General features: G+C 61.8%; 47 protein-coding genes, 2 tRNA genes and 2 pseudogenes (1 of these 51 running past the window's edge). 25 read left to right on the top strand and 26 right to left on the bottom strand.

Features of this window, described 5'->3' with window-relative positions; genetic code table 11:
* The 6 genes and pseudogenes from MPC4_RS05315 to MPC4_RS05290 all read left to right on the top strand — a co-directional run.
* Window positions 1-222: pseudogene (locus MPC4_RS05315) on the top strand (DNA polymerase III subunit delta); the annotation flags it as partial.
* Window positions 223-495: 273 nt separating this feature from the next.
* Window positions 496-1,059, top strand: a complete 564-nt coding sequence (locus MPC4_RS05310) for a F0F1 ATP synthase subunit delta (RefSeq protein ID WP_174511599.1) — start codon at window positions 496-498, stop codon at window positions 1,057-1,059.
* Complete coding sequence (atpA, locus tag MPC4_RS05305) at window positions 1,059-2,588, top strand: F0F1 ATP synthase subunit alpha (protein WP_174511598.1); 1,530 nt, start codon at window positions 1,059-1,061, stop codon at window positions 2,586-2,588. The genes MPC4_RS05310 and atpA overlap by 1 nt, the downstream gene beginning before the upstream one ends.
* A 54-nt stretch (window positions 2,589-2,642) precedes the next feature.
* Window positions 2,643-3,521, top strand: coding sequence for a F0F1 ATP synthase subunit gamma (locus tag MPC4_RS05300; protein WP_134486464.1), 879 nt, complete (start codon window positions 2,643-2,645; stop codon window positions 3,519-3,521).
* Between the two features lie 27 nt (window positions 3,522-3,548).
* Complete coding sequence (atpD, locus tag MPC4_RS05295; protein WP_174511597.1) at window positions 3,549-5,000, top strand: F0F1 ATP synthase subunit beta; 1,452 nt, start codon at window positions 3,549-3,551, stop codon at window positions 4,998-5,000.
* Between the two features lie 101 nt (window positions 5,001-5,101).
* On the top strand, window positions 5,102-5,503 hold the full coding sequence (locus MPC4_RS05290; protein WP_174511596.1) for a F0F1 ATP synthase subunit epsilon: 402 nt from the start codon (window positions 5,102-5,104) through the stop codon (window positions 5,501-5,503).
* 131 nt (window positions 5,504-5,634) lie between these two features.
* On the opposite strand, the gene MPC4_RS05285 is transcribed toward MPC4_RS05290, so the two are convergent.
* Together MPC4_RS05285 and MPC4_RS05280 are read right to left on the bottom strand one after the other, a co-directional pair.
* Entirely contained in the window at window positions 5,635-6,351 is a 717-nt protein-coding gene (locus tag MPC4_RS05285; protein WP_174511595.1) for a Crp/Fnr family transcriptional regulator, read from the bottom strand.
* Between the two features lies 1 nt (window position 6,352).
* Window positions 6,353-8,074, bottom strand: a complete 1,722-nt coding sequence (locus tag MPC4_RS05280; protein ID WP_174511594.1) for an adenylate/guanylate cyclase domain-containing protein — start codon at window positions 8,072-8,074, stop codon at window positions 6,353-6,355.
* A gap of 424 nt (window positions 8,075-8,498) precedes the next feature.
* Between MPC4_RS05280 and MPC4_RS05275 the strand changes: the two genes are divergently transcribed.
* On the top strand, window positions 8,499-10,313 hold the full coding sequence (locus MPC4_RS05275; protein WP_174511593.1) for an ABC-F family ATP-binding cassette domain-containing protein: 1,815 nt from the start codon (window positions 8,499-8,501) through the stop codon (window positions 10,311-10,313).
* A 52-nt stretch (window positions 10,314-10,365) separates the two neighbouring features.
* On the opposite strand, the gene MPC4_RS05270 is transcribed toward MPC4_RS05275, so the two are convergent.
* The gene (locus MPC4_RS05270) at window positions 10,366-11,289 is read right to left on the bottom strand and encodes a cation diffusion facilitator family transporter (RefSeq protein WP_174511592.1); all 924 of its coding nucleotides are present in this window, start codon (window positions 11,287-11,289) and stop codon (window positions 10,366-10,368) included.
* A gap of 170 nt (window positions 11,290-11,459) precedes the next feature.
* On the opposite strand from MPC4_RS05270, the gene MPC4_RS05265 reads away from it, so the two are divergent.
* The 4 genes from MPC4_RS05265 (at window position 11,460) to MPC4_RS05250 (ending at window position 14,081) form a co-directional block, all read left to right on the top strand.
* Window positions 11,460-11,681 carry a hypothetical protein gene (locus tag MPC4_RS05265; protein ID WP_174511591.1) on the top strand — a complete coding sequence of 74 codons (222 nt, stop codon included), beginning with the start codon at window positions 11,460-11,462 and terminating at the stop codon, window positions 11,679-11,681.
* Window positions 11,682-11,989: 308 nt separating this feature from the next.
* Window positions 11,990-12,718: a carbonic anhydrase gene (locus MPC4_RS05260; RefSeq protein WP_174511590.1), complete on the top strand. Its 729-nt coding sequence runs from the start codon at window positions 11,990-11,992 to the stop codon at window positions 12,716-12,718.
* A 348-nt stretch (window positions 12,719-13,066) separates the two neighbouring features.
* On the top strand, window positions 13,067-13,498 hold the full coding sequence (locus MPC4_RS05255; RefSeq protein WP_174511589.1) for a CBS domain-containing protein: 432 nt from the start codon (window positions 13,067-13,069) through the stop codon (window positions 13,496-13,498).
* A 109-nt stretch (window positions 13,499-13,607) separates the two neighbouring features.
* The gene (locus tag MPC4_RS05250) at window positions 13,608-14,081 is read left to right on the top strand and encodes an HXXEE domain-containing protein (protein WP_134486485.1); all 474 of its coding nucleotides are present in this window, start codon (window positions 13,608-13,610) and stop codon (window positions 14,079-14,081) included.
* A gap of 12 nt (window positions 14,082-14,093) precedes the next feature.
* On the opposite strand, the gene MPC4_RS05245 is transcribed toward MPC4_RS05250, so the two are convergent.
* From MPC4_RS05245 to folE, 4 genes are all read right to left on the bottom strand, one after another.
* Window positions 14,094-15,113, bottom strand: coding sequence for a patatin-like phospholipase family protein (locus tag MPC4_RS05245; RefSeq protein ID WP_174511611.1), 1,020 nt, complete (start codon window positions 15,111-15,113; stop codon window positions 14,094-14,096).
* Between the two features lie 330 nt (window positions 15,114-15,443).
* Window positions 15,444-15,647, bottom strand: coding sequence for a hypothetical protein (locus MPC4_RS05240; protein ID WP_174511588.1), 204 nt, complete (start codon window positions 15,645-15,647; stop codon window positions 15,444-15,446).
* Between the two features lie 22 nt (window positions 15,648-15,669).
* Window positions 15,670-16,119, bottom strand: a complete 450-nt coding sequence (hisI, locus tag MPC4_RS05235; RefSeq protein WP_174511587.1) for a phosphoribosyl-AMP cyclohydrolase — start codon at window positions 16,117-16,119, stop codon at window positions 15,670-15,672.
* Between the two features lie 135 nt (window positions 16,120-16,254).
* Window positions 16,255-16,896 (bottom strand): GTP cyclohydrolase I FolE, encoded by a 642-nt coding sequence (gene folE / locus MPC4_RS05230; RefSeq protein ID WP_174511586.1) that lies wholly within the window; start codon window positions 16,894-16,896, stop codon window positions 16,255-16,257.
* A gap of 224 nt (window positions 16,897-17,120) precedes the next feature.
* On the opposite strand from folE, the gene MPC4_RS05225 reads away from it, so the two are divergent.
* Window positions 17,121-17,564: an iron-sulfur cluster assembly scaffold protein gene (locus tag MPC4_RS05225; protein ID WP_174511585.1), complete on the top strand. Its 444-nt coding sequence runs from the start codon at window positions 17,121-17,123 to the stop codon at window positions 17,562-17,564.
* A 65-nt stretch (window positions 17,565-17,629) separates the two neighbouring features.
* Here MPC4_RS05225 and MPC4_RS05220 read toward each other — a convergent pair whose 3' ends face one another.
* A complete protein-coding gene (locus MPC4_RS05220) occupies window positions 17,630-18,469 on the bottom strand; it encodes a MipA/OmpV family protein (RefSeq protein ID WP_174511584.1) in 840 nt (279 codons plus the stop codon).
* A 119-nt stretch (window positions 18,470-18,588) separates the two neighbouring features.
* On the opposite strand from MPC4_RS05220, the pseudogene yidD reads away from it, so the two are divergent.
* Window positions 18,589-18,891 (top strand): annotated as a pseudogene (yidD, locus tag MPC4_RS05215) (membrane protein insertion efficiency factor YidD); the annotation flags it as partial.
* A gap of 42 nt (window positions 18,892-18,933) precedes the next feature.
* On the opposite strand, the gene rlmB reads toward yidD, so the two are convergent.
* Entirely contained in the window at window positions 18,934-19,746 is an 813-nt protein-coding gene (gene rlmB / locus MPC4_RS05210; protein ID WP_174511583.1) for a 23S rRNA (guanosine(2251)-2'-O)-methyltransferase RlmB, read from the bottom strand.
* A gap of 267 nt (window positions 19,747-20,013) precedes the next feature.
* On the opposite strand from rlmB, the gene MPC4_RS05205 reads away from it, so the two are divergent.
* A tRNA-Tyr gene (locus MPC4_RS05205) sits at window positions 20,014-20,098 on the top strand.
* A 256-nt stretch (window positions 20,099-20,354) separates the two neighbouring features.
* On the opposite strand, the gene MPC4_RS05200 is transcribed toward MPC4_RS05205, so the two are convergent.
* The 5 genes from MPC4_RS05200 to MPC4_RS05180 all read right to left on the bottom strand — a co-directional run bounded on the left by MPC4_RS05200 (window position 20,355) and on the right by MPC4_RS05180 (window position 25,407).
* Complete coding sequence (locus MPC4_RS05200; protein WP_174511582.1) at window positions 20,355-22,631, bottom strand: polysaccharide biosynthesis tyrosine autokinase; 2,277 nt, start codon at window positions 22,629-22,631, stop codon at window positions 20,355-20,357.
* 735 nt (window positions 22,632-23,366) lie between these two features.
* Complete coding sequence (locus tag MPC4_RS05195; RefSeq protein WP_174511581.1) at window positions 23,367-23,765, bottom strand: hypothetical protein; 399 nt, start codon at window positions 23,763-23,765, stop codon at window positions 23,367-23,369.
* 108 nt (window positions 23,766-23,873) lie between these two features.
* A complete protein-coding gene (locus MPC4_RS05190) occupies window positions 23,874-24,230 on the bottom strand; it encodes an acyl-CoA thioesterase (RefSeq protein WP_244605930.1) in 357 nt (118 codons plus the stop codon).
* A gap of 171 nt (window positions 24,231-24,401) precedes the next feature.
* The gene (locus MPC4_RS05185) at window positions 24,402-24,806 is read right to left on the bottom strand and encodes a lysozyme inhibitor LprI family protein (protein WP_174511580.1); all 405 of its coding nucleotides are present in this window, start codon (window positions 24,804-24,806) and stop codon (window positions 24,402-24,404) included.
* 262 nt (window positions 24,807-25,068) lie between these two features.
* Entirely contained in the window at window positions 25,069-25,407 is a 339-nt protein-coding gene (locus MPC4_RS05180; RefSeq protein WP_174511579.1) for a DUF1491 family protein, read from the bottom strand.
* Between the two features lie 132 nt (window positions 25,408-25,539).
* On the opposite strand from MPC4_RS05180, the gene MPC4_RS05175 reads away from it, so the two are divergent.
* Window positions 25,540-26,922 (top strand): M20/M25/M40 family metallo-hydrolase, encoded by a 1,383-nt coding sequence (locus MPC4_RS05175; protein WP_174511578.1) that lies wholly within the window; start codon window positions 25,540-25,542, stop codon window positions 26,920-26,922.
* Between the two features lie 48 nt (window positions 26,923-26,970).
* On the opposite strand, the gene murJ is transcribed toward MPC4_RS05175, so the two are convergent.
* Together murJ and MPC4_RS05165 are read right to left on the bottom strand one after the other, a co-directional pair.
* The gene (gene murJ, locus MPC4_RS05170) at window positions 26,971-28,539 is read right to left on the bottom strand and encodes a murein biosynthesis integral membrane protein MurJ (RefSeq protein ID WP_174511577.1); all 1,569 of its coding nucleotides are present in this window, start codon (window positions 28,537-28,539) and stop codon (window positions 26,971-26,973) included.
* Window positions 28,540-28,546: 7 nt separating this feature from the next.
* Window positions 28,547-29,551, bottom strand: coding sequence for a glycosyltransferase family 2 protein (locus MPC4_RS05165; RefSeq protein ID WP_174511576.1), 1,005 nt, complete (start codon window positions 29,549-29,551; stop codon window positions 28,547-28,549).
* A 256-nt stretch (window positions 29,552-29,807) separates the two neighbouring features.
* Here MPC4_RS05165 and MPC4_RS05160 point away from each other — a divergent pair, with 256 nt between their 5' ends.
* The 3 genes from MPC4_RS05160 (at window position 29,808) to ampH (ending at window position 32,705) form a co-directional block, all read left to right on the top strand.
* Complete coding sequence (locus MPC4_RS05160; protein ID WP_174511575.1) at window positions 29,808-30,698, top strand: ChbG/HpnK family deacetylase; 891 nt, start codon at window positions 29,808-29,810, stop codon at window positions 30,696-30,698.
* Window positions 30,695-31,477, top strand: coding sequence for an SDR family NAD(P)-dependent oxidoreductase (locus MPC4_RS05155; protein ID WP_174511574.1), 783 nt, complete (start codon window positions 30,695-30,697; stop codon window positions 31,475-31,477). The genes MPC4_RS05160 and MPC4_RS05155 overlap by 4 nt, the downstream gene beginning before the upstream one ends.
* Window positions 31,478-31,598: 121 nt before the next feature.
* Entirely contained in the window at window positions 31,599-32,705 is a 1,107-nt protein-coding gene (gene ampH, locus MPC4_RS05150) for a D-alanyl-D-alanine-carboxypeptidase/endopeptidase AmpH (protein WP_174511573.1), read from the top strand.
* Window positions 32,706-34,227: 1,522 nt separating this feature from the next.
* On the opposite strand, the gene MPC4_RS05145 is transcribed toward ampH, so the two are convergent.
* The 3 genes from MPC4_RS05145 to MPC4_RS05135 all read right to left on the bottom strand — a co-directional run bounded on the left by MPC4_RS05145 (window position 34,228) and on the right by MPC4_RS05135 (window position 36,128).
* Window positions 34,228-34,647 carry a CBS domain-containing protein gene (locus MPC4_RS05145; protein WP_174511572.1) on the bottom strand — a complete coding sequence of 140 codons (420 nt, stop codon included), beginning with the start codon at window positions 34,645-34,647 and terminating at the stop codon, window positions 34,228-34,230.
* A 354-nt stretch (window positions 34,648-35,001) separates the two neighbouring features.
* Window positions 35,002-35,211, bottom strand: a complete 210-nt coding sequence (locus MPC4_RS05140; RefSeq protein WP_174511571.1) for a hypothetical protein — start codon at window positions 35,209-35,211, stop codon at window positions 35,002-35,004.
* 662 nt (window positions 35,212-35,873) lie between these two features.
* Complete coding sequence (locus tag MPC4_RS05135; protein WP_244628856.1) at window positions 35,874-36,128, bottom strand: hypothetical protein; 255 nt, start codon at window positions 36,126-36,128, stop codon at window positions 35,874-35,876.
* Between the two features lie 290 nt (window positions 36,129-36,418).
* Here MPC4_RS05135 and MPC4_RS05130 point away from each other — a divergent pair, with 290 nt between their 5' ends.
* Window positions 36,419-36,706, top strand: a complete 288-nt coding sequence (locus tag MPC4_RS05130; protein ID WP_174511570.1) for a hypothetical protein — start codon at window positions 36,419-36,421, stop codon at window positions 36,704-36,706.
* Window positions 36,707-37,323: 617 nt separating this feature from the next.
* On the opposite strand, the gene MPC4_RS05125 is transcribed toward MPC4_RS05130, so the two are convergent.
* Window positions 37,324-37,399: transfer RNA gene (locus MPC4_RS05125), tRNA-Thr, on the bottom strand.
* A 366-nt stretch (window positions 37,400-37,765) separates the two neighbouring features.
* Here MPC4_RS05125 and MPC4_RS05120 point away from each other — a divergent pair.
* Window positions 37,766-38,074, top strand: a complete 309-nt coding sequence (locus tag MPC4_RS05120) for a hypothetical protein (protein ID WP_244628855.1) — start codon at window positions 37,766-37,768, stop codon at window positions 38,072-38,074.
* 102 nt (window positions 38,075-38,176) lie between these two features.
* Here the strand turns inward: MPC4_RS05120 and MPC4_RS05115 are convergent, their stop codons facing one another.
* Window positions 38,177-39,886, bottom strand: a complete 1,710-nt coding sequence (locus MPC4_RS05115) for an MFS transporter (RefSeq protein ID WP_244628854.1) — start codon at window positions 39,884-39,886, stop codon at window positions 38,177-38,179.
* Window positions 39,887-40,325: 439 nt separating this feature from the next.
* On the opposite strand from MPC4_RS05115, the gene MPC4_RS05110 reads away from it, so the two are divergent.
* The 4 genes from MPC4_RS05110 to rnhA all read left to right on the top strand — a co-directional run bounded on the left by MPC4_RS05110 (window position 40,326) and on the right by rnhA (window position 43,562).
* Complete coding sequence (locus MPC4_RS05110) at window positions 40,326-40,754, top strand: hypothetical protein (protein ID WP_134486543.1); 429 nt, start codon at window positions 40,326-40,328, stop codon at window positions 40,752-40,754.
* A 515-nt stretch (window positions 40,755-41,269) separates the two neighbouring features.
* On the top strand, window positions 41,270-42,004 hold the full coding sequence (locus MPC4_RS05105) for a DUF502 domain-containing protein (protein ID WP_174511568.1): 735 nt from the start codon (window positions 41,270-41,272) through the stop codon (window positions 42,002-42,004).
* 131 nt (window positions 42,005-42,135) lie between these two features.
* Entirely contained in the window at window positions 42,136-43,101 is a 966-nt protein-coding gene (thrB, locus tag MPC4_RS05100; RefSeq protein WP_174511567.1) for a homoserine kinase, read from the top strand.
* On the top strand, window positions 43,098-43,562 hold the full coding sequence (gene rnhA / locus MPC4_RS05095) for a ribonuclease HI (RefSeq protein WP_134486552.1): 465 nt from the start codon (window positions 43,098-43,100) through the stop codon (window positions 43,560-43,562). Before thrB ends, rnhA begins: the two co-directional genes overlap by 4 nt.
* A gap of 30 nt (window positions 43,563-43,592) precedes the next feature.
* Here the strand turns inward: rnhA and MPC4_RS05090 are convergent, their stop codons facing one another.
* Window positions 43,593-44,078, bottom strand: a complete 486-nt coding sequence (locus tag MPC4_RS05090) for a peroxiredoxin (RefSeq protein ID WP_174511566.1) — start codon at window positions 44,076-44,078, stop codon at window positions 43,593-43,595.
* A 72-nt stretch (window positions 44,079-44,150) separates the two neighbouring features.
* Entirely contained in the window at window positions 44,151-45,086 is a 936-nt protein-coding gene (locus MPC4_RS05085; protein WP_174511565.1) for a protein-disulfide reductase DsbD domain-containing protein, read from the bottom strand.
* 194 nt (window positions 45,087-45,280) lie between these two features.
* On the opposite strand from MPC4_RS05085, the gene MPC4_RS05080 reads away from it, so the two are divergent.
* A complete protein-coding gene (locus MPC4_RS05080) occupies window positions 45,281-45,889 on the top strand; it encodes a YqgE/AlgH family protein (protein WP_423135992.1) in 609 nt (202 codons plus the stop codon).
* A gap of 453 nt (window positions 45,890-46,342) precedes the next feature.
* Here MPC4_RS05080 and MPC4_RS05075 read toward each other — a convergent pair whose 3' ends face one another.
* The 3 genes from MPC4_RS05075 to MPC4_RS05065 all read right to left on the bottom strand — a co-directional run.
* Complete coding sequence (locus MPC4_RS05075) at window positions 46,343-49,216, bottom strand: EAL domain-containing protein (protein WP_423136012.1); 2,874 nt, start codon at window positions 49,214-49,216, stop codon at window positions 46,343-46,345.
* A 209-nt stretch (window positions 49,217-49,425) separates the two neighbouring features.
* The gene (locus MPC4_RS05070; RefSeq protein WP_134486566.1) at window positions 49,426-50,037 is read right to left on the bottom strand and encodes a GNAT family N-acetyltransferase; all 612 of its coding nucleotides are present in this window, start codon (window positions 50,035-50,037) and stop codon (window positions 49,426-49,428) included.
* A 13-nt stretch (window positions 50,038-50,050) separates the two neighbouring features.
* Window positions 50,051-50,284 carry the final stretch of a M16 family metallopeptidase gene (locus tag MPC4_RS05065; protein WP_174511564.1) on the bottom strand. It continues 1,035 nt past the right edge of the window, so 234 of the gene's 1,269 nt are visible here — the last part of the coding sequence; the start codon falls outside the window, past its right edge; its stop codon occupies window positions 50,051-50,053.

The following is a 50,284-nucleotide window of genomic DNA, read 5'->3' as shown; positions in this document are numbered from 1 at the left end:
TATAAGAGACAGGGGGAGGGGCATGGCGGCGGCTTCGGCCGCGCCCGCGCGATCGAGGCGCATCTTCGCATCTGGACCTCGGCAAAGCTTTTGCGCGCCATCGAGATTTTGGCGGAAGCGATCGGCAAGGCGCGGCTCGAGCCGAAGCTGGCCGAAGCGATCGCCCTGCGCGCGCTTTGGAGCGTCGCTCTCGCCGCCCGGCCGAGGCCCGCCCCCCGCTAAACTCTCCGCGCCCCGAACCAGCGAAGGCGCCGAAGCTAAAGTCGAGCTTGCGTTGTTTTGCCGCTGCTGCTCCCCATTCCGTGATGCCAGGGTTGCGCCCCAAAATATCCTATGTTAGCAACCCTTCGCTGTATGGGTGTGGCCGCGTTCCTTCGCCGCGCCCGGACTTCTTCATCTCAGTCTCCGGTTTAAGCCTTTTCGCGGATTGCCGCGAAAGGCCAGCGCCTCTAGAAGCGCGCGGACACGGGACATTTTGAACATTTGGGGCATCGGTTGGCGAAGCAAGAAACCCTCGTTTCCGGAATGGCGGGCCGATACGCTCAGGCGCTGTTCGACCTCGCCCACGAAACCTCCACGACCGACGAGGTCGCGGCCGATCTCGCGACATTCGCAGGCCTCCTGGCCGAAAGCGAAGACCTGCGAGACTTCGTGCGCAGCCCGGTCTTTTCCGCCGAAGAGCAGGTCAAGGTGCTGACCGCTCTGCTCGACCGGGCCTCGATTGGCGGAACGACGGCGAAGTTCCTGAAGCTCGTCGCCGCCAAGCGCCGTCTGTTTGCGATCAACGATATGATCCGCGACTTCAACGTTCTTTATGACCATGCGAGAGGGCTCAGCCGCGCTTCGGTCACCGTCGCCGAACCGCTTAAGGATGAGCATGTCGAGGCGCTGAAAAGCGCTCTCGCCGCCATCGCCGGCAGCGATCGCGTCGAGGTCTCCGTCAAGGTGGATCCGACTATCATCGGCGGCCTCATCGTCCAACTGGGCTCTCGCATGGTCGACGGCTCTCTCAAGACAAAACTCAATTCGATCCGCGCACGTATGAAAGAGGTCGGCTGATGGATATCCGCGCCGCAGAAATTTCTGCAATTCTCAAGCACGAGATTGCTGGCTTCGGCAATGAGGCCTCGGTCACCGAAGTCGGCCAGGTGCTCTCGGTCGGCGACGGCATCGCCCGCGTTTATGGCCTCGACAATGTCGAGGCGGGCGAGATGGTCGAATTCGAGAACGGCGTCCGCGGCATGGCGTTGAACCTTGAAGTCGATAATGTCGGCGTCGTCATTTTCGGCTCCGACCGCGACATCAAGGAAAGCCAGACGGTGAAGCGCACCGGCGCCATCGTCGACGTGCCGGTCGGCAAGGAGCTGCTCGGCCGCGTCGTCGACGCGCTCGGCAATCCGATCGACGGCAAGGGCCCGATCAACGCGACGCGTCGCTCACGCGTCGACGTCAAGGCCCCCGGCATCATTCCACGCAAATCAGTGCATGAGCCGATGGCGACGGGCCTCAAGGCCATCGACGCCCTGATCCCGATCGGGCGCGGTCAGCGCGAGCTGATCATCGGCGATCGTCAGACCGGCAAGACCGCCGTTGCGCTCGACGCTATCCTCAACCAGAAAGCCGCGAACCAGGGCACGGACGAAAGCGCAAAACTCTATTGCGTCTATGTCGCGGTCGGGCAGAAGCGCTCGACCGTCGCCCAATTCGTGAAAGTGCTGGAAGAAAGCGGCGCGCTGGAATATTCGATCATCGTCGCGGCGACCGCCTCCGATCCGGCCCCGATGCAGTTCCTGGCGCCATTCTCAGGTTGCGCCATGGGTGAATATTTCCGTGATAATGGCATGCACGCTCTGATCGTCTATGACGATCTCTCGAAGCAGGCCGTCGCCTACCGGCAAATGTCGCTTCTTCTGCGTCGCCCGCCGGGCCGCGAAGCCTATCCCGGCGATGTTTTCTATCTGCATTCGCGCCTTCTCGAGCGCGCCGCCAAGCTGCGCGACGCCAACGGCGCCGGTTCGCTGACGGCGCTTCCGGTCATCGAGACGCAGGCGAACGACGTGTCCGCCTATATTCCGACGAACGTGATTTCGATCACCGACGGCCAGATCTTCCTTGAGACCGATCTTTTCTACCAGGGCATCCGCCCGGCGGTGAACGTCGGCCTTTCGGTGTCGCGCGTCGGTTCCGCCGCGCAGACGAAAGCGATGAAGAAGGTCGCCGGCAAGATTAAGGGCGAACTGGCGCAATATCGCGAAATGGCCGCGTTCGCGCAGTTCGGCTCCGATCTCGACGCGACGACGCAGCGCCTTCTGGCGCGTGGATCACGCCTCACAGAGCTTTTGAAGCAGCCGCAATTCTCGCCGCTCAAAATGGAAGAGCAGGTGATCGTGATCTACGCCGGAGTCAACGGCTATCTCGACGCCCTGCCGGTCAACCGCGTGCGCGCCTTTGAAGACGGGCTTCTCGCTCTGGTGCGCACGAGCCACGCCGACCTGCTCGATACGATCCGCACATCGAAGGATCTTTCCGACGCTTTAGCCGCGCAGCTGAAGTCGATCGTCGAGACCTACGCCAAGAACTTTGCTTGAAGACCTTCGCGTGAAGCATCAAGCGACCTTTGGACATAGTCAGGCGGATATGCCATGCCCTCGTTGAAGGATCTGCGAAACCGGATCGCCTCGGTCAAGGCGACGCAGAAGATCACCAAAGCCATGCAGATGGTGGCGGCGGCGAAACTGCGACGCGCTGAAAATGCGGCGGCGGCGGCGCGGCCCTACGCCGAGCGGATGGAGCAGGTGCTGGGCTCGCTCGCCGCCTCGATAAGCCCCGGATCGCCGGCGCCGCAGCTTCTTGCCGGCAGCGGCCGCGACGGCGTTCATCTGCTTGTCGTCTGCACGGCCGAGCGCGGCCTGTGCGGCGGCTTCAACGCGTCGATCGCCCGGCTGGCCCGCGACGCCGCCGTCTCGCTGATCGGTCAGGGCAAGACGGTGAAGATCATCTGCGTCGGCAAGAAGGGTCATGATATCCTGCGCCGGCAATTCGAGCGCGAGATCATCGAACTCGTCGATCTGCGCGGCGTCAAGACGCTGGGGTTCGATAACGCCGACGCGATCGGCCGCAAGATCGTCTCGCTTTTCGAAGCCGGCGAATTTGACGTCTGCACGCTTTTCTTCGCTCGTTTCAAGAGCGTGATTTCGCAACTTCCGACGGCGCTGCAACTGATCCCGCTGAACGTCAGCGGGGAAGGGCGGGCGGCCGAGCCGCAGGCGGTCTACGATTATGAGCCTGGCGAAGAGGAAATTCTGACGACGCTTCTGCCGCGCAATGTGTCGATCCAGGTTCTGCGCGCCCTCCTCGAGAACGCGGCTTCCGAACAAGGCGCGCGCATGAGCGCGATGGACAACGCCTCGCGCAACGCGGGCGAAATGATCAAGAAACAAACGATGCAGTATAACCGCTCCCGTCAGGCGATGATCACGAAAGAACTGATCGAGATTATTTCTGGCGCCGAAGCGCTTTGAGCATCCAGGACAGCAAGAGGACGAACCATGGCTGACGCCGCAACCAACACGCCCACAGGCCACGTCACGCAGGTCATCGGCGCCGTCGTCGACGTTAAATTCGACGGTCATCTGCCGGAAATCCTCAACGCGCTGGAGACCGACAACGGCGGCAACCGCCTTGTCCTCGAAGTCGCCCAGCATCTCGGCGAAAACTCGGTGCGCTGCCTCGCCATGGACGTCTCGGAAGGCCTGACGCGCGGCCAGCCCGTGCGTGACACCGGCGCACCAATTATGGTGCCGGTTGGAGCAGGCACCCTTGGCCGCATCATGAACGTGATCGGCGAGGCGGTCGACGAGGCCGGGCCGATCCAGGCAAGCGATCATCGCGCGATTCACCAAGAGGCGCCAACCTATGCCGAGCAGGCGACGGAAGCGCAGATTCTCGTGACCGGCATCAAGGTTGTCGATCTTCTGGCGCCCTACGCCAAGGGCGGTAAGATCGGCCTCTTCGGCGGCGCGGGCGTCGGCAAGACCGTGCTGATCATGGAGCTCATCAACAATGTCGCCAAGGCGCATGGCGGTTATTCCGTCTTCGCGGGCGTCGGCGAGCGTACGCGCGAAGGCAATGACCTTTATTACGAAATGATCGAATCCAAGGTGAATCTCGATCCGCGCGAGCATGGCGGTTCGGCCGAGGGATCGAAATGCGCCCTTGTCTATGGCCAGATGAGCGAACCACCGGGCGCCCGCGCGCGCGTCGCGCTTACCGGACTGACGGTCGCCGAGGATTTCCGCGATCAAGGCCAGGACGTGCTGTTCTTCGTCGATAATATCTTCCGCTTCACCCAGGCCGGTTCGGAAATGTCGGCTCTGCTTGGCCGCATTCCTTCGGCGGTCGGTTATCAGCCGACGCTCGGCACCGACATGGGCGCGCTTCAGGAGCGCATCACCACAACGACCAAAGGTTCGATCACCTCGGTGCAGGCGATTTACGTCCCCGCCGACGATTTGACCGATCCGGCGCCGGCGGCCACCTTCGCCCATCTTGACGCGACGACCGTGCTGTCGCGCTCGATCGCTGAAAAGGGCATCTATCCCGCCGTTGATCCGCTGGATTCGACCTCGCGCATGCTGTCGCCCCTCGTCGTCGGCGAAGAACACTATGGCGTCGCGCGTCAGGTGCAGCAGATCTTGCAGCGCTATAAGGGCTTGCAGGACATCATCGCCATTCTCGGCATGGATGAATTGTCGGAAGAAGACAAGCTGACCGTCGCCCGCGCGCGCAAGATCGAACGCTTCCTGTCTCAGCCGTTCCATGTCGCGGAAGTTTTCACCGGCTCCCCCGGCAAGCTGGTGTCGCTGGCCGACACGATCAAGGGCTTCAAGGGGCTCGTCGAGGGCAAATACGATCATTTGCCGGAAGCGGCGTTCTATATGGTCGGCTCAATCGACGAGGCGATCGAGAAGTCGCAGCGCCTCGCGGCGGAAGCCGCCTGACGGTCACCATCGCAATCGGCCGCGCGGCGGATCATTCCGCGCGGCGCTTTTTGAGCCGCGGGTCGCATTAGATCGGCGGAAATCAATGTCAGGGACGCGCAATGGCGGACTTTCATTTCGAACTCGTGTCGCCTGAAAAGCTGATGTTTTCGGGCGAGGTGCAGGCTGTCGTCGTGCCCGGAACCGAGGGTCAGTTTACAGTCCTCAAGGATCACGCGCCGCTCATGTCGACGCTGAAGCCCGGCGTGATCGACATCGAGGAATCCCGGACGAACAAGCTGCGGTTTTTCGTTCGCGGCGGCTTCGCCGACGTGTCGCCCGCGGGCCTCACGATTTTGGCGGAACAGGCCATCCCGCTCGACGAAGTCGACGCGGCCAAGATCGCGTCTGATATCAAAGACGCGGAAGAAGACGTCGCCGACGCGAAGAATGACGAGAGTCGCCGCCTTGCGGCCGAAAAGCGTGATCAACTCCTCGAGCTCAGAGACGCTCTCAAGATCTGATTGGCTGCGCGGACAAGCCGCCTGGCCTCGGATCTGCCAGGGCGGCGCCGTCATCGAGCGCGCGCGCTGGCGGCGACGGTAAAGGGACGCCCGTCCTCACTGCGGCGAACATGATCCGCGCTGCGGTGGGCCTATGTCTTGAAATCCAGCGCATCCTCCTTATCGCCGATCATCGCCACCAGGCGGGGCACGTCGACGAGGGTCAGCGCGCCGCGCCCGCGCCGCACGAGCCCCTCGCGCTCCATTGCGCTCAATTCCTTGGTGACGGTTTCGCGGCGGGTGCTGATGCGCCCGGCAAGATCCGCGTGGATGGGAGGAGGCGAGACGATCGCTTCTCGAGGATCTGCGCGATTTGCCCGCGAGAGCCGCAGCAGCTCTGTGATCAGCCGTTCTCGAATAGCGAGAGTCGTGAATTCATTCACTCGGTTGGCCAGCATGCGAACCTGCCCGGTGATGAAGCGGAGCAGGCGAAGGCTGACATCGGGGTGGCTCGTGACCGTTTCGATGAATGTCGTGGCCGTCATTTTTGCGATCGTCGCATCGGTGATGGCAAGAATACTGGCGGACCGCGTCTGGCCATCGATCGCGGCGAGTTCGCCGAAAAATGCGCCGGCCTCGATATCGCGCAGGATCGTCTCACGGCCGGAAATCGACCGGATCATCACGCGAGCGACGCCGGTGATGAGAAAAAAGACGTCCGTGCTCTCGTCCTGATAGTCGATGATCCATTCCTTGGCCCGCGCGCGCCGCCAGATACAGCGTGTGTCGAGCCGGGCGATGATGTCTGGCGGCAGGGAGTGGAAAAGTTCGACGCGCGCGAGCGTTTCAGATGGCCTGATGGTGGTCATGTCAATTGGCCTCCTGCGCGATCAGATGATCGAGATCGTCTTTCGTGCGAAACACGATCAATTCGATTTGCCTGGAGACGCTACGGATCTGCACGCGGCGGGTCTCGACCGGCGGCATCGCAAAGCCTGCGCGCTCGACCATCTCGCGCGAGAGAATCATTGTGCATTTCAGCTCCTTGGTGAGGCTCTCGAGCCGTGACGCGATATTGCCGACCTCACCAAGAAACTGCGCCGTCTGCCGGCTCTCCAGGGCGCCGACGACGGCAAGACCGAGATGGCAGCCGGCGCCGAAACGCAGCGGGAAATCGAAGGCGGACTCGAATTCGGTGCTGAGCGCGTCCAGCGTTCTCCACAGCTCCTGGAGCGCGAAAATCGCTGCGCGGGATGCAGATCGCGCGTCACGGTCGCCACCGAAAAAACTCATGACGCCATCGCCGGCGATGCTGGTGACATGGCCGCCGCTCGCTTCGACCGCATGGCAAACCGCGCCTACATAACGATCAATGACATAGAATGCGTCATAGGGGAGGCGTCCGTCGGCGAGTTTGGTCGAATCGCGCAGATCGATGAAAAGAGCCGCGATCTCATGTTCCGTTGATGCGCTGAGGTTGGCGGCGAGCGCTTTTGTCCCCCATCGCCCGAGAGTAAGAAGCGGCGTGACGTCGACGTCTTCATGCGGCCTTACCTGACACGCCAGTCGAATATTGGTCTCGGCCTGGATCGCGGCGAGGGTGTTGGCTTCCGCCACATTGGGCGAAGGCAGCGTTTCGAGGCCAGCCCGGACGCGCACGCGGCAGGTCGAGCAGCGTCCACGGCCGCCGCACATCGACATATGCGAGACGCCGGCCCAGCGGCTCGCTTCGAGAATCGAGAAGCCGCGCGGCACCACGGCCTGCTTGCCGTCAGGGTAGGTCACCGTCACGGCGCGATAGCGCCGCTGCAGCCATTCCCGCAAACCATGACCCGCGAAGACCGCGCCGACGAGGCCGATGTAGACAAGAATCGACAACTCGCCAATCTTGGCGAGCATCGCTGCTTGAGCCGGGCTCTGAAGGTTGAACGAGGCGAGAAAATTCCGATCCTGCGCGGCGGTCGCATCGAAATCATGACCCGCGTCGATGATGCCGCTGATGGCGAGAAGCGGAATCACGGTCGCGAGGGCAGCGAGAACCGGCATCCATTTCGGATACCAGGGCTTGAAGCGCATCGCGCTGCGCAGCCCGATACAGCCGTGGATCCAGAGCACGAGCAGCAAAAGGAATTGCCGCGGCACGCCGACAAAGGGCGACAGATGCCAATAGCGATAGATCAGCCATGGGTAGCTTTCGGGTAGGCCGAATAGAAAATGACCGACGCGGACATTCACCGCGTGAAGGATGATGAGCGGTGGAATCGACAGGCCGAGGAGGATTTGCGCGAGTTCGGCTGGTGGAATCCGCAGATGACGGCGGCGATAGATCGCGAAGAGGCCGAGGCTGCCATGCGTCAGCAGCGACCCGTAGAGCAGTGTCTGGCCGACATAGGTTCGCCACGGCCATAAGAGCACGAGCCTGATCGCCTCCATCGTTGGGAGGCGCAGCACGCCGCAGGCGTGGTTCAGAAAATGAGTCGTCGCGAAACTGAACAGGATAAGGCCGGTCGTCATACGGAGCGTTCGCTCCACCGGCGGAAAGCGGGACGCCTTGACGGGGGCGCCCTCTATTGCTTCTGGGGCCTGCGTCACGCGCATCATCCTCCATCATACTCGGGGCGGTTTCCGCATTCGCCGGCAATGGCCGCGCATGCGCGGCCAAGTTGGATTGCAAGCGCCGGTTCCTGCCCTCGAGAAAGTGTAGGAGAAGCGATCGCCGGTATCCAGCGGGGAAAGTGGAAATCCGCCGCCGCGACGGCGTGCGGACTTCCGCATGATCGTGGAGGGGCGCCACGGCCCGGGGCTTGCCCGCGATCTTCGCCGGGCGGAAAGCAAAATCGCTGATCTTGACCTTTGCGCCTTTGACGCCGCCGTTCGCGCGAAGCTGCTCAGCTTCCGGGGTTTTGGTCAAAAGGACGCGGCCGTCGCGTTCAAGATGATTTTACCGGCTCCAACTTCTTGCAAAATGCTGTAGATCGTCGGTTCGTTTTCGTAAACCGCAAGGATTTTCGCCCGGATGGCGCCTCCTCTTCTGCTGCTGCAGGACATTTCACTGACCCTTGGCGGGCGGCCCCTCCTTGAAAGCGCGGAGCTGTCCGTTTCGGCGGGCGAGCGTCTTTGTCTTGTTGGCCGTAATGGCTCCGGGAAATCGACTCTTTTAAAAATCGCAGCGGGGCTTCTCGAAGCCGACGGCGGGACGCGCTTCATGCAGCCGGACGCGAGCGTGCGCTATCTGCCGCAGGAGCCGGATCTTTCCGCCTTCCCCACCGCCTTCGCTTATGTCGAGGCGGGACTCGGTCCGCTCGATGATCCCTATCGGGCAAGACAGCTCCTGAACGAGCTCGGCCTCAGCGGCGACGAGGAGCCGGCGCGACTTTCCGGCGGCGAGGCGCGTCGCGCGGCGCTGGCGCGGGTGATGGCGCCGGAGCCCGACATTTTGCTGCTCGACGAGCCGACGAACCATCTCGATCTGCCCGCCATCGAATGGCTCGAGGCCGAACTCAAGGGGCTGCGTTCGGCGCTCGTCATCATCAGTCACGACCGGCGTTTTCTGCAAAATCTGTCGCGCAGCACGGTCTGGCTCGATCGCGGCCGCACGCGAACGCTGGCGCGCGGCTTTTCCGAATTCGAGGCCTGGCGCGATCAGGAACTCGAAGAAGAAGAGCGCCAGCAGCACAAGATCGACCGCAAGATCGTCGCCGAGGAGCATTGGCTGCGCTATGGCGTGACAGCGCGCAGAAAACGCAACCAGAAGCGACTCGCCGGACTGAACACGATGCGCAGCGAGAGGCGCCAGCGCCAGGCCGCGACAGGCGACGTCAAGCTCGTCGCCACGGAAGGCAAGGTTTCCGGCAAGCTCGTCATCGAAGCCGAGGCGATCTCGAAATCTTTCGGCGAACGTCCCATCGTTCAGAATTTCTCGATGCGTCTTTTGCGTGCAGACCGGCTCGGCGTTATCGGCGCCAATGGGGCAGGGAAGACGACGCTCATCAATTTGCTGACCGGCGCGCTTTCGCCGGATTCGGGCCATGTCCGCCTCGGCGCAAATGTCGAACTGGCGACGCTTGATCAGGGCCGCGCGAGCCTTGATCCCGACACCATATTGAAGGACGCGCTGACCGGCGGGGGCAGCGACTTCGTCGAGATCAACGGCGAACGCAAACATGTCATCGGCTATATGAAGGATTTTCTTTTCGGGCCGGAGCAGGCGCGAACGCCGATCGGGCGGCTGTCCGGCGGCGAGCGCGGGCGGCTGATGCTCGCCCGTGCGCTGGCGCGGCCCTCGAACCTTCTCGTTCTCGACGAGCCGACGAACGACCTTGATCTTGAGACGCTCGATCTTCTGCAGGAAATGCTCGGCGACTATAAGGGCACGTTGCTGATCGTCAGCCATGACCGCGATTTTTTGGATCGCGTCGCGACCTCGGTCCTGCTCGCGGAGGGCGGCGGCCATTGGATCGAATATGCGGGCGGCTATTCCGATATGGTGGCGCAGCGGGGCTCCGGCGTCGGAACGGCGCCGATCACCGCCGCCAGCTCCGGAGCAAAGCCCAAAGCCGCGCCGCAGCCTCGCGCGGAAAAACCGGCCGGAAAACCGCGCTTGAGCTTTAAGGAAAGGCACGCGCTTGAAACCTTGCCGGCGCGCATGGAGGGGCTTCGCGAACAGATGGCGAAGTTGAAAGCCCTGCTCGACGATCCGGAGTTTTACGCGCGCGACCCGTCGAGGTTCGCGCAGGTCTCAGCCGCTTTCGCCAAGGCCGAAGCTGAGCTGCTGACCGCGGAGGAGGATTGGCTCGCGCTGGAAATCCGTCGCGAGGAGATCGAAGGGTAGAGTTAGCCGCCCTCGGCGTTGCGCCAGCCGCGGCTTGGCGCGCAATGCTCCGTCAGGTCCATTTGCGGTCAGCGGTAAAGCACACATTCAGCCAAAGCGGCGCGCCTCCTTCCCCGATCTCGGAGGCGATTTCTTCGCGGATCTTGTCCAGCGCCTCGACCCCGCCGATCGGAAAGCTCGCGGGGGCGATGATATGCGCGTCGATGAAGCGGGCGCGGCCGGTCTTGGCGACATAGCTGGTATAGCCTTGAAATCCGTGGCGGTTTGTCACCGCGTCGAGAATTCTGCGTACGTCCGCGTCAAGATCGGGCGGCGCGACCAGAAAAATCTCACGCAGCGCCCGCCAGACGGAAAACATGGGGATCGGCGCAAGGCTCAGCGTGACCGCGATCAGAATGGCCGGATCGGCGAAGGGAGCGAGGTGGCGATAGCCAGCGCGTTCGAGAGCCATCGCGCCAAGGAAGCTCGCGAGCAAAGCGAGGCTCAGCGCGCCTCCCATCAAGAATCCGCGCGCGTCAACGCGCAGGAGGTCGGAATCGAGCGTCTCGCTCGCCCGGCGCATCCGGCGCGCCATGACGAGGCAGGCGGCGCTGACAAGGATCGCATAGATGGACGCAGGGCCGAAATCGAGCCTATGGCCCCCCTGAATCAAAAGGCCGACCGCGTCCAGGAACGCATAGATGCAGGAGAGTGACAGGATGGTTCCGTTGAAGGCCGCAACCATAGGCTCGAAATGCCAGTAGCCGAACTGAAAGCGACGGCTGCCTTCGCGCGTCAGCAGTTTGGAGACGATGAGGGCGAGGCCCGTCATGGCGACGTCGACAATCGAATAAACGCCATCGAACAGAATCGACCGCGAGCCGATGGCGAGGCCGGCGCTGACGCCGATGAGGCCAAGGACAAATGTCACGGCGATCGAAAGCCGCAAAAGATTCTGTTCGGCGCTCGTGTTGATAGGCTCTGGGCTCTCGCTCATGCGTCCTCGTTCGGGGATTGCCGCCTTGCGCTGCCGACGCACTCTACTCAGGTGACCGGCGGCCGCATTGCGCATGTGAACATGCGGCGGATTTGAATGAATCTTCGCAGCTTCGCGCAAGCTTTGCCCCGTAATGTTGAGATCTCGCTAGGCTGTTAAGAGAGAATCACATGTCGATTTCCGCACTCAACGCGACGTCAAACACAATTTATACGCCGCCGACGCAGACTGTTTCCGCCAATGCGCAAGCGGCGGACGGAGATTATAAAGCGCCGGCCGCCGGGCGGGTCAAAGATAGCGACGGGGATTACAAAACCATCACTCATGCCTCGACGCCGCCGATATCAAGCGCCGCGTCGCAGGCGCTGAGCGCGCTCAAGAACGGCGGCTGAAGCGCGAGTCTGATCGCCGTAATCTTTTACAAGCAAACCATTCGATAAACTCATGCGGTGGACACCGCACGGTCCATCGCGTGAGCATGCGCCGCCGGCCGCCGCATGTTCCAAAACGCCGGCGCGCCGCCGAGGCGATCGCGGCCTTCGCGGCGCCGCTTGCTGGAGCCACGCCATGCCGCGGCCGCCGCATTTTGCGCTTTCGCTCCTTCTTGCTTGGCTCGTGGCATCTCTATAAGCTTGGATCAGACCATCCTGCCGATGATCGCGCGGATGGGTCACCGACCAAGCACATAAGAGTGGCTCGCATGTCTGATTCGATTATCCAAAAAATCGATGCTGCGCCGGCGCGTCCGCTGCTGCCGGACCGGCTTGTGTCCGGATATGAGGCGTTCCTCGGCGGCCGGTTCGCGCGCGAACAGGATCGCTTCCATCATCTCGCCGAGAAAGGGCAGAACCCTCGCATTCTCCTGATTGGATGTTGCGATTCACGGGTCTCTCCGGAGGTGATTTTCGACGCCGGCCCGGGCGAGATTTTCGTTGCTCGCAACGTCGCCAATCTGGTGCCCCCCTATTCGCCCAACGATGATCTGCACGGCACGTCGGCGGCGCTCGAATACGCGGTGCTCGGACTGCGCGTCGAGCACATCGTAATCCTCGGCCACGCGCGTTGCGGCGGCGTCCGTGCGTATGCGGAAGCCGATTTCGATCCCTACCAGAAGCCCCTATCGGCAGGTGATTTCATCGGAAAATGGATTAGCCTGATCGCGCCGGCGGCCGCAAAAATCGGTCCGGCCGCGGAGCCTCTCGACGAATATTCCGAACGTCTGGCTCTCGCTTCAATCATCCAGGGCCTCGCCAATCTTCGCACCTTTCCGGCGATTGCAACGCTCGAAAAGCGCGGCCTCCTCACGCTTCACGGCGCCTATTTCGGCATCCTTGAAGGCAAGTTGCTGGCGCTCGATGAAGCAGCCGGAAAATTCTTGCCGGTCTCGCAGGACGCCCACGCCGCCGCGCTTTCCGAACCACGATTCTAGAGCATGATGCCGGAAAGTTGCAGACTTTTCGGATCCACATCATCCATTGAAACAAAAGGCTGAGAGAGCCCAATGCCCGCTGCTTGAATGCATTTCTGTTCTCAGGCCGGATGACTTTGGACGCAATCGCGCCGCGACTCCGTCCAAAGGCTCAATCCATCTCTTATCAATAAGTTAGCATGACGCCGAAAAAAGGCTTTCCACGTTTTGGCCTCGCGCTCCGCCGCGCCGCCAAGGCGCAGGCCGAAAACTTCTGTTGCGCGCTCACGCGAAGGAGTTCATTTTATCGTGACGATTTGACGCCCCGGAGAGGACGCAAAGCCAAAAACGTTCGGAAGGAGACCCAAAATGACAATCGCTCGCATTCTTGCAGAGAAGGGCCGGAACGTGAGCACCACCCAGCCCCATCGGACGCTCTCCGAGGCGCTGGAGGTTCTGACAGCCAAAAATATCGGCGCCCTCGTGGTATCCGACGCGGAAGGCAGGGTTCTCGGTATCTTGTCCGAGCGCGATATCGTCCGGGCGATTGGCAGGGCCGGCGCGAGCGCGCTCAATGACGTCGTTTCGAAACATATGACCGCGCGGGTCACGACCACCACCGACAGCGAGTGCGTTGTCGCGGCGCTGGAAAAGATGACCAAGCAGCGTTTCCGTCACCTTCCTGTCGTCATGGACGGCACGCTGGCAGGCCTCGTCTCCATCGGCGATCTGGTCAAGTATCGCCTCGAGGAAATGGAGCGCCAGACCCAGGCGATGAAGGAATATATCGCCACGGCTTGACGGCGCGCTATCGCGGCCAAGCCCATGGAGGCCACGCTGCGCCTTAGCGTGGCTGACAGGCGCTTTGTCCGCGCGCAGTAAATCACCCATTGGGCGGCGACAGAACCAGATGTCCTACTATGAATGGTCCTGGCTCGCAGTCGGCGCCTATGCGGTGCATATCCTGGAGGAATTTGCGCTCGACTGGCGAAACTGGGCGCGGGCCGTCATCAAGCTGCCGGTGGAATGGAGCGATTTTTACGTCACCAACGCCGTCGTCATCGTTCTTGGCGTCGTTCAGGCGCAACTTTCCACATCGCTTCCGGTCCTTTTTCTCGCCTACGCCGCGCTGATGCTGATCAACGCCACATTTTTTCATGTGCTGCCGATGATCGTGACCGGCGGGCGGTTCTCTCCGGGAGTCGTGACGGCTGTGTGCCTTTTCTGTCCGATCGGCCTCGGCTCCTTCCGCCAAGCCGGGACCGATGGCGATTTGAGCGCCGGCGTCGCCTTCGCGGCGGTCACGATGGGAGCCGCTTTGATGGCTTTTCCGATCATCCTGCTGCGAGCGAAGTCGCGGCCTTATTTCAGGCAGACAGTCTGAATGCTCGCCAGACTATGGCGCGGACTCCTCGCCGCGTGGCGTCAGAGCGATAAATTCAGAGATCTCGGGGATGGCGCGTCGCGCCGCCTCGCGACCCATCTCGATCAATTCGTCAGCGCGGTGAAAGTCAAACAGACCAACCCTGCTGACCCGCGCGTTGATGATGACGTCCGGCGGATCGCCTGCGAGACGAGAGCGGGAAATACGCCCTTGCGCTATATTGAACGCGTCCATCATGGCGCTGCCGATCCCCGGCGCGCCATCCTCCCGTTTGCCGAAATGACGGCGGTGACTGCCGCGGAAAGCGCCAAAAAACCCGCCTCTCCTGGGCAGCTCTTCGACGGCGACGGTAAATTCCTCGAGCGTCGGCTCAAGCGAGAGCCGGTCATCAATCACCGTCGCGCGAAATCCATTATCGCCGATCAAATTGACGGCGATGACGATTTCGGCGCCGAGCGCGCGACAGACCGTGACCGGCACAGGATTGACGAGGGCGCCGTCGAAAAGCCAGCGTCCATTGATGCGGACCGGCTCAAAAATGCCGGGCAGCGCATAGGAGGCGCAGATCGCCTCGACCGCGTCGCCCTTGGTCAGCCAGATTTCGTGGCCGGTGCCGACTTCGGTCGCGACGGCGGCGAACCCCTTGCCGAGATCTTCGAGCCGGCGCCCGCCAAGCGCCTGGTGGAGCCGGCGCTTCAGATGCCCGCCGGCGAGCAGGCCAACGCCGGAAAATGACACGTCCATCATGCCGAATACGGTCTTTTTTGTCAGGCCCCGCGCGAATGTCTCGACATGTTCCAGCTTGCCTGCCGCGTAGCAGCCCCCGACCACAGCTCCGATCGAGGTCCCTGCGACGACGTCCGGGTGAATTCCATGTTCGCGAAGCTCCAGCATGACGCCAATATGGGACCAGCCGCGCGCCGCGCCCGCGCCGAGCGCCACGCCGACCGAAGGCCGCGTCTGTAGCTTGACCGATAACGGCGCATCGACACCGCCCGGATGGTTAGGCCGCCTGCGCGGATCGGGAAGCATTTTGTTCAATCTCTCGCTCCTCGTGAAGTAGAACGCGGCATTAACGAACGCGCGGCCACACAGACAAAATGCGGCGCTGGAGCAGAACGGTTTAGGACACTTGAGTGTTTCGCTCCGGAAGTTGACAATTGTTGAACAAAAGCGCGCTTGGGCGCTTCTTCAGAGCTGACGCCGCCTTGCCGACGAAGAGAAGACCCATTTGGCGGGATTGCCCCGAGCAGCCGCGCGGCGGCGGCTCGTCATGCGCGCGGCTCAAGCATGAACCGGTTCGATGGCCGCCCGACCTGCGAACCCTCGGGCAAGGAGGAGAACGACGGCCACGGCCCAGCGTTAGACCGGCGCGCCCGTCCGCGCCAGTTGCGCGAACAGAAGAAGGATCACGATCAGGCCGAGAAGCGCATAAGCGAGATAAACCTTTTTCAATGGCCCCTCCCTTAACAGGCGGCGCTTTCGGCCGGCAAAATTGATTATATCCTGGATCGATGCGATCTGGCGCAATGCTTTTGGCGCGTCGAGCGGATCGACGACCGCCATTCCACGCGCCCGACCAGTCACGCTAATCGAAGACGAGAACCGCGCCGCCATCGCGGCTTACGACCTTGCGGTAGAAGCACGAGCGCCGGCCCGTATGGCAGGCGCCGCCGTCGCCGCCGGCCTCAACGCTCAGCAATAAGGCGTCCTGATCGCAGTCCGTCCTGATTTCCGTTATTTTCTGCGTTTGCCCGGATGTCGCGCCTTTGCGCCAGATTTCCTGCCGCGAACGCGACCAATAATGCGCTTCGCCCGTTACAAGCGTCAGGCGCAAGGCCTCGGCATTCATATGGGCGATCATCAGAATTTCGCCGTCGGCGGCCGCGCGCGTCACACAGACGATCAGCCCGTCGGAGCCAAAACGCGGCGTGAACGCGGTCCCTTCCTCAAGATCGAATTTCGCGCCCTGTCCTTTGGCGCCGATCGGAGTTGGCGATGGAGCGGGAGGGGTCGCCGTTGAACGCTCGCCGGTCATGTCGCCGCCCTTTCAGTCTTGCCTGCATCGCCAAAAAATGCGCGGCAGGGAAAAGCATCTTCCGCGCAACAGGACTATAGGCCGGGCGGCGCCAGCCGAACACGGCCCACAAAAAAAAGCCTTGAGATTTTGAGCTTATTTGCCGTGCCGCAGCATGGTGAGGAAGCGTGCCTGCTCGGCCGGATCGTCGCGGAAGACGCCGGTAAACTGGGTGGTGATGGTCTGAGCGCCCTGTTTGCGGACGCCGCGCATCGACATGCACATATGCTCGGCCTCGATCATGATCGCGCAGCCTCGCGGACGCAGATGAAGGTCGATCGCGCCGATGATCTGGGCCGTCAGCGCCTCCTGCGTCTGCAGGCGCCTGGCGAACACATCGACGAGGCGCGCAAGCTTGGAAAGCCCGACGACGCCCTCTTCGGAAGGGTAATAAGCGATATGGGCCACGCCGACGAAAGGCACCACATGGTGCTCGCAATGCGACGAGAATGGGATGTCGCGCACGAGGATAATGTCGTCATAGCCGTGCACTTCCTCGAAGACGCGCGCAAGCACCGAGGTGGGATCCTCGCGGTAACCGGAGAATAATTCTTCGTAGGCTTTGACGACCCGAGCCGGCGTATCGACCAATCCCTCGCGCGTCGGGTCGTCGCCCGCCCAGCGCAACAGCACGCGGACGGCGGCTTCGGCCTCCTCCCGCGTCGGGAGGAGCTCCCGCGCTGAATTGTCGCGCTGGGGCTGAGAACGTTCGACCAAGGACTTAACCACGGCATCCATGTGGCGCCTCCAAAAGCATCAATAATTGTCCCTTGCATCCCATCTGACATAGAGGGAGCGTCGCATCCGACTAAAGAGGGACGGCCTCTGCAGCCGGATGCGCCGAGCGGACGTTAGCCCGGGAGGATCGCTTGGAAATGCGCCAAATCTCGTCGCATAACCCTGACACACCTATATAGTATGCGTTGCCCGCCGTCACCCGCACCTTTATTCCGCGTAGGACCATGCTGACAGAAATATACAACAGTCGAATCCTGGAGCTTGCGGGAAACATTCCGCGGCAAGGCCGGCTCGCGGCGCCGAGCGCCTCGGCGAAAGCGCATTCGAAACTGTGCGGCTCAACCATTATTGTCGATGTCGTCATGGATGGCGGCAAGATCGTGGATTTCGCGCATGACGTGAAGGCGTGCGCGCTGGGGCAGGCGGCGGCCTCGATCATGGCGCGCCATGTGATCGGCTCGACCGCCGCCGAGATCCGCGCCCTGCGCGACCAGGTTCGCGCCATGCTCAAGGAAAATGGCGCGCCGCCAAACGGTAAGTGGTCGGAAATTGCTGCGCTCGAGCCGGTGCGGGACTATAAGGCGCGGCATGCATCGACTCTTCTGACCTTCGAGGCGACGCTCGATTGCGTCAATCAGGTCGAGGCGGCGCAAGCTGAAAATCGTTAAATGACCCGCCCGAGATCCTGTCTAGATTCATTTGAGGAGCTGCGCGGAAGGGGCGGCGCTTTAGCTCAATTACCGACTGGTAAGAACGGCAGATCGAGATTGAAAGAGTGGGCCACGATCAGGCCGCCGGTATACTGGTTCAGCGAGCCGAGATTGTTCGGCACCGGGCTTGCCGCCGCGCTGCTCACGAGACGATTATAGCCGCCGAATACGGTCGCGCTCCAGGTTGGCGTGAAGTCGTATTTGATCGAGCCGAGCACCCCGACCGACGTCAAGCCGCCATAGGCCTGATAAGGCGTCACTTTCCCATTGAGGAGAGCCTGATAGGGCGTGACCGAGAAATAAGCGTTCATGAATTGCGTGTCGCCCAGCTGCAGGCGCGGGCCGAGCGCCAGCGTGAAGCCGTTCCACTTCTGGATCGCGTCGAAGGCGATATTCGCGTCTATGCCATCATGGCCATTGACGCCCTGGCGTATTTCACCGCGGGCGCGGAAATGCTCCGTGTACCAGAGTTCGCCGAAAATGCCGAGCTCCAGAGTCCAGTCGACATTCGGCAGTCCGTAGAAGGCGCCATTGCCGTTGCTCAACCCTCTGTTCGGCATGACGCGACCGACGGGTCCGGCTTTGATCCAGCCATAGTCGAGCAGCGAAATGCCAAAGCCGTCGTCGGGGGAACTGAAGGGCTCGGGCTCACCGGGCCGGCGGAGAGCCAGCGTTCCAGTCGGCCATACGGTGACGGCCCGCGCGCCCGGAAAAGCGCTCTGAACCTGGGGCCCAAGCCCGACGGTGACGGTCCAGCCCGATGCCGGGGCCGGCTGCGCAAGGGTCGGCAGGTCCGCCGCGAAGACGGCCGACGTCGTTACGGACAGAAGGCTGGAGAGAGCCAGGCATTTTGAAAAAGACACGGGCGCACCGGAGGCTTTGAGTCGCAGGATCGAAGCGATACTATGAGACCAGCTCTCCGCGCCTGCCAGTGCATATCTGCCACAGTGGCGCCACGATCGTACCAAGCGAGGCGGGATTGATGCCCGAAACCCTTTTGAGACACGCTTCCACAATTGGCCGTTCAGCGGCGCGCTTCTCCATTCGCGCATACCAGCTGACGTTTTCTTCGCTGGTTGGGTCTCAATGTCGTCATTTGCCGAGCTGCTCCGCCTATGTGGACGAGGCGATCGCACGGCACGGGCTCTGGGCCGGCGGTTTCATGGGCTTCGCGCGCCTTTGCCGGTGCCAGCCGTTTGGCACGGCGGGGTTTGATCCTGTGCCGCAAGCGTTGCCGACGAACGCGCACTGGTTGCGCCCGTGGTCCTATGGGCGGTGGCGGGGACCGCTGCCGGACGCGCAAGAGCCCGACGCCAACGCCGTGAAATTATCCGGCAAGGCGCAGCTCAGCGACGGTAAGGGCGACGGCGCAGGCGTTGGAGACGTTGAGGCTCTTGATGGGGCCGCTCATATCGAGGCGCGCGACGAGGTCGCAGTTCTCGCGGGTGAGGCGGCGCAGCCCCTTGCCTTCGCCGCCAAGGACGAGCGCCAACGGACGCGTTAGCTGCGCCTCGGTGAGCGTCGTCTCGCCTTCAGAGTCGAGGCCGACGCGCAAATAGCCGATGTCGCTCAAGCTCTCCAGCGCGCGGGCGAGATTGACGACATGGACAATCGGCACATGTTCGAGGCCGCCCGACGCCGCTTTCGCCAAAACGCCGGTCATCTCTGGCGCATGGCGTTCGGTCATTACCAGCGCGTCGACCCGAAAAGCTGCGGCGGTGCGCAAGATCGCGCCGACATTATGCGGGTCCGTAATCTGATCTAGCACGAGGACGACGCCGCTTTTGGACTCTATGTCGGAGATGTCGAGCGGCTCGAACGGCCGCGCTTCGAGCATGACCCCCTGGTGGACGGCGTTGGCGCCGAGACGCCGGGAGAGGTCCTCCGCCTCGACGATGTGCACGGAAAGCCCCGCGGCCTCGATGTCAGCCGAAAGCTTTTGCGCGGCGGCCTTCGTCGCATAAATGTCGAGCAGCCGCCGTTTTCTCACGCGGAGAGCCTCGCGGACGGCATGAAAGCCATAAAGCGCCATGAGGTCCGGGGCGGGACGGCGGAAAGCGCGGGGATTTGTGGAGGCGACGTCCGGGCCGGCTGGGACGCGCGGCGCCGACGTCCGTGGCGCGTCAGGGCGTCGGGCCATTTCCGTCTCTGGCGCGGGCGGCCGCGGCGGCTTCGGGCGCGTGCGGGCCGGGCCCTTCTCGCCAAACCGTTTTATCCTGTCGCGCGTCACGTCGATGTCCGTTTGAAAAGAATGCCTCGATACGCCACTTTCCTGTCACGCTCGCTCGCCTTGCGCAATGCGCGCGCCGCGGATCAATGCGCGTGGCTTCAGATTTTAGGTTGACAGCGGCGGGCTCGGTTCGCATAAGCGCGTTCACGAAAGCTCCTGCGTGGCGGGACCTTTCTTGGGGGAGTGTCCCGAGCGGCAAAGGGGGCGGACTGTAAATCCGCTGGCTACGCCTTCGTAGGTTCGAGTCCTACCTCCCCCACCATCTGTTCGCCGCGCACGGTTTTTCCAGCGCGCTCCGGCGAGACGCCGGCGAGCCCTGAGAGGGCGACCGCACACTTCCCAAAAGCTATTTTTGACCGAATTGCCGAGTGATATTCACGCGGCGCCTCTTCAAACGAATCAGCGCTGCATGAGCCGTGTCCGCACGGCATTTACAGCGCCTTCATCGATCGGCCGGTCCGTCCGGCGAGCGCCGCGCCTGTTCCTGAGCGCGGGACCGCCTATGGATTCTCGGCGTCCTATTCAAGATAGCCGTATTTCGAATAATATTTCCGGTAATAATGATTGCCGTGATAGCGCTCGTAGCGGCTTTGGGCGCCCATATCGACCTTGTTCAGGACGACGCCGAGCAGGCGGTCATAAACGCCCTGCGCCTCCGAAAGGCCGCGCTCGACCACGTCGACCTTCGTCTTGCCCCACTCAATGACATAGACGTAGGTGTCGATGATATGGCCGGTCGTCCGGACGTCCACGATCGGAGCGACCGGCGAAAGATCGACGATGATGTAGTCATATTTCGCGCGCAGGCCGTCTATGAGGCTCTTCATCGCCGCCGAGGCGAGAATTTCATTGGTGTGGGGCAGTTTGGCCGTCGCGCCAGCGGCCAGGAAATGCAGCCGGGTCGAGGGCAATGTGGCGACAGCGGCGTCGATTGAAATATTGCCGATGACGACGTCGATCAAGCCGGGAGCGTCGGGAGTGAGCCAGCGCGAAAGGGAAGGGCTGCGCAGATCGGCGTCGACCAGGATGACGTTGCCGCCCGCGTCGGCGATGAGATGCGCCAGATTGGCGGCCAGCGTGGACTTGCCTTCATTCGGCAGAGTGGAGGTAAGGCCGATGACCTTGTGCGATTTCAAGGCCCCATTGAGGTCGGCGGCGATTTTTACCGATCGCACCGCCTCGGCGTAGCGGCCAAAGGGCGCATCGACGACATTGCGTAGAAACTCAAGGCCAGCCAGCGTTTTGTCATCGCCACCGGCCGAATCGCCGCGGGGCGAGGAGAATTTGAGCGCCGGCGCCATCGCGAGGCAATTGACGCGCAGAACATCCTCGATCTGATCGCTGGTGCGGAACACGCCGTCGGAGGCTTCCCGCAAATAAGCGAAACCGAAGCTCAGGACGCCGCCGCCGGCCAGCGCGAGCAGCAGGGTTATGAGCGTTTTCGGCGAACTCTTTTTCATCGGCGGGTACGCCGGGCTGATGAGGCGCGTTTCGCTAATCGGAACGGCGTCCTTCTGCTGCACCGCCTCCATGTAGCGCTGCAGGAAGCTGTCATAGAGGGTCCGGGCGGCGTCGGCGCTGCTGGTCAATTCGCGGAGCTGAACCTGCGCCTGACCGGAGGTCTGCGATTGCGTAACCGCGCTCGCCATGCTGTCCCTGAGACTTTGCTCGCGCGTTTTTGCGATCTCGTAATCGCTCTTGTAGCCTTCGGCGATCTTGCGCATTTCATCCGCGATGCTGTGGCGGATCTCCTGCATTTGCGTGCGCAGATTGACCGTCGCCAGATGATTGGCGCCATAACGCTGGGAGAAAATAGCTTCCTTTTGCGCGAGCTCGAGATATTGCTGACGCAGTTTGATGATCACTTCGCTCTTCAGGGCGTCCGTTATCGACGCGTCGGGGATGTCCTGCGACATCACGGCCGTAATGCGTTCGAGGCGGGCCTTAGCCTCGGCGGTCGCAGCGGCTGATAGAATGAGCTGGGAATTCAGTTCGGAAAGCTGTTGATCGTTGATCAGCATGCGGGAGGCGCTGGCGCCGCCTCCGACGGCCGCGCCAGTGTCGACGATATTGTTCTTCTTCTTGAAATCCACCACCGCGTGTTCGGCCGCGGCGGCCTGCGAGCGCAGCTCCTTGATGCGGTCCGCGAGCCACACCCCGGCGCGGCGGGCGGCCTGATATTTGGCTTCCATCTGATCATCGACGAAGGCCTCGACGAGCGTGTTGACGATCAGCGCTGATTTTTCGGGATTGAGCGAGGTGAAGCCGACGTCGATGACATAGGTGAGGCCCTCGCGCGTCACGGTCAGGCGATCGCCAAAGGCGCCCAGAGCGATCTGTTCGCGCTCGGCCTCCGACAGCGGTTTGGCCGGCGCGGCCGGAAACAGAAAGCTGAACAAGCCTTTCGACTTTTCATCGGCTGGCGGCACAAACTCCGGATCGTCGATGAGACGGAGCTTTTTGATCACCGCCAGCGCGACATTATCGGACTTCAGCATTTCGACCTGGGTCTGCACGGTCGAAGCGTCGATCTGCGCATCGCCCAATACGGATTCCTTTTCGAGCAGCTGAACCTTGTGCGTGTCTATGACCATTGAGCCCGTGGCGGTAAATTTCGGCGGCGTGTTGACCAGATACAGCACGGCGAGCGCCACGCAGCAGGTCATGATCACGACGACAATCGGGAGCTGACGCCGGACGATGCGTGTCGCGCTCTGAACCGCATCGAGGAGCGGCTCAATGACTTTTGGCGAGTCTTGGCCGGCAAGGGGGGCTCGTTTGTTGATTTGCAGCATCGGGATCAGCTCGCTATCGGCCTGGTCGGGTAACGAATTTTGATTATCATATACGAACGTTTAGCATCAAGCTGAGGCTAGTCTTGATTGAGCTAAATCGAGAACAACTGGAATAGACAAGTAACACGCTTGTCACCTTTCCAAAAACCCATGTAATCTCTCGATCAACGGATAGCCCGACCAGAACCTCAACATTCATACCGCATGGTCTGCGCGCCGTGTCATTTCACACAGCCGCGCCATGAGAGCCTTCGGCGCCACAAGCCGGAGCACTCTGTTCATAGCGTCTCATAGCGTCGTTTTGCACATGCTAACAGATCGATCCGGAATTGCAATCAAAAGAGAAATGCTAAATCTTCCGCTATAAATGATTGAGGTAATGATATGGCAATTAATTCTCCGCACATACGAAATGTAGAAATGTATCTGATCTAACAACGAAATAAGAATTTTCCAAAAAATAAAAGAAACTTCTGTCTATCGATCGCGAATTTATTGGTTGCAAACGTAAGCTTCCGCGCCAGGGAGTCCGCTATACCTGCCTCAAAGGGCTTCCCGTCGCGCACGCTGCTGTCCCGCCGCGCCATACAGAAAGAACCGCAAGATCGGCGCCATGCCTGACCCCGGCGGGCGCAGTTTCCCACTTAAAAAAGCATACGAACGCCGCCAAAGCAATCGGCTTCTTGCCTAAAGAAACGCCGCAGTATTGGCGTCGGCGCGCTCACCCACCGCCGCCTATCCTTGCCGCACCGCGCGCCAGGATCCGGCGCATTGCAGCGTCGGCGACGACCATATGCCCGTTGCGACCTTGCCTTTAACTTTGCCGGCGACAGTAGCGACTTGATTATCGCGCCGGAACGCCAGGGAGACGACGCCGCGGGGCGTAATCTCTCCCGATGCTTGCATGAAGCCGTCGGCGGGCGAGCTGACGCGTCCGCGCAAGACGGTGATCGTCCAGTGGTAGACGCTGTCGCAAGCGCCCTGATGCGTGAAAACGTCGACGGCGTAAACGCCGTCATGGCGTGCTCGCGCCGCCGACTGAACCTTTTGCGAGGCGCTGGAGATTGTGGCCTCACAACACGCGCCGGCGGTCAAAACGGCCGCAAAGAGACTGACGCCGCGGATATAGCCCACCTCAACCTCCCGTTGCACTTTCTCCAAAATCGCAGAGTTTTCGACAAAGACCAAGCGGGGCTTGGGAAAATCAAAAGCGGCGGCTGCGATCTCGGGCGCCGTCAGCTTTTATTTGATGCGGTTGCTGTCATCGGCGGGGGGCAGGGGAGTCGGGCGACGATCCTTGCCAATGGCGACGAAGACAAAAACGGCTTCGGTGACTTTGTTGACCGCCTCTTCCTCACGGTAGCGCCGCCATGCTTCGATCTTGATGCGCATGGACGTGCGGCCTTCGCTCATCAGCCGGGCATAGAGGCTGACTTCGTCGCCGACAAAGACCGGGCTGTGAAAGGTCATTCCTTCGACAGTCACGGTCGCGCAGCGGCCGCGCGCCCGTCGCGCTGCGACGCTGCCCGCCGCCAGATCCATCTGGGCCATCAGCCATCCGCCGAAGATGTCGCCGGCCGGATTGGTGTCGGCGGGCATTGCGATCGCGCGGATGACCGGAGCGTCCGCCGGCGGCTTTTCGGTCGGATCAGGCTGTCCGCCGGAGCGCGGTTTTGCATCGTCGGCTATGGTCATGATTGATCGCCTCGGTCGGATTCAAGAGTGCGAAACCGGGTTGGATAATGTCATCCGCAAGCGCGCAGCCAAAGCTCATTGAGACGGCACGGGGCAGCCCGTATCGCCTTCCTGGCATGTAAGATAGGCTTTGAGCGCCTTGACGCGGCCGGCGGTCAAAGCCGTGCGGCAGTTTTGCAGGACGGCCGGATAGATGCTCCCATCCTTCACGGCGTTGGCCGAGAAAGCGCATTCCGCGTCGCGGAATTGCAGCCATGTTCTTTGGGCCGTAATCAGAAGCTGCCTGGTCTCTTCGCTTCCTTTGAGGCGGGCTATGACGTCTCGATAGATCGCATTCAGCTCCGCGTCGGTGTTTTTGAGCGTGGCGCTGGCGCAGGCGTTCATGTCGGCCTGCGTCACGGCGCCGGCGCAGTCCTCGGCGCGGGCTGGAAAAGCCGAAAGCAAGGCTGCCGAACAGAGTAAAATCGTAACGCTGCGCATTTCCTCTCCTTGCTGGCGCGCCGTCAAACCCGGTGTGGCGCAGCCGCGGATAGTGTCGCAGCCGACGTCCCAATTCTTGGGCGCGGACTGCGCGGCGGCCGCTCCTCCCCAAATGATCAAAAGGATTGCCGCGCCGCGGCGCTTGCGATTTTCGCCATCCCGGACGCCTTTCGCACGCCGTCAATCGCCGCAAGCATAAACGCAGCCGTCCAGTGCGCAAGCGCCAACACACGTCGACGGGCGGCGCCCGCGGCGCGCGATCTCAATCGACGAGATCGAGAAAACTCCGCCCCGCGCGATCCTCCGTCTCGAGAATCCAGAGATCGGGATCGAATTTGATTTGCCGCGTAAGCTTTGCTTCGGCCTCAGCCGGATCGATCCACGGCTCGGCATGCAGTCTGGCGAACAGGCGGTCCCCGCCCTCATCCAATTCGCTTTGCGGCGCCGGCCCGAACAGCGCGGCGGCTCCGTCGAGGCGATCGACCTTGACGAAGATCGCCCCCGCCTCGGCCGCGCCACGCCGGCGCAGCACCGCGACGGCCCCCTCATGCGCGCAACGCCGCAGATAGGCGGAAACCCAGAAATCGGCGCGCAGCCTCATGTGACGTCTTGCCTGTTCTATCGGTTAGGGAAGGGAATCGAAAATTCACCTTTGCCGGATATCGAAGCGACATGTATTTGATCGGTCGCCAATTTGCCAACCAGCCCGGCTCGCCGAAGCGAAGGAGATCTCATGGCAGCGCTCGAAACCGTGCTTGACAAAATCGACGCCAATCTCGATTCCGCGCTGGAGCGGCTGTTTCAACTCATCGCCATCGAATCGGTATCGACGGACCCGGCCTTCGCGGGCGAGTGCAAGGCCGCCGCCGAGTGGCTGGCGAACGAACTGACGGGGCTGGGGTTTGAAGCCTCGGTGCGGCCGACGGCGGGACATCCGATGGTCGTCGCCCACGCCAAGGCGGCGCGGCCCGACGTGCCGCATCTTCTGTTTTATGGCCATTATGACGTGCAGCCGGCGGACCCGCTGGAGCTTTGGCAAACGCCGCCCTTCGAGGCGCGCATCGTTGAAGCGGAGACCGGCAGGCAGATCGTCGGACGCGGCGTCGCCGACGACAAGGGTCAATTGATGACCTTCATCGAGGCGGTTCGCGCCTTCAGGGAAACCGGCGATCTGCCTTGCATGATCACCATCCTGCTCGAAGGCGAGGAAGAGACGGGCTCGCCGTCGCTGCCCGCATTTCTCGCCGCCAACAAGAAGGAGCTCGAAGCCGATCTCGCGCTCGTCTGCGACACCGGCATGTGGGACCGCGCGACGCCGGCGATCACCACCATGCTGCGCGGCCTCGTTCTGGAAGAGGCGATCATTCGCGGCGCGGACCGCGATCTGCATTCGGGCATTTTTGGCTCCGCGGCGATCAACCCGATCCATGTGCTCGCGCGCATCATTGCCGGACTTCACGACCAGGACGGACGCGTCACTTTGCCGGGCTTTTACGACGGCGTCACTGAGCTGCCGGAGGAGGTCGCCGAGCAATGGCGCGCGCTGAAGTTCAATGAGGCGGAATTTCTTGGCGCCGTCGGCCTTTCCATTCCCGCTGGCGAACAGGGCCGCAGCGTGCTCGAGATGGTCTGGTCGCGCCCAACCTGCGACGTCAACGGCGTCCTCGGCGGCTACACCGGAAAAGGATCGAAGACGGTGCTGCCGGCGGAGGCTAGCGCCAAATTCTCTTTCCGGCTCGTCGGCGCGCAGGATCCGGCCAAGATCGCGGAGAGCTTTCGCGCCTATGTGCGGAAAAGCCTCCCGGAGGATTGCAAGGTCGAATTCATCTCGCACGGCGGCTCAAAGGCGCTGCAATTGCCCTTCAGTTCCGAGGCGCTATCGCGTGCGAGCCGGGCGCTCCAGGCCGAATGGGGAGCCGATCCCGTGCTCGCCGGCTGCGGCGGCTCGATCCCGATCGTCGGCAACTTCAAGAGCGATCTCAACATGGATACGCTGATGATCGGCTTCGGCCTCGAGGACGATCGCATGCATTCGCCAAACGAGAAATATGAGCTGACGTCTTTCCATAAAGGCGCGCGCAGCTGGGCGCGGGTGTTGAGCGCGATCGCACAGTGAGGCGAAGACTCCAGGGATGCCTGGGTCCCACCGGCGGCAAGCCGGAGTTCAGGCGCCCTCGACCGGCTCGAAGATTTTGTCGCTCGCCGGAATGGAGCGCCGCAGCTTGACGCCGGAAACATGCAGGCCGGCGATCAGAATGATCCCATAGACGAGCGCTCCGCCGCAGCCGAGGAGGAGAAGCTCGACCACGTAGGGAATGCGGCCGATCGTTTCCGCGATGCGTTGCGCGGGATGCACGGCGAGCAGCGCGAAAAAGGAAAGCGCGCAGGACGCCACCGAAACGCATGTGGCGGTCTTCCACAAAACGAGATCAAATTTCATCGAGCCGCGCCGGAGCGCGAAAAAAGCCAGCAACAAGAGGTTGACCCAGGCGCCGGCGGCGGTCGCGCTCGCAAGACCAACGGCGCCCCATGGCTTGAACAGGACAAGCTTCAGCGCGATGTTGATTCCAACGGCGGTCAGGGAAATCATCATTGGCGTGCGCGTGTCGCCCTCGGCCTGAAAACTCGCGATGGCGGAGCGCACCAGCACGATGGCGACAAGGCCGAAGCCATAGGCCGAGAGCACGGCGGCGGAGCCCTCGGCCGCGTCGAGCGTAAAGGCGCCGCGCAGAAAAATCCCGCGCATGATGAAGTCGGGAATCATGATGAAGGCGACGAAGAAAGGCGCCGTCAGCGCCAGCGACAGGGCCATGGTGCGGTTTTGCGCGTGCAGGGCGGCGTCCGGCTTTCCGGCGGCGAGCAGGCGGCTCATCTGCGGCAGAAGCACGGTGCCCGCCGCGATGCCGATGACGCCGAGCGGCAGCTGATAAATGCGCTCGGCGTAATAGATCGAGGACGGTCCGCCGGTCGGCAGCATGGAGCCGAAGATCGTGTCGGCGAACAGCGCGATCTGGATGCCGGCCGAGCCAATCACGGCGGGTCCGAGCATCGTCAAGAATCGCTTTACGTCCGCTGTCATGCTCGGCCAGGCGAAACGCTCCAATATGCCGGCGCGCCAGGCGGCGAAGGAGGTGAGGGCGAGCTGCAGCACGCCTGAGACGGTGAGGCCCCAGGCCGCCGCGGCGCCCGCGTTCGGAAACAGGAAGGCGATGGCGAGAAAAGCCATCACCGAAAGGTTCATCAGCACGGAGGTGAAGGCGGCGGCGGTAAACCGCCCATGCGCGTTGAGAGCGCCCGATTGCAGCGTCACAAGCGTGATGAACATGAGATAGGGAAAGGTGATCCGCGTCAGCGTGACGGTCAGCTTGAATTTTTCGGGGTCGTCGCGAAAGCCGGGCGCGAGAAGATCGATCAAGGTCGGCGTAAATGCTAAGGCGAGGGCGAGCAGCGCGATCTGCGAGAGCAGGAGGCCGACGAAAATCTGGCCGGAAAACAGCCTTGCTCCGCCAATGCCTTCGCCTTGCAGGACGCGCGAATAGGTCGGCACGAAGGCCGCATTCCAGGCGCCCTCGCCGAAAATGGCGCGAAAGTGGTTGGGCAGGCGCTGCGCCACGACAAACGCGTCGGCGAGAAGGCCTGCGCCGAGAATGGCGCCGAGCATGATGTCGCGCAGGAAGCCGGCGGCGCGCGAAAGAAGCGTGAGACCGCCGACCGATAAGAGGCTTTTATACATAGATGGCTCAGACCCAATCGCGCCGGCGCCGGAGCGATAGCTCGTCCGGCGCGAGCGGCGTCAGGCCGAGGCGCTCCTCGACGACATAGAGGGGGCGACGCTTCACCTCTGCGAAGATGCGGCCGATATATTCGCCAAGAATGCCGAGCGAGAGCAGTTGAATGCCGGCGAAGAAGGTGATCGACACGATCAAGGACGCATAGCCCGGAACATCGACGCCCCAAATCATTGTCCGGATTACATAAAAGCTCGCAAGGCCCAGAGCGAATACCGATATGGCGAGGCCAATATAGGTCCAGATCTTCAACGGCATGGTCGTAAACGACATCAGGCCGTCGAGCGCGAAATGGGTCAATTTGCGGTAGCTGAATTTGCTGTGCCCGGCCTGACGCGGCGCGACGTCGAAAGGAACGCCGATCGACTTGAAGCCGATCCAGGCGTAGAGCCCTTTCGAGAAGCGCGCGTGCTCGCGCATCATCCGCAGCGCCGCGACGGCTTTGGCGTCGAGCAGCCGGAAGTCGCCGGCGCCTTCCGGCAGACGCGTCTCCCCGACAGAGCCGAAGAGCTGATAGAAGCGCTGCGTCAGGATGCGCCGCAGGGCCGAGTCGGCGCCGCGGTCGACGCGCTGGCCGTAGACGTTCTTGTAGCCCTCCCGCCATTTCTCGACGAAGCTCGTAATCATCTCCGGCGGATGTTGCAGGTCGGCGTCCATGATGATGGTTGCGGCGCCGCTCGCATGGTCAAGCCCCGCCGCGATCGCGATTTCCTTGCCGAAATTGCGGCTGAGAGCGATCACGCGGATGCGCGGGTCCCCATCATGCGCCTTGCGCAGAAACTCCAGCGTATCGTCCGTCGATCCGTCATCGACGACGATGATTTCGAACGAACGCGCGCAGGATTCGAGCACCGCAGTCAGGCGTTCGATCAGGGGCCGTAAATTGGCCGATTCGTTGAAGCTCGGCACGACCACGGAAAGCTCCGCTTCCGCCATGACGGCATCGGATCTCATCATTGATTTGGCTTTCTCATCGCAAGCTCAGGCAAAGACGCGAAGGCGCCGTTCACAATCGCGTATCGAAGCGAATAGATTAAGGCGGAACAGCGAATCCGCGGAAACGATGCGCCTCGAAAGTTGTTGTTACGAGATAAAGATGCAGTTTCGAATCCGATGCTCTAGGCTTTGGCATTGAATTGCGCAAGACAGGGTCTAAAATCGGGTTCGACATGCCGGGGCCGGCCTCGAAAGGTCCCGCCAAGGAGTGAAGGCCATGGGGGTACAGAGCGTGGGCGGCGGCCAAGCTTGCTCTTCGATCAGCCTTTGCGCCGATGATTTCGCTTTGTCTCCCGGCGTCAACCGGGGCGTCATCGAGGCGCTCGGCGCGGGGCGCCTCAGCGCCACGAGCGTGATGGCGAACCGCCGTTCCTGGGCGAAAGGCGCGCGCGCGCTGCGCAGATATGCGGCCAACGCCGATATCGGCCTCCATCTCAATTTGACGCTCGGCGCGCCGCTGAGTTTTATGCCGCGCTTCGCCCCGACCGGCCATCTGCCTGAAATTACACGGGTTTTAAAGGCTGCGCGCAAAGGCGATCTGCCGGAAATGGAAATTCGTCATGAGATCGCCCGCCAGCTCGACGAATTTTTCGAGCATTTCGGCGCTCCTCCCGATTTCGTCGACGGTCATCAGCATGTGCAGATCCTGCCGCAGATCCGCCATTGGCTGCTCGACGAACTGGAGGCGCGCAATCTCAAGGGAAAGATCTGGCTCCGCAACAGCGCCGATCGTCCGACCCGCATCCTGCGCCGCGGCGTCGAGCTCAAAAAGGCCCTGGGGATCGCCTGGCTCGCCAAAGGATTCTCGCGCGCCGCGGCGGCGCGGGGTTTTGCCACCAATGAGGGCTTTTCGGGCTTCTCGCAATTTGATCCCTGTAGCGATTACGCTCGCGACTTCGAAACCTATCTTCGCGCCCCAGGGCGGCGTCATCTCATCATGTGTCATCCGGGCTATTGCGACGAAGAGCTGATTCTGGCGGATCCGGTGACGCTGACGCGCGAAAGAGAGCTGAATTTCCTGTTGTCTCCGGCCTTCGCCGACTTGCTGCGGCGCGCCAGCGTCAAGCTCGCGCGCATGTCGCCGCCAAGACTCGAGATCGCGGCTTGAGTTTTCGCGCGCGTCCCGAAGATGGGGTCGCCTTTGTCACTGGCGCGAGTTCCGGCATTGGCCGCGCCGTGGCGCTTTTGCTCGCCGAGCGCGGATTTACCGTCGCCGTCAACGCGCGGCGCGCCGCCGAACTCGATGCGCTGGCGGCGCAATCTCCCAGCATTTTAAGCTTTCCCGGCGATGTCACGGACCGCCAGAAGATGGCGGCGATCATCGCCGGCATTGAAGCCGCTCATGGGCCGGTCGCGCTCGCGTTCCTGAACGCCGGCGTCTATTTTCCGTCCGAGCGTGAAAAATTCGATGTGGACGTCGCCTGGCGCAGTTTCGAGGTCAATGTCGGCGGCGCGCTGAATTGCCTTGGCCCACTGCTCGAAGCGATGGTTTTGCGGGGACGGGGACAAATCGCCATCACGTCCTCGCTCGCGGGCTACGGCGGCATACCGGGCTCGATGGCTTATGGCGCGAGCAAAGCGGCGCTGATCTACATCGCCGAAGTTTTGAGGATGACCCATGAGCCGGCGGGGCTGACGGTCCAGGTCGTCAATCCGGGCTTCGTCGAAACGGCCATGACGGCGCCGAACGCGGATTTCGACATGCCCTTCATCATGAGCGCGGAGCGGGCCGCGCGGATCATCTGTGATGGATTTGCAAAGGGCGGCTTCGAGATCACCTTTCCGCGCAGGCTGGCCTATGCGTTCAAGGCGGCAAGGCTGCTGCCTCATCCGCTGCTGTTTCCCCTGATGCGGCTGGCGACACGGCGGGCGCGCCGCGATATTTGACGGCGGCTGACCTTGCGCCAATCATTCCATGCATAGTTTTCGCCGCATCTTTGTGCAATCTTTCGCTCGACGCGACTCATGGCGTTTTGTTGCGCCGCGTCGGCCACAGGGGGATTTGCATATGCGATCGATTTTCCTCGCGCTCGCCCTGATGGCGGCCGCGGCTGGCCCGTCCCGCGCCGAAGACGCCGTGCTCGCGGAAGCAACCGACCTTGCCGGGTTCGTTATGTTCGGCGAGTCCGGCGCGCCCGGCATGGTCCTCGTTGTGGTGCGCGGCGACAGCAGCATCGTCCTTGGATATGGCGAGACGGAAAAGGGAAACAACCAAAAACCGGACGGAAACAGTCTCGTCCGGCTGAATTCCATCACCAAGGTCTTTACAACCGAAGTGCTCGCGTCCCTTGTGGCGGAGGGGAAACTGCGCCTGACCGATACGCTGGAACACGACGCCGGCGGCGCCAGGACGCCGGCATTCGAGGGCAGGCCGATCACTCTGCTCGATCTCGCCACCCATTCGGCGGCTCTGCCGCGCGAGATGGGGGAGGCGCCGGAGGATTCCGCGCTCCGCGCATGGCCGACGCGGGCCGACCGCTGGAAATGGCTCAGCCATTTCGAGCTGCCCTGGGCGCCTGGCACGATCGCCGCCTATTCAAATGTCGGCTTCGATCTTTTGGCCGACGCCATCGAGACCTCAGGCGGCAAACCCTATCCCGATCTGTTGCGCGAGCGCGTCACCGGCCCGCTAGGCATGGCGGACACAGGCTTTGCGCCGACGCCCGAGCAATGCAAGCGGCTGATGATCGGCAGCGGCCTCGGCGGCGCGGGACCCTGCGTCGATACGCATGCGACGGACGGCAGCGGCGGCCTCTACAGCACGGCCAATGATATGGCGCGCTGGCTGCGCCACAATATGGACGAGTCCAATGAGACATTGGCGCTGAGCCACGCCGTCTATCGCCAGCGCCAGGCGCTGCCCGCCGCCATAGGGTTCGATGAAGCCGGGCCGATGGCGGGTCTTGGGCTCGGCTGGGTGATCACGGCCGCCGACGGCATTCATCCGGCGACCATCGCAAAGAGCGGCGGCGGCGTCGGCTTCATGAGCTATATCGCCTTTGCGCCGGGCCGCCACGTCGGCGTCTTCGTCGCTGTGAACAGGGCCGATTTCGGCATGTTCGGCAAGCTCACGGAAGCAGCCAGGGGGATGATCGCAGACCTTGCGACGCGGTAGGATGCGAAGAATTCAGCGTCCGGTTCACGTGCTGGAGTTGCTGGAATTCCCCTAAGTAGCTTTGGCTCGCCGCCGCGCCGAAGGCTGACGGCATGCGGGTCATGAGCTCTCTGTTCAGCGGGCCGTGGCCCTCCAAGGCTCATCAAAACGCTTCATGCATGCGCTTATGATGAAGCTGCCGGTATTTTCCCGTGGGATCGCAGAAAAATCCGCCCATCGGCGTCGTTTGGTGGCGTCCGCCGTGGGCTGAGCTGCGCCCACGTCCTGCTCCATCCGCAACCGGGCAACTTCAGAGATCATCGCGACCGGAAAGAAAAATGACGCGGCGCTAGCCACGTCATGAGGTAGACTACCCGATCAAGCACCATAGGCGCTTCGAATGCGTAAACGGAGGCTCGAGTGTTGAAACGTTCTGCGATCAATGCGCCCGCGGCGGCTATAGTCGTCTTGACAATGACGTCAGCGGGGGCGCAAGCGGCCGGCGCCAGTCCGGGAAACACAAGCTCCGGAAACACGGGCTCACGAACTTCAAGCAACACGTCGAGCAACACATCGACCCAAACGAGCACATACAGTGGGGAAAGCCGATGGGCCGAGGAAGTGTATGCAGGGCGAGCGCAAGGACCGGCGGCGAGAGCGTGGCTGTTTGTTCATCCCCGGCGGCAGGATCAATGAGCCTCGCAGCCGACGCATGGCGAACAACTCGCTTTGTGTTCTGATACGCGGCGCATGTTTGTCGCACATGCGGACCGGCGATCGACGCGCCGTGGATTTTATAGGCGATACAGGCCAAAGGCTACGCTTATGACGCGCGCGGAAAAGCCGTCAACAGGTTCGAACGGCTCTGGACCCACGCGCGCCTACAGGCCAAAAGAGCAGCTTTCAGCGGCTAAAGGCGCTTTCCCGGTTGAGATGCAGCCTGCATGTTGATGACGTCGGCTGCATCGAGCCAGCCGCGGCTCGCCTAGTCATCTCCGCCTCGGCATGGACATCGCAGAGACCCAATCCGTCCGGATCAGCATTGCGCGAGTCCTGGTTCACATCGCTCTCAAAAACTCCGCCAGAAAGGTATAGTGTCGGCTTCATGGAAGCTAAACTAAAAGACTGAATTAAGGAGACGGCCCAATGCAATTTACCGTGGGACTAAAACTTGACGGAAAGAGAGATCACATCGCGGTGGACGCTGAAGACGCGCTTATCGCTGCGCTTAAGGTCAAGACTGAACATCCGGAGGCGGTAATTACATATGTCCGCCAACAAAATCGCCGCGGCGACGCGCGCCATCCGTCCCATCGGCTCGCCGACCACGCTCACTGATGTGCAAAGCCGGGCCGATTCAAAATCGATCCGTGCTGCCGCCGCAGGCGACTAACGAGAGCGGCCTGCGAGCTTTCATGGAGGGGCCGCGACCGTCGTTGCGTAATCCCGAAGGTCGGCGCCGGCGAAGAGTCCACAGACCCCAGGCCGGACCCCTGAGCCTCGCCACAAACCGGCATCGGGACCGCCGGCGAAGCTCTTTCGGTCAGGCGTGATGGGCCGACACAGCCCTCGTCACATCGGCCGCGATCTTCTGCGAGGCCGCATGCGAAACATCGCCGAGGCTGATCATCCCGACCATCCTCTTGTTGGCGTCTATGACAGGCAACCGTCTCACCTGCTTGCTTTCCATGATTCGCGCCACATCATCCACGTCTTCATTGTCTCGACAGTAGATTATGCCGGCGGTCATCACGTCCCTGGCCGTAAGCCTCGAGAGATCCTTGCCATTGGCGACGCCTCGAACCGTGATGTCACGGTCTGTCACCATGCCGATGAGGCGATCATTTTCGCCAATGGGAATGGCGCCTATGTCCAACTGTTGCATTTTTTTTGCAAGCGCCATGACGGGTGTGTCTGGCGAGACCCATTCGACTCCCTTGTGCATGATTTTCTTTATTTTCATGGCAAACCTCTTTTCGTTCGCTCGCCGGCCGAAATGACCGCGCCATCCCGGGCGCCTCCCTGAAGGTTATTCTACACTTCTAAGCTCGCGCAAAAGATTAATCATTACCGGTTCGGAGACGCCGTCCTTGATCCGAATCAATCGTTGCATCGGAAATTGGATTTCCGCGCCAATGAGACTTTGGCGCAGAGCCAGCCAGGCATGAATTAAATAAGCCGCCGCAATGAGAGGCCGACGATGGGTGACTTTCGCTCGCCCACGATGGCGGATCTCACCGCTGACCTATCCGCAGTCAATGGCGAGGCATGCCGATCGGCTGTGACGGCCGTTCAGTTGATCTGGCTTTTCCTTTGCTTAGCTTGCCTTGCGCTCGACTGGATTTTTGATGACTGAAAGACATTCAGCATAGGTGTCGAGAAGCCATTTCCTGTCTACCAGGACGCCATTGCCGAAATAGGCGTCAAACTTTTTTCCTTCTGCGCACACAATCAGTTGCAAAAGCGTGAGAGCAACCGCCTCTTGTGAAGCATCCGATGGGATATGGATAATTTGCGATTCCTTCATCGTTCCCTCCGTTTTCCCGGGGCTGCGCGTGAGCCTGCTTATTTATGATGACTCCCGAGATCGTTTAAGCGTCTGGCAATATAGAGGGGTGGGATTTCCAAATCACTTTTTTCGGGAACTCGCATCGTTCACGATGGCCTGAAACATTCGCGCAATTGCGGTAGCCGCAATCCCGCCCGCGGTCGCCGCATCATGGCGATTATGTCGTCAGTGGCGCGACAACGGGGCCGCAAATATGTGACGAAAACATTTGACACATGGTTGGGACAGGGAGCAGCATCCAAAGGCCTTCGCAGTTGCTCACAAGAGCCGGTTGGAGGTAGAAGGCGCCTTTTTCGAGAACCCATCGGTTCCACTGCAATGGAGAGGCCATGACTCCACCGGGACAGTGTAGCAGACTCCGCCATGCGCGGAGTCACGGGGGCGCGGAAGCCTAAACTGCCGAGCCAAAACGCCGCCGCCGACAATTTGACGTCATCGCGCGATAGCACCGCGAAGGCCAAGCGTATGTTATCCCGCACGTAAAATCTGCTCAAAACACAGATCGCTTCGCATAGCCGAAGCAGGGCCCCGTAGCTGCTTGAATGCGCCGGGGCCCATCATTTGTTCGTCGATTGAAGCGGAATAGCGGAACATTTGAAACGGAATAGACGAAGCTTTTGTCAGGTCCGGCCAGGATCGTGGCGGCTGTGGGCGTGGCGATAGCGCCTGTGTTTTTTGAGGCCCCAACTCGACGCAATTGAAGGGCCGGCCGTGTAGCCGACGACACCGCCTGCGACCAGGCCAACCGGGCCGCCGACCAAGGCGCCCGCCAGGGCCCCCATCGCGCCGTCGCCGAGCCGCTCCTGTGCGTTTGCAAGGGAGGGCGCGAGCGATATTCCAGCGATTGCGGCCGTAATCAGAATCCTTTTCATCATTGCGGTGCTCCAGCGCGTGTTTCAGCGGTCTGTGGGAGCAGTCCGCCACCAGGGAAATCATCCCCTTGGTAATCGTGGAAAAATGTTCATTTTCGGGCGTTTGCGGGACTGTTGAATATCCCGGCCGGTCGAATGGTCGATTGTGCGCAACACCGTCGCTTGAAATCTTCCGACTCGAGGCCATGTTCTGTCGCGTCTCTCTCCGAAATGTGCGACGCAGCACAAACACGGCCGATGGAACCTGCCAAATAAGCGCTCGCATCAACCATACAACTAATAGCTGAAAAGACATGGAACAGAGATCATCCACATCCCGCCCGATCGACGCCGCGCGCGCCACCGGCTATAGCCGCTACGCCGATCCGGCTGTCTTCCCAAGATTTGGCGGTGACGAATTTGATCCGCCAGCCTATTCAACAGATCGGCGATCGACGGTTGACGCCGCGACGGCCATCAAGTCGCGCAGCGCCAAGCCGCACCGCGGCGTTATCGCTCTCGCCCGCGCTATGCTGTCCAGGTCCATGTTCCTTCGCAGGAAGTTCAACGCTTCCGCGCCGACCTTCACGCTATTCCGGTAGGTCCTTCGCCCGGAGGGGGCGGCGGCTTGCCGGCTATCGCGTACTCACGGCCCAACGCGGCGGAACCGGCGCAGCGAAGACGCGGAAGGCCTCAAGCCTTGCGGCGGAGAAGGCGCCGCCGGAAACAAAAAGGGGAACCGACACGGCCCAGGCTCGTTTCTGGGCTATGACTTTCTGGATTGAACTTCTCAAGGGCAGAGACATCATTGAATCGGAGCAATTCCGCGGCGACGCCGCTGCTGTCCGATCAAGGGCAGTGGACCTCTTCGCCATTCATAAGAAGCAGCTCGACGCGACCTCCGTTCGAGTGATCGATTCGGCGGGTGGAAAAATTGTGTTTTCGCTTCCCGATCGCATGAGCCCGACAGTAACCAGATCTGAGCTGAAGGCCGCTCGCTCGACGAGCGATTTCGCGAGCCAATCTCGAAGAAATTGAGATGGCGGGGGAGCCCCGGCGCGCGACCGTGTTCCCAAACGCAGAATCGAGCGAACTTATTTGATCGGGAGCCCTCTTTGAAACTCGGAGAGGGTCTCGATTGAAAGCTGCGAGCGTCTAGCCTTAACCAATTGATTTGAGTTTGTTTTATGACTATTCCGGATGCAGTCGGACAGTGATTTGGTGCCGGTTGCAGGAGTCGAACCCGCGACCTTCTCATTACAAATGAGTTGCTCTACCAACTGAGCTAAACCGGCCTCGCGGCGCCGCCATCAGCGAGCTAGCGCATGGACGCTTCGATGTTGATTTCTATTTCTTTAGTTTAGATCTTGCATCAAAACAAAGAGATAGAGGCGATGGTCAATCGCCTCGAAGCGCCGATGCTCTAGCAGCGCGCCGACTGTTTGGCAACCGCCTTGGCGGCCTGCGTCCGCACACCGACTCGGGGGTTCCCAGAGGCGTTTTTTCTTTGCCGTCCGCCGTCCATGCCGCCGGAGGTTGAGATGGCGCCGCGCTACCAAATATTAGGCGATTTGACCTAATGTTGCCGCGAAGGCGCGACAAAGCTCGACGTCGACCGTGAACGCGCCATTCCGGCGTCAGCTGCGGAGGGATGAATGCCGATGAACTTGGGTAAGACTATCAGGACCGGGATGGCGCTGAGCGCCGCCGCCGCGTGTTTCGCCGCGGTTTGCGTTCCAGCTCAAGCGCAGGACGCCGGCGCTGTCGCCGCCGGTCTGCTGGGGGGGCTCGCCGTCGGCGCCATCGCAGGAAGCGCCATCGCCGGCGCCGGCGCGCCTCCTCCGCCTCCGCCCGGCTACGGATATTATGCGCCCGTCTATGCGCCGCCGCCGCCCCGCTGCTGGTTTGAACCGCAACAGGTCTGGAACGGCTACGCTTACGTGATCCAGCGAGTTCAAGTCTGCGAGTGACGACATGAAAAGCGCCTAAGCGCCGATGAAATGGGCCGCTCAACGAGCGGCCCATTTGTTTCAAAGCACAAAGCGTCGACGGCGCGGCCGGTCATTCGGCCGTCAGTCCTGCGCGTAAATATCCCGGTCCTTTGTTTCAGGAACGAACAGCACGCCAATGACGAAACAGGCCATGGCTATGATGATCGGATACCAGAGCCCGTAATAAATATCCCCGGTCTGCGCGACCATGGCGAACGCGGTCGCCGGCAGCAGGCCGCCGAACCAGCCATTGCCAATGTGATAGGGCAGGGACAGGGACGTGTAGCGAATGCGCGTCGGGAATAATTCGACGAGCGCGGCGGCGATCGGCCCGTAGACCATCGTCACATAAAGGACGAGCACGAAAAGCAGCCCGATGATGCCGGCGACCTGGGGGCGAAAAATGTCGAGCGGATTCGACATCTTGACGATGCCTGGATCATTGGCGTCCGGATAGCCGGCGTCTTGCAGAGCCGCGGTGAGTTTCATGTCGAAGGCCGCTCTGACGGCTTTTGGATCAGCTGCGACGTCGCTCGCGTCGGGGACGGCTATTTCCTTCGATCCTATGAGGATTTTGACCGGCTCCTCGATGGCCGTGTCGACGCGCGTGTATTTGACCGAGCTTTTGGCCAATACATCGCGTGCGATGTCGCATGGCGCTGTGAATGAGCGCGTTCCGATAGGATTGAACAGACTGCCGCAATTGGCCGGGTTTGCGACGACCGTCACGGAGACATTCTCGAGCGCCGCCGCGAGCGCCGGATTGGCGTAAGTCGTGATGCGCTGGAAAATCGGAAAATAGGTCGCCGCCGCGGCGAGGCAGCCGAACATGATGACGGTCTTCCGGCCGATCTTGTCCGACAGCCAACCGAAGAAAACGAAAAAGCCGGTTCCAAGCACCAGGGACCAGGCTATCAGGAGATTGGCGGTATAGCCGTCGACCTTGAGGATCGATTGCATGAACACCAAAGCGTAGAATTGCCCGGTATACCAGACGACGCCTTGGCCCATCGTCAGGCCGAATAGAGCGAGCAGAGCAATCTTCGCGTTCGGCCAATTGCCGAAAGCCTCGCGCAGCGGCGTTTTCGAGCCTGCGCCGTTTTGCTTCATCCTGAGAAAGGCTGGCGATTCGTTCAGCTTCAAGCGGATCCACAAGGAGACGCCGAGCAGCACCACGGAGACAAGGAAGGGAATGCGCCAGGCGAAACTGGCGAAGGCGGGCTCGCCAAAGATGCTCCGCGTGAAGAGGATGACGAGAAGCGACAGGAACAGGCCGAGCGTCGCCGTCGTCTGGATCCAGGATGTATAAAATCCCCGCCGCCCTGCCGGTGCGTGCTCTGCGACATAGGTCGCCGCGCCGCCATATTCGCCGCCAAGGGCAAGGCCCTGCAAAAGCCTGGCCCCGATCAAAATGATGGGCGCAGCGATGCCGATCGCATGGTAATTTGGCAAAAACCCGACGATAAATGTCGAAAACCCCATGATCAGGATGGTGAGGAGGAAGGTGTATTTGCGCCCGACGAGATCGCCGAGCCGCCCAAAGACGAGGGCGCCGAAGGGGCGGACGACAAAGCCGGCGGCGAAGGCGAGCAGGGCGAAAATATCCGCCGTCGCCTTCGGGAATTGACTGAAGAATTGAGCGCCGATGATGCTCGCCAGGGATCCGTAGAGATAAAAATCATACCAGTCGAAGACTGTGCCGAGCGAGGACGCCAGAATCACTCGCTTCTCGGCGTCCGTCATGGGCGCCGTCCTGGCGATTTCCTCTCTCGAAATTGTTACTACCGCCATGTGCTTATCCTGGCTGTTGGCTGCTTGGCAGCATGTCTTTTTGTGGTCCTCCTGGCGCTATTCCGCTGCCCGGAATCGCGCCGGGCAGGCTTCAGCTTGAGGAGGAGCCTTGAAGCAGGAAATGACCGCCGCCGACGTTTGTCAACGATAAATGCGGCGAAACGTCGCGCCGTTTGGGGTTCGGCGTGGTTCGTCCGCGAGATGCTGGAGTTGGCCGGGACTTAAGGCGCCGGGACTTTATGCGCGCGACGCAGGCTCAATTTGCGCCCCGACACAAGCCCATGCAATGAAGGGAAGAATTCTCGTGGTCCGCCTTGCGGCATCCGCCGCCAAAGACGAGACTTCGGAGTTCCTGAGTGAGTTTTGCGGCTCTTGCCGGAATTTTCTGCGTGATGAGGCGCTACCGCCTGAGCACGTCCGCTGGATTGGGAGAATTTGCATGAAACGCCTGTTTGCGGCGCTCGCTTTATGTTCGCTGCTTGCCCCGATCTCGCGCGCCGCCCCGGTCGGCGTGCCAAAGCTCGATGTCGAAAAGTCCTGCCGTGAAGCGCAGGCTTTCGGCTTCGGCGGCGGTCAGGACGATAAGCTGGCCTATAAGGGCTGTATGCAGGACGAGAACGACGCACTGGCGCAACTGAAGAAGAACTGGTCCCGTTACAAGCCGGAAAATCGGGCCAATTGCGTTGCTCAAGGCATTTCGCCCATGCCGAGCTATGTCGAAATTCTGACATGCATCGAAATGTACGATGACGCCAGCCAGTTGAACAGGCCAGGTTCCTCGGTGCGTCCGTTCAACGGAAAAGTCCCGGCCGACGCGCCGCCGGCCATGACGCCGCCGGCCCCAGCGAACCCAATCGACAGCAAATAGCGGACGATCCGGCAGTAGATCAGCGCGGGCGCCAACGCGCTGATCCGGCCGGTTAAACAGAAAGGGGCGGGAATGCCCCAGCATTCCCACCCCAGTCCGGCTTCAACCCCGCCTATTTGCGCGCTGACCCTGGAAAGCGCAAGGTGCGCCACCGTGTGGCGCGACGTGCAACCGGCATCCTCCCGAGACTTGGACTAAGACGCCGAATTGTCGCCAGCAATGGCACTTTCAGCTTGCTGCTCGTGTAGCCTACGAGCGACGCATTGTCACGTCGAAATGCGGCAAAATGCCCATGAAAAAGCAATAAATGCGGAAGAATTTTTCAGCGAGACGGCAACGGCTCAGCTCTCCCGATCGCGCGCGCGCCATTGCCTGTGCTATAGGATTAAAATAAGGGCGCGACGCCTGGGGCCAGAGCGAATTGTGCCCTTCGCGGCCCGGATTGCTCGAGGCCTTATTCTTGCGACAGACGAATGAGGCTCGGCTGCAGGACGGCAGGAGCCGGGGGACAAAGCATGACGCAGGTTCCGCCGCAGACAGTTCCGCAGACGCCGGCAGAGCCGCCTGAACCGGTCGCCAGGGGATCGGGCGTCGGCGCCCGTATCCGCAACTGGTTTCTGACCGGCGTGGTCGTCGCCGGTCCGCTGGCGGTGACGGCCTATATCGTGTGGTGGTTCGTCGACACAATCGACAATTGGGTCCGCGGCCTGATCCCGGGCAATGCGCTGCCGGACGCCTATCTGTCGTTCCGCGTGCCGGGGCTTGGCGTCGTCGTCGCCTTTCTGGCCCTGACCTTTCTTGGCTTCCTCGCGCATAATCTCGCCGGCCGCACTTTAATCAAGATCGGCGAGGCGATCCTGGCGCGCATGCCTATCGTGAGGTCGATTTACAAGAGCGTGAAGCAGATTTTCGAGACCTTGTTTTCACAGTCCGGCACGACGTTCCGCAAAGTCGGGCTCATCGAATTTCCGAACAAGGGCTCCTGGTCGCTCGTCTTCATCTCGGCGCCGCCGGGGGAGCTCATCGGCAGCCGTTTGGCTCAGGACGAAAACTATGTGTCGGTGTTCCTGCCGTGCACGCCGAACCCGACCACCGGCTTCTATTTTTACCTGCCGGCGCGCGAGGTCATCGAGGTCGCGATCGCGCCCGACGCCGCCGCCAAACTCATCATGTCCTGCGGCGTCATCCAGCCGGACGCGCGGGCGGTCGTCGCCGCCCTGGCGCGAAATCCCGAGCATGAAACCGCCTGAAGGGCGACGCAGCCGGTTGAGCCTGATAAGCCGCGCAAATTGACCCGCCGCCTCCTTGTGGCTAACACCCATTCTCTCGCCCGGCGCCTGGAGCCGGGGCCGCGACTCATTTCCTTGCGACCGGATGCCGAATGGCCGTCTATACCGAAGTCTCCGATGCGGATCTGGCCGCCTTCCTCGACAGCTATGATCTCGGCTGCGTCCGTTCGCTGAAGGGCATCGCCGAAGGCGTCGAGAACTCCAATTATCTTCTCCACACCGAAAAGGGCTCCTTCATCCTCACCCTTTACGAGAAGCGCGTGGAGGAAGAAAATCTTCCGTTCTTTCTCGGGCTCATGGATCATCTTTGCGCCCGGGGGATCAACTGCCCGCGGCCGGTGCGGGCGCGTTCGGGGGCGGCTCTCGGCAAGCTTTCGGGGCGTCCGGCGGCCATCGTCACTTTCCTCGAAGGAATCTGCCACAACCGGCCGACGGTCAGCGATTGCTCCAGGCTTGGCGGGGCTCTCGCCCGGCTGCATCAGGCCGCCGCAGACTTCAAAGGCTCTCGCGACAACAGTTTGAGCCTTGCCGCATGGCCGCGTCTCTTCGCGCCGGTCGCCTGTTGCGCCGACGACGTCGAGCCTGGCCTTGCCGCCGCGGTCGCCGCGGAGCTTGGCTTCCTTGAAGCCAATTGGCCGCGAAACCTGCCGCGCGGCATCATTCACGCCGATCTTTTTCCGGACAATGTTCTCTTCCTCGGCGAGGAGGCGCCGGGGTTGATTGATTTCTATTTCGCCTGCGCCGATGATCTCGCCTACGATCTCGCCATTTGTCTCAACGCGTGGTGTTTCGAGGCGGACGGCGCTTTTAACGTCCGGAAAGCAGCCGCGCTGTTTGAGGCTTATCAGCGCGTTCGTCCCTTGACGCCGCTCGAGATCGCGGCGATTCCAGTGCTTTCCCGAGGCGCCGCCCTGCGCTTCGCGCTGACGCGGCTGATCGATTGGCTTCACGTGCCGGCCGGCGCGCTGGTGCATCCGAAAAATCCGATCGAATACATGCAAAAATTGCGCTTCCATCAGAAGATCACGGACGTGCGCGAGCTTGGCCTCGCCCAATGAGCCGCGAGGTGACGATTTTTACGGATGGCGCCTGTTCCGGCAATCCAGGACCGGGCGGCTGGGGCGCGGTGCTGACCTTCGGTGATCACAGAAAAGAGCTCAGCGGCGGTGAGGCGGCGACGACCAACAACCGCATGGAGCTGATGGCCGCGATCATGGCGCTGGAGGCTTTGACACGGCCGTGCGCCGTGCACCTCTACACCGATTCCAACTATCTGAAGGGCGGCGTCACGACCTGGCTTGCCGGCTGGAAGCGCAACGGCTGGCGCACGGCCGACAGGAAGCCGGTCAAGAATGTCGAACTCTGGCAGAGGCTGGAAGCCGCGACCGAGCGCCACGAGATTGACTGGCGCTGGGTCAAGGGCCACGCGGGCGATGAGATGAACGAGCGCGCCGATTTGCTGGCGCGCCAGGGAATGGCGCCCTACCTCACAAAGCGGAAGGCGGCGCCAGGGGCGTGAGCGGGAAGCGGCGCCGGCGGTGGAGCCGCCTCAGATCTGCTCGAGTAGCGTCTCGGCGCTCGAAGCGTCCGCCTTTCCGGGAGAAGTTTCGACATTGAGCTTTTTCACGACGCCGTCGTCGACGAACATCGCGTAGCGCTGGGAGCGCAGACCAAGGCCCCGCTCGGAAAGATCGAGCGTCAGGCCGAGCGCCCTGGCGAAATCGCCGCTGCCGTCGGCAAGAAAACTGATCTTCTCCGCGGGATCGGTGGCTTTGCCCCAGGCGTCCATGACGAAAACGTCGTTGACGCTGGTGACGGCGATTTCGTCGATCTCTTTTTGCTTGAACGCCTCGGCCTTGTTCACGAATCCTGGCAGATGGGCGTTGCTGCAGGTTGGCGTGAAGGCGCCCGGAACGCCGATGAGAATCACTTTGCGCCCTTTGAAAATTTCGTCCGTGGAGCGCAGGGCCGGACCTTCCGGAGTCATGATCGAGAAATTCGCCTTGGGGATGCGATCGCCGGCTTTGATCGTCACTGTCTCTTTTCCTCCACTTTGGCGCGCCTGCATCCTCCCCTCCGAAAGGCCATGGCGCGCCGCGCGGGGCTTTTACGGAGAGGCTAGGATCGCGCCGAGGTCTACCGCGAATTCATAGCTTTGTCGTGGCCCGGCGAGTGTAAGAGTCACCGGAATCTTGCCGGCGCCAGCGGCCAGGTCATCCGGCTTTGGCCCTTCAACCTCGACGATCAGAAACTCATTCGGCTTCTCGCCCTTCTTCGATTCGAAATACCATCCTTCCTGGCCTTCAACGAAGAGGTCGGTCTGGGCCGCGCCGGGATCGGTTGAGACCGCCGCGACGGTCTGGGGCTCCGGGCGGACTTGCACGCGCCATGTCGGCAGCGTTGCGCCGCGATCGCGCGTGATCAGGATTTTGGCGTCGCGCCCGGCAGCGTCGAGACGCTGCGGAACCTTGGCTTTCGCGGCGGCGAAAACGGCTTCTTCGGGCGAGGCCCCGTCCGGCGCGGCGCCTTCGCCGGGATGGGCCGGCAGCTCCAGCTTCGCTTTGGCCTTCACAGGCAGGCAGATCGCGGCGCAGACCGCATATTCAATTGACACCGACAGAACGGCCGGCCGGTTCTCGTCCGCCAGCGTGACGTCGACGGGAAACGTCACCATGCCCCGATAGCCAAACGCATCGAGGCCGGCCTCATCGATGCGCAAAGGCGTCGGAAACTGGACAGTCGCTTCTTTGAGATTTTCCGAATCGTGGAAGTCGAACACGGGCGGCACACCCGTTTCGCCAGGGGTGCGCCAATAGGTGAGCGCGTCTGGATCGAGGCGAATTTCAACGCCGGCCTTGTAGGCGCCTTTGACGGCGCCGGGTGCGGCGATCAGCCGCGCGGCTGATTTTTTTCCGTAAATCCAGTCAGTTGTGATCGGATCAGCGCGTAATTCAGCCATGAATCCCAGTGCAAATAGAGCTGCGACGGCGCACATGCGCGTTTGCGCCGAAGCGGCGTTTAGAAGCTGGAGAGACATTTGCATGACATTTGTTTGATCGCTGAACCTGTTGAGAAAGAGACAAGGTATTTTGCGTGCGCGAAAGCTGCAACCTACATTGAAGTGATAGAAATGCGGGATCGGGCGATCGTGGAAGCCAAGGATGGAGACTAGACAGCAGTTACATACTGGCGTCGATGCAATTTCAGCAGAATGAGGCGGAGAAAATGGGATCAAAAATGCCTCCCGAAAGTGAACGGCAGAACCAGGGCGGGTTTCTCGATGGGCAGTTGCTCGTCGCCATGCCCGGAATGCCCGACAATCGCTTCTCCCGTTCGGTCATCTACCTTTGCGCGCACTCCGAGGAGGGCGCGATGGGCATCATCGTCAATCGCCCGGCGCGCAAGGTGACATTTTCCGAACTCCTCGTTCAGCTCGACGTGATCAAGGCCGATGAGGCGATACGCTTGCCCGCGCAAGCCGGATCGGTGCAGGTCCTGAAAGGCGGCCCGGTGGAGACCGGCAGGGGATTTGTTCTCCATTCCAACGATTTCTTCATCGATAATTCGACATTGCCGATCGATAATGGCGTGTCCTTGACCGCGACGATCGACATCTTGCGCGCGATCGCGCGCGGGGCTGGGCCTGACCGGGCGCTGCTCGCGCTTGGCTACGCGGGCTGGTCGGCCGGTCAGCTCGAGGCCGAGATGCAGGAAAATGGCTGGCTCAACATTCCGGCCGACGCTTCGCTGATCTTTGATGAGGCGCTTGGCTCGAAATATGAGCGTGCGCTGCACAAAGTCGGCATCGACCTGAGGCGGCTCTCCTCGGATCTCGGCCATGCTTGAGTTCGCCGCGCTCGCATAAGCTCAGCGTGCCCCCAGCCGAAGTTCGGGAGGGAGCCGAAATCGGAACTTGCTATCCGGGGAGGCGAGCAGATGACCGACGAAGAACACGCTCAAGAACTCGACGAAAAGAACCGAAAAGAACAAGGTCATCGCGCATCTGACGAAGACCCTGGCCTATACGAGGGATTGCCTGGAAATCGCACGCAAGGCGCTGGAAAGCATTGCCGGCGAGGAGGGAGAAGGCGAGGCTTCGATTGAAGGGCATATCACCTGTCGCAAGATTGCCGCCGAATCCCTTAGTCGGATCTAGCGACGAATGCGTTCAAGCGGAATCGCATTTCGCTCGTCAGACCTTTGTTTTAACGCGTGACGCGGCCCCGAAAAGTCCGCCACTTTTCCGCGTCATGCCCTGGCGCGGCGTGCTGACGCGAGGCGACCTGCGGATCGTCCGGATCAAGCGGCGATCGTCGCCGCTCCGACAAGCTTGCGGGCGTCGGCGGCGCTGATCGGATGACCGAAGGCGAAGCCTTGAGCGTATTCGCAGCCGAGTTGATAAAGTTCGATCGCATCTGATTCCGCCTCGGCGCCTTCGGCGACGACTTCCATGCCAAGATCATGCGCGAGCGTTACGATGGAGCGCAGGATGACCGGCCTCGCCCCGGCGCCGTTTTGACGCACGAAAGAGCGATCAATCTTGATCGTGTCGAAAGGAAACCGCTGCAAATAGGCGAGCGACGAATAGCCGGTGCCGAAATCATCGAGCGAAAGCCCGGCGCCGAGATCGCGGATGCGGGTCAGGATCTGCGCCGCATATTCGGGGTTTTCCATGACGAGACTCTCGGTCAGTTCGAGCTTTAGCGAGCCGGGGCTGACATCGACGCGCGACAGCACGGTCTTGACGTCATGCAGGAGATCGTGGCGCAGCAATTGCCGAGACGAGACGTTGACGCTGACGAAGATCGGCGGATCTACGTCGAGCGCGCGCTGCCAGGCGGCGAGTTCGCGCGCTGCCCGCTCCAGCGCGAAAATGCCGAGATCGATGATGACGCCTGTCTCTTCGGCGACGCCGATGAATTCGCCGGGATTGAGACGGCCAAGGCGGGGATGATCCCACCGCAGCAAAGCCTCGAAGCCCGCGACGGTGCGATCCTCGAGACGCACGATCGGCTGGAAGTAAACCTTCATCTCGCCGCGATCGAGCGCCCGGCGCAGGTCCGCCGCAAGGCCGAAGCGGTCTGACCGCAAGGTCCGCATCGTCGCCCGGAACACCTCAATGCGATTGCCGCCGAGCCGCTTGCCGTGGCGCATGGCGATTTCCGCGTCTTTCAGCATGTCCTCGCGCTTGGCGTGGAGCTGCGGATCGTAGAGGGCGAGGCCGATCGAGGCGGTAAGCGGAATTTCCTTGTCGCTGAACGTCACCGGCGTCGAGGCGACGCGCCGCACGACATTGGCCAGCGCGGTAATCTGTTCGGTTTCGGGTTCTGAGACGATGAGCGCCGCGAATTGATCGCCCGAAAGGCGCGCGAGCGTATCCTGCGGCTTCAGGATGCGGCCAAGGCGCCGCGCCAAAGTGAGGAGGATCGAATCGCCGGCCGAAAGTCCGACCGCTTCATTGATCTGCTTGAAGCGGTCGATGTCGATGCTGATGACGGTCGGGCGCACTTTCGGGTCGCTTTGGGCGAGGGTCAGCGCCGCGTCGAGCCGGTCGAAGAACAATTCGCGATTGGGCAGCCCGGTCAGATTGTCATGCACGGCGTCGTGCAGAAGCCGTTCCTCCGCGGTCTTGATTTCCGTGATGTCGCTCAGCGCGCCGACGATGCGCAAGACTTCTCCGTCGGGACCGATCACGGGCCGCGCCTTCATGCGGAACCAGAAATGCTGGCCGTCAAAGGCGCGCAGGCGGAAATCCTGATTGATGCGGCCGCGCCGTTGCTCCAGCATGGCGTCGAGGCAGGCGCGGTAGCGGTCGCGCTCGAGCGGATGCAGCGCGTCGAGCCAGTTCGAGGCCGGCCCCTCGAGCGCGCCGCGGGCGAGGCCCAGTTGAGCCTCGACCTCGGGACTGACATAGACCCGGTCGGCGGCGACGTCCCAATCGAAGATGATGTCGCCGCTGCCAGTCAGAGCCAGCGCCTTGCGCTCGATGTCGGACACAGCGCCGTGGGCGAGGCCGCTGCCGACGAACGCATTTTGCATGATGGTGAAGCCGATGAGCATGACGATCAGCACGAGGCCGCCGATCAGCGCCGGGGAAACGAGATCATTGGTCAGCGTTCCGGTGACGGTAAAGGCGGCGCCGATGATCCAGGCGAGCAGCAGGAACCAGGTCGGGATCAGCATCACCGCGCGGTCGTAGCCGTGAACGGCGAGATACAACACGAGGACAAAGCCGACGACGCCGATGGTTGCGAGCGAAATGCGCGCGACGCCTGCGGCGACCGGCGCGTCATAGACCGAGAGGCCGACGAGTGCGGCAAGGAAAATCAGCCAGATCGCTGCGACGTGGGAGGCCCGAACGTGCCAGCGGTTGAGGTTCAGATAGGCGAACAGAAAAACCAGCAGCGTCGCTGCGAGGATGGTCTCGGCGCCGGCGCGCCAGATCCGGTCCGATTGGCCCTCGGTGCCGAAAATCTTTCCCCAGAAGCCAAAGTCGATGCAGACATAGGCGAGCACCGTCCAGGCGAGCGCCGCTGCGGCGGGAAAGATCACAGCGCCCTTGATGACGAAGACGATGGTCAAAAACAGGGCGAGGAGGCCGGCGACGCCGATGACGATGCCCTTGTAGAGCGAAAGGCTCGTCATCCTGTCCTTATAGGCGTCCGGCTCCCAGAGGTGGAGCTGGGGCAGGTTGGGCGTGCGCAATTCGGCGACATAAGTGACGGTCGTTCCCGGATCGAGGGTCAGCCGGAAAACATCGGCGTCCTCACTGTCCTCACGTTCCGGCGGAAAACCCTGGCTCGCGGTGATCGCGGAAATGCGCGTCGCGCCGAGATCGGGCCAGATGACGCCGGAGCCGACGAGGCGGAAGTGCGGCGCGACGATCAGCCGTTCGATCTGTTCCCCGGTGTCGTTGGTCAGCGCGAAGACGATCCAGTTCGGACGCGTTCCCTGTTCTCTGGCGCGCACCTCGATGCGCCGGACGATCCCGTCCGACCCCGGAGCCGTCGAGACGAGCAGGCGATCGCCGGCGGAATTATAGCTTTCGATCGCCTTGGTGAGGTCGATCACCTGAGAATCGAGTGGAACCCGCACGGACTCGATCGCTCGCGCTGGGCTCAAGCCCGCCGCGAGCGCCGCGAGAAGGATGAGACAACGAAAATAATGAGCAATGCCCGCCAAGAGTGATTTACCTGTGGAATGGAGCCGCCCGCGAAAGGAGCGGTTCGAGCCGAGGGGCGATCTTGAATGGTAAAGCTTATGTCCGCCAGCGGCAACGAGACGGTTTAGCGGTCATTCGTGTCGGTTTTGGGATGCGCGGGTGAGGCGCGCAAGCAAAAACCTTCGCCGGTCGCGGCCCCGCCGGTGAATAGCTTGCCGATTCAGAACTTGCCCTGCCGCGGCGGCCGCAAGGGCGTCTGATCGGATTCGAGCATGCCGAACAGCAAATGATCCTCCCAGACTCCGTTGATGCGCAGATAGGCGCGCGCATAGCCTTCCCGCTTGAACCCGACGCGTTCCAGCAGTCTCATCGATGCCGCGTTATGGGGCAGGCAGGAGGCCTCGACCCGATGAAGCCGCAGCGAGCCGAAGGAAAAGGCCACCGCAGCGCGCGCGGCCCTCGTCATAAAGCCTTGATTCGCAAAAATTTCGCCGATCCAATAACCGAGCGTCGCGGCCTGCACGACGCCGCGCTTGATCTGGCCGAGGGTGAGGCCGCCAAGCAGCACGTCATCGTCGCGAAAGACAAGAAACGGATAGGCTTCGTTGCTCTCGATCTCCTGCTGATGGCGGCGCACGCGCCGGCGGAAAGCGGCGCGCGTCAGATCGTCGCCGGGCCAGGTCGGCTCCCACGGCGTCAGAAAATCGCGGCTGTGTTCGCGCAGGCTCGACCACGCCTCGAAGTCGCGCATTTCCGGCGGCCGCAGATAGACGCCGTCGCCGCGCACGAAGTGGGGAATCTCGATGTTCGGCCCGATTCGAAAAAGCGCCACGGCGCCAACTCCTTCAACAGGCGCGCAGACGCTGCGCGACGCGGTCGGGGGCAAAAACCTTGTTAACGGGGCCGATGGCGGCGACCGTCGGCTTTGATGAGAGCGCCCGCGCGCCCGCTTGCCGGATGGCGGCGATATCAAGCTGATCAATCTTGCCGATGATTTCCTCGCGCGAGAGGACCCTGTCGAAAGCCATCACCTGCCGCGCGATTTGTTCGCAACGCGCGGAAGGCGATTCAAGCGCCGC

The sequence above is a fragment of the Methylocella tundrae genome, assembly GCF_901905185.1.
GTDB lineage: Bacteria > Pseudomonadota > Alphaproteobacteria > Rhizobiales > Beijerinckiaceae > Methylocapsa > Methylocapsa tundrae.
Note: the sequence above shows the minus strand (reverse complement) of the source record. Positions and strands in the feature narration are given on the sequence as shown.

Excerpts from the sequence above, each read along its gene's own strand:
- atpA (WP_174511598.1), top strand. The coding sequence starts at position 1,059 with ATGGATATCCGCGCCGCAGAAATTTCTGCAATTCTCAAGCACGAGATT.
- MPC4_RS05300 (WP_134486464.1), top strand. The coding sequence starts at position 2,643 with ATGCCCTCGTTGAAGGATCTGCGAAACCGGATCGCCTCGGTCAAGGCG.
- atpD (WP_174511597.1), top strand. The coding sequence starts at position 3,549 with ATGGCTGACGCCGCAACCAACACGCCCACAGGCCACGTCACGCAGGTC.
- MPC4_RS05290 (WP_174511596.1), top strand. The coding sequence starts at position 5,102 with ATGGCGGACTTTCATTTCGAACTCGTGTCGCCTGAAAAGCTGATGTTT.
- MPC4_RS05285 (WP_174511595.1), bottom strand. The coding sequence starts at position 6,351 with ATGACCACCATCAGGCCATCTGAAACGCTCGCGCGCGTCGAACTTTTC.
- MPC4_RS05275 (WP_174511593.1), top strand. The coding sequence starts at position 8,499 with ATGGCGCCTCCTCTTCTGCTGCTGCAGGACATTTCACTGACCCTTGGC.
- MPC4_RS05270 (WP_174511592.1), bottom strand. The coding sequence starts at position 11,289 with ATGAGCGAGAGCCCAGAGCCTATCAACACGAGCGCCGAACAGAATCTT.
- MPC4_RS05265 (WP_174511591.1), top strand. The coding sequence starts at position 11,460 with ATGTCGATTTCCGCACTCAACGCGACGTCAAACACAATTTATACGCCG.
- MPC4_RS05260 (WP_174511590.1), top strand. The coding sequence starts at position 11,990 with ATGTCTGATTCGATTATCCAAAAAATCGATGCTGCGCCGGCGCGTCCG.
- MPC4_RS05255 (WP_174511589.1), top strand. The coding sequence starts at position 13,067 with ATGACAATCGCTCGCATTCTTGCAGAGAAGGGCCGGAACGTGAGCACC.
- MPC4_RS05250 (WP_134486485.1), top strand. The coding sequence starts at position 13,608 with ATGTCCTACTATGAATGGTCCTGGCTCGCAGTCGGCGCCTATGCGGTG.
- MPC4_RS05245 (WP_174511611.1), bottom strand. The coding sequence starts at position 15,113 with ATGCTTCCCGATCCGCGCAGGCGGCCTAACCATCCGGGCGGTGTCGAT.
- MPC4_RS05240 (WP_174511588.1), bottom strand. The coding sequence starts at position 15,647 with ATGGCGGTCGTCGATCCGCTCGACGCGCCAAAAGCATTGCGCCAGATC.
- hisI (WP_174511587.1), bottom strand. The coding sequence starts at position 16,119 with ATGACCGGCGAGCGTTCAACGGCGACCCCTCCCGCTCCATCGCCAACT.
- folE (WP_174511586.1), bottom strand. The coding sequence starts at position 16,896 with ATGGATGCCGTGGTTAAGTCCTTGGTCGAACGTTCTCAGCCCCAGCGC.
- MPC4_RS05225 (WP_174511585.1), top strand. The coding sequence starts at position 17,121 with ATGCTGACAGAAATATACAACAGTCGAATCCTGGAGCTTGCGGGAAAC.
- rlmB (WP_174511583.1), bottom strand. The coding sequence starts at position 19,746 with ATGGCCCGACGCCCTGACGCGCCACGGACGTCGGCGCCGCGCGTCCCA.
- MPC4_RS05200 (WP_174511582.1), bottom strand. The coding sequence starts at position 22,631 with ATGCTGCAAATCAACAAACGAGCCCCCCTTGCCGGCCAAGACTCGCCA.
- MPC4_RS05190 (WP_244605930.1), bottom strand. The coding sequence starts at position 24,230 with ATGCCCGCCGACACCAATCCGGCCGGCGACATCTTCGGCGGATGGCTG.
- MPC4_RS05185 (WP_174511580.1), bottom strand. The coding sequence starts at position 24,806 with ATGCGCAGCGTTACGATTTTACTCTGTTCGGCAGCCTTGCTTTCGGCT.
- MPC4_RS05180 (WP_174511579.1), bottom strand. The coding sequence starts at position 25,407 with ATGAGGCTGCGCGCCGATTTCTGGGTTTCCGCCTATCTGCGGCGTTGC.
- MPC4_RS05175 (WP_174511578.1), top strand. The coding sequence starts at position 25,540 with ATGGCAGCGCTCGAAACCGTGCTTGACAAAATCGACGCCAATCTCGAT.
- murJ (WP_174511577.1), bottom strand. The coding sequence starts at position 28,539 with ATGTATAAAAGCCTCTTATCGGTCGGCGGTCTCACGCTTCTTTCGCGC.
- MPC4_RS05165 (WP_174511576.1), bottom strand. The coding sequence starts at position 29,551 with ATGATGAGATCCGATGCCGTCATGGCGGAAGCGGAGCTTTCCGTGGTC.
- MPC4_RS05160 (WP_174511575.1), top strand. The coding sequence starts at position 29,808 with ATGGGGGTACAGAGCGTGGGCGGCGGCCAAGCTTGCTCTTCGATCAGC.
- ampH (WP_174511573.1), top strand. The coding sequence starts at position 31,599 with ATGCGATCGATTTTCCTCGCGCTCGCCCTGATGGCGGCCGCGGCTGGC.
- MPC4_RS05145 (WP_174511572.1), bottom strand. The coding sequence starts at position 34,647 with ATGAAAATAAAGAAAATCATGCACAAGGGAGTCGAATGGGTCTCGCCA.
- MPC4_RS05140 (WP_174511571.1), bottom strand. The coding sequence starts at position 35,211 with ATGAAGGAATCGCAAATTATCCATATCCCATCGGATGCTTCACAAGAG.
- MPC4_RS05135 (WP_244628856.1), bottom strand. The coding sequence starts at position 36,128 with ATGATGAAAAGGATTCTGATTACGGCCGCAATCGCTGGAATATCGCTC.
- MPC4_RS05130 (WP_174511570.1), top strand. The coding sequence starts at position 36,419 with ATGGAACAGAGATCATCCACATCCCGCCCGATCGACGCCGCGCGCGCC.
- MPC4_RS05120 (WP_244628855.1), top strand. The coding sequence starts at position 37,766 with ATGAACTTGGGTAAGACTATCAGGACCGGGATGGCGCTGAGCGCCGCC.
- MPC4_RS05115 (WP_244628854.1), bottom strand. The coding sequence starts at position 39,886 with ATGGCGGTAGTAACAATTTCGAGAGAGGAAATCGCCAGGACGGCGCCC.
- MPC4_RS05110 (WP_134486543.1), top strand. The coding sequence starts at position 40,326 with ATGAAACGCCTGTTTGCGGCGCTCGCTTTATGTTCGCTGCTTGCCCCG.
- MPC4_RS05105 (WP_174511568.1), top strand. The coding sequence starts at position 41,270 with ATGACGCAGGTTCCGCCGCAGACAGTTCCGCAGACGCCGGCAGAGCCG.
- thrB (WP_174511567.1), top strand. The coding sequence starts at position 42,136 with ATGGCCGTCTATACCGAAGTCTCCGATGCGGATCTGGCCGCCTTCCTC.
- rnhA (WP_134486552.1), top strand. The coding sequence starts at position 43,098 with ATGAGCCGCGAGGTGACGATTTTTACGGATGGCGCCTGTTCCGGCAAT.
- MPC4_RS05085 (WP_174511565.1), bottom strand. The coding sequence starts at position 45,086 with ATGCAAATGTCTCTCCAGCTTCTAAACGCCGCTTCGGCGCAAACGCGC.
- MPC4_RS05080 (WP_423135992.1), top strand. The coding sequence starts at position 45,281 with ATGCCTCCCGAAAGTGAACGGCAGAACCAGGGCGGGTTTCTCGATGGG.